At 54.8% G+C, this 57,671-nt stretch carries 51 protein-coding genes, 1 tRNA gene and 3 pseudogenes (1 of these 55 running past the window's edge); 42 read left to right on the forward strand and 13 right to left on the reverse strand.

The genetic code is table 11. The features are described 5' to 3' along the window. Positions 1 to 532 precede the first annotated feature (532 nt). Both EDC14_RS18235 and EDC14_RS18240 read right to left on the reverse strand, forming a co-directional pair. Positions 533 to 829, reverse strand: a complete 297-nt coding sequence (locus EDC14_RS18235; protein WP_341540173.1) for a HepT-like ribonuclease domain-containing protein — start codon at positions 827 to 829, stop codon at positions 533 to 535. A gap of 26 nt (positions 830 to 855) precedes the next feature. Beyond that, entirely contained in the window at positions 856 to 1,146 is a 291-nt protein-coding gene (locus EDC14_RS18240) for a nucleotidyltransferase family protein (protein ID WP_243663009.1), read from the reverse strand. A gap of 304 nt (positions 1,147 to 1,450) precedes the next feature. Here EDC14_RS18240 and EDC14_RS27830 point away from each other — a divergent pair, with 304 nt between their 5' ends. From EDC14_RS27830 to EDC14_RS18250, 3 genes are read left to right on the forward strand one after another with little or no spacing between them, the layout of a single operon-like run. Then, on the forward strand, positions 1,451 to 1,876 hold the full coding sequence (locus EDC14_RS27830) for an RNA polymerase sigma factor (RefSeq protein ID WP_424337421.1): 426 nt from the start codon (positions 1,451 to 1,453) through the stop codon (positions 1,874 to 1,876). Then, entirely contained in the window at positions 1,825 to 2,124 is a 300-nt protein-coding gene (locus EDC14_RS27385; protein ID WP_243663010.1) for an RNA polymerase sigma factor, read from the forward strand. The genes EDC14_RS27830 and EDC14_RS27385 overlap by 52 nt, the downstream gene beginning before the upstream one ends. Positions 2,125 to 2,147: 23 nt before the next feature. Then, on the forward strand, positions 2,148 to 3,032 hold the full coding sequence (locus EDC14_RS18250) for a hypothetical protein (protein ID WP_132015753.1): 885 nt from the start codon (positions 2,148 to 2,150) through the stop codon (positions 3,030 to 3,032). 486 nt (positions 3,033 to 3,518) lie between these two features. On the opposite strand, the gene EDC14_RS18255 is transcribed toward EDC14_RS18250, so the two are convergent. Continuing rightward, complete coding sequence (locus EDC14_RS18255; protein WP_243663011.1) at positions 3,519 to 4,085, reverse strand: CatB-related O-acetyltransferase; 567 nt, start codon at positions 4,083 to 4,085, stop codon at positions 3,519 to 3,521. On the opposite strand from EDC14_RS18255, the gene EDC14_RS18260 reads away from it, so the two are divergent. From EDC14_RS18260 to EDC14_RS18315, 12 genes and pseudogenes are all read left to right on the forward strand, one after another. Continuing rightward, positions 3,990 to 4,478, forward strand: coding sequence for a flavodoxin family protein (locus tag EDC14_RS18260; protein WP_243663012.1), 489 nt, complete (start codon positions 3,990 to 3,992; stop codon positions 4,476 to 4,478). The genes EDC14_RS18255 and EDC14_RS18260 overlap by 96 nt on opposite strands. A 316-nt stretch (positions 4,479 to 4,794) precedes the next feature. Next, positions 4,795 to 5,457, forward strand: coding sequence for a sugar O-acetyltransferase (locus EDC14_RS18265; RefSeq protein ID WP_132015755.1), 663 nt, complete (start codon positions 4,795 to 4,797; stop codon positions 5,455 to 5,457). Positions 5,458 to 5,496: 39 nt separating this feature from the next. After that, positions 5,497 to 6,042, forward strand: a complete 546-nt coding sequence (locus tag EDC14_RS18270; RefSeq protein ID WP_132015756.1) for a GNAT family N-acetyltransferase — start codon at positions 5,497 to 5,499, stop codon at positions 6,040 to 6,042. A gap of 609 nt (positions 6,043 to 6,651) precedes the next feature. Next, positions 6,652 to 6,831, forward strand: a pseudogene (locus EDC14_RS18275) (DUF255 domain-containing protein); the annotation flags it as partial. A gap of 427 nt (positions 6,832 to 7,258) precedes the next feature. After that, positions 7,259 to 7,963, forward strand: a complete 705-nt coding sequence (locus EDC14_RS18280) for a lysophospholipid acyltransferase family protein (protein ID WP_243663013.1) — start codon at positions 7,259 to 7,261, stop codon at positions 7,961 to 7,963. Positions 7,964 to 8,088: 125 nt separating this feature from the next. After that, positions 8,089 to 8,256: pseudogene (locus tag EDC14_RS18285) on the forward strand (DUF255 domain-containing protein); the annotation flags it as partial. A gap of 197 nt (positions 8,257 to 8,453) precedes the next feature. Continuing rightward, positions 8,454 to 8,843 (forward strand): hypothetical protein, encoded by a 390-nt coding sequence (locus tag EDC14_RS18290; RefSeq protein WP_243663014.1) that lies wholly within the window; start codon positions 8,454 to 8,456, stop codon positions 8,841 to 8,843. Next, on the forward strand, positions 8,818 to 9,018 hold the full coding sequence (locus tag EDC14_RS18295; protein ID WP_243663015.1) for a DUF255 domain-containing protein: 201 nt from the start codon (positions 8,818 to 8,820) through the stop codon (positions 9,016 to 9,018). Before EDC14_RS18290 ends, EDC14_RS18295 begins: the two co-directional genes overlap by 26 nt. A 137-nt stretch (positions 9,019 to 9,155) precedes the next feature. Then, positions 9,156 to 11,222 (forward strand): thioredoxin domain-containing protein, encoded by a 2,067-nt coding sequence (locus tag EDC14_RS18300; protein WP_132015759.1) that lies wholly within the window; start codon positions 9,156 to 9,158, stop codon positions 11,220 to 11,222. A gap of 101 nt (positions 11,223 to 11,323) precedes the next feature. Further along, positions 11,324 to 11,776: a MarR family winged helix-turn-helix transcriptional regulator gene (locus EDC14_RS18305; RefSeq protein ID WP_132015760.1), complete on the forward strand. Its 453-nt coding sequence runs from the start codon at positions 11,324 to 11,326 to the stop codon at positions 11,774 to 11,776. A 30-nt stretch (positions 11,777 to 11,806) separates the two neighbouring features. Then, positions 11,807 to 13,217, forward strand: a pseudogene (locus EDC14_RS18310) (MATE family efflux transporter). Between the two features lie 5 nt (positions 13,218 to 13,222). Beyond that, positions 13,223 to 14,434 carry a peptidase U32 family protein gene (locus EDC14_RS18315; RefSeq protein ID WP_132015761.1) on the forward strand — a complete coding sequence of 404 codons (1,212 nt, stop codon included), beginning with the start codon at positions 13,223 to 13,225 and terminating at the stop codon, positions 14,432 to 14,434. Here the strand turns inward: EDC14_RS18315 and EDC14_RS18320 are convergent. Continuing rightward, on the reverse strand, positions 14,429 to 15,973 hold the full coding sequence (locus EDC14_RS18320; RefSeq protein WP_132015762.1) for a helix-turn-helix domain-containing protein: 1,545 nt from the start codon (positions 15,971 to 15,973) through the stop codon (positions 14,429 to 14,431). The two genes, EDC14_RS18315 and EDC14_RS18320, sit on opposite strands and share 6 nt — an antisense overlap. 3 nt (positions 15,974 to 15,976) lie before the next feature. After that, positions 15,977 to 17,797, reverse strand: coding sequence for a cache domain-containing sensor histidine kinase (locus EDC14_RS18325; protein ID WP_132015763.1), 1,821 nt, complete (start codon positions 17,795 to 17,797; stop codon positions 15,977 to 15,979). 329 nt (positions 17,798 to 18,126) lie between these two features. On the opposite strand from EDC14_RS18325, the gene EDC14_RS18330 reads away from it, so the two are divergent. The 8 genes from EDC14_RS18330 (at position 18,127) to EDC14_RS18360 (ending at position 26,624) form a co-directional block, all read left to right on the forward strand. Continuing rightward, the gene (locus EDC14_RS18330) at positions 18,127 to 19,035 is read left to right on the forward strand and encodes a carbohydrate ABC transporter permease (protein WP_132015764.1); all 909 of its coding nucleotides are present in this window, start codon (positions 18,127 to 18,129) and stop codon (positions 19,033 to 19,035) included. A gap of 18 nt (positions 19,036 to 19,053) precedes the next feature. Then, positions 19,054 to 19,890, forward strand: a complete 837-nt coding sequence (locus tag EDC14_RS18335; RefSeq protein WP_132015765.1) for a carbohydrate ABC transporter permease — start codon at positions 19,054 to 19,056, stop codon at positions 19,888 to 19,890. A gap of 191 nt (positions 19,891 to 20,081) precedes the next feature. After that, positions 20,082 to 21,401: an ABC transporter substrate-binding protein gene (locus tag EDC14_RS18340; RefSeq protein WP_132015766.1), complete on the forward strand. Its 1,320-nt coding sequence runs from the start codon at positions 20,082 to 20,084 to the stop codon at positions 21,399 to 21,401. Positions 21,402 to 21,592: 191 nt separating this feature from the next. Continuing rightward, the gene (locus EDC14_RS18345; RefSeq protein ID WP_165908121.1) at positions 21,593 to 23,704 is read left to right on the forward strand and encodes a beta-galactosidase; all 2,112 of its coding nucleotides are present in this window, start codon (positions 21,593 to 21,595) and stop codon (positions 23,702 to 23,704) included. A 3-nt stretch (positions 23,705 to 23,707) separates the two neighbouring features. Next, the gene (locus EDC14_RS18350; protein ID WP_132015768.1) at positions 23,708 to 24,820 is read left to right on the forward strand and encodes a class I mannose-6-phosphate isomerase; all 1,113 of its coding nucleotides are present in this window, start codon (positions 23,708 to 23,710) and stop codon (positions 24,818 to 24,820) included. Positions 24,821 to 25,288: 468 nt separating this feature from the next. Next, entirely contained in the window at positions 25,289 to 25,465 is a 177-nt protein-coding gene (locus EDC14_RS26865) for a hypothetical protein (RefSeq protein ID WP_165908122.1), read from the forward strand. A gap of 43 nt (positions 25,466 to 25,508) precedes the next feature. Next, on the forward strand, positions 25,509 to 26,063 hold the full coding sequence (locus EDC14_RS18355) for a hypothetical protein (RefSeq protein ID WP_132015769.1): 555 nt from the start codon (positions 25,509 to 25,511) through the stop codon (positions 26,061 to 26,063). Positions 26,064 to 26,090: 27 nt separating this feature from the next. After that, positions 26,091 to 26,624 carry a flavodoxin domain-containing protein gene (locus EDC14_RS18360; RefSeq protein WP_132015770.1) on the forward strand — a complete coding sequence of 178 codons (534 nt, stop codon included), beginning with the start codon at positions 26,091 to 26,093 and terminating at the stop codon, positions 26,622 to 26,624. A gap of 209 nt (positions 26,625 to 26,833) precedes the next feature. On the opposite strand, the gene EDC14_RS18365 is transcribed toward EDC14_RS18360, so the two are convergent. Beyond that, the gene (locus EDC14_RS18365; RefSeq protein ID WP_132015771.1) at positions 26,834 to 27,442 is read right to left on the reverse strand and encodes a DUF6338 family protein; all 609 of its coding nucleotides are present in this window, start codon (positions 27,440 to 27,442) and stop codon (positions 26,834 to 26,836) included. Next, on the reverse strand, positions 27,439 to 27,666 hold the full coding sequence (locus tag EDC14_RS18370; RefSeq protein WP_132015772.1) for a hypothetical protein: 228 nt from the start codon (positions 27,664 to 27,666) through the stop codon (positions 27,439 to 27,441). Before EDC14_RS18370 ends, EDC14_RS18365 begins: the two co-directional genes overlap by 4 nt. Positions 27,667 to 27,940: 274 nt before the next feature. Between EDC14_RS18370 and EDC14_RS18375 the strand changes: the two genes are divergently transcribed. The 3 genes from EDC14_RS18375 to EDC14_RS18385 all read left to right on the forward strand — a co-directional run bounded on the left by EDC14_RS18375 (position 27,941) and on the right by EDC14_RS18385 (position 31,132). Beyond that, entirely contained in the window at positions 27,941 to 28,195 is a 255-nt protein-coding gene (locus tag EDC14_RS18375; protein WP_132015773.1) for an NAD(P)H-dependent oxidoreductase subunit E, read from the forward strand. Then, positions 28,192 to 29,694, forward strand: coding sequence for a 4Fe-4S dicluster domain-containing protein (locus tag EDC14_RS18380; protein WP_132015774.1), 1,503 nt, complete (start codon positions 28,192 to 28,194; stop codon positions 29,692 to 29,694). The genes EDC14_RS18375 and EDC14_RS18380 overlap by 4 nt, the downstream gene beginning before the upstream one ends. Before the next feature lie 541 nt (positions 29,695 to 30,235). Then, positions 30,236 to 31,132: a PHP domain-containing protein gene (locus EDC14_RS18385; RefSeq protein WP_132015775.1), complete on the forward strand. Its 897-nt coding sequence runs from the start codon at positions 30,236 to 30,238 to the stop codon at positions 31,130 to 31,132. 27 nt (positions 31,133 to 31,159) lie between these two features. Here the strand turns inward: EDC14_RS18385 and EDC14_RS18390 are convergent, their stop codons facing one another. Further along, entirely contained in the window at positions 31,160 to 32,512 is a 1,353-nt protein-coding gene (locus EDC14_RS18390) for an aminotransferase-like domain-containing protein (protein ID WP_243663016.1), read from the reverse strand. 165 nt (positions 32,513 to 32,677) lie between these two features. Between EDC14_RS18390 and EDC14_RS18395 the strand changes: the two genes are divergently transcribed. Then, positions 32,678 to 33,862 carry an MFS transporter gene (locus tag EDC14_RS18395; protein WP_132015776.1) on the forward strand — a complete coding sequence of 395 codons (1,185 nt, stop codon included), beginning with the start codon at positions 32,678 to 32,680 and terminating at the stop codon, positions 33,860 to 33,862. Between the two features lie 90 nt (positions 33,863 to 33,952). Here EDC14_RS18395 and EDC14_RS18400 read toward each other — a convergent pair whose 3' ends face one another. Continuing rightward, positions 33,953 to 35,350: an MATE family efflux transporter gene (locus EDC14_RS18400; protein WP_132015777.1), complete on the reverse strand. Its 1,398-nt coding sequence runs from the start codon at positions 35,348 to 35,350 to the stop codon at positions 33,953 to 33,955. Positions 35,351 to 35,628: 278 nt separating this feature from the next. Between EDC14_RS18400 and EDC14_RS18405 the strand changes: the two genes are divergently transcribed. The 9 genes from EDC14_RS18405 to EDC14_RS18445 all read left to right on the forward strand — a co-directional run bounded on the left by EDC14_RS18405 (position 35,629) and on the right by EDC14_RS18445 (position 46,720). Then, positions 35,629 to 36,888: an Nramp family divalent metal transporter gene (locus EDC14_RS18405; RefSeq protein ID WP_132015778.1), complete on the forward strand. Its 1,260-nt coding sequence runs from the start codon at positions 35,629 to 35,631 to the stop codon at positions 36,886 to 36,888. Between the two features lie 205 nt (positions 36,889 to 37,093). Continuing rightward, entirely contained in the window at positions 37,094 to 37,711 is a 618-nt protein-coding gene (locus EDC14_RS18410; RefSeq protein WP_132015779.1) for a TetR/AcrR family transcriptional regulator, read from the forward strand. Between the two features lie 86 nt (positions 37,712 to 37,797). Then, a complete protein-coding gene (locus EDC14_RS18415; protein WP_132015780.1) occupies positions 37,798 to 38,769 on the forward strand; it encodes an HlyD family secretion protein in 972 nt (323 codons plus the stop codon). Beyond that, entirely contained in the window at positions 38,766 to 39,656 is an 891-nt protein-coding gene (locus EDC14_RS18420) for an ABC transporter ATP-binding protein (protein WP_132015781.1), read from the forward strand. The genes EDC14_RS18415 and EDC14_RS18420 overlap by 4 nt, the downstream gene beginning before the upstream one ends. Positions 39,657 to 39,809: 153 nt before the next feature. After that, a complete protein-coding gene (locus tag EDC14_RS18425; RefSeq protein WP_132015782.1) occupies positions 39,810 to 40,715 on the forward strand; it encodes an ABC transporter ATP-binding protein in 906 nt (301 codons plus the stop codon). Then, the gene (locus EDC14_RS18430) at positions 40,712 to 41,836 is read left to right on the forward strand and encodes an ABC transporter permease (protein ID WP_132015783.1); all 1,125 of its coding nucleotides are present in this window, start codon (positions 40,712 to 40,714) and stop codon (positions 41,834 to 41,836) included. The genes EDC14_RS18425 and EDC14_RS18430 overlap by 4 nt, the downstream gene beginning before the upstream one ends. A gap of 195 nt (positions 41,837 to 42,031) precedes the next feature. Continuing rightward, positions 42,032 to 43,504, forward strand: coding sequence for a sensor histidine kinase (locus EDC14_RS18435; protein WP_132015784.1), 1,473 nt, complete (start codon positions 42,032 to 42,034; stop codon positions 43,502 to 43,504). A gap of 65 nt (positions 43,505 to 43,569) precedes the next feature. Continuing rightward, positions 43,570 to 44,256 carry a response regulator transcription factor gene (locus EDC14_RS18440; protein ID WP_132015785.1) on the forward strand — a complete coding sequence of 229 codons (687 nt, stop codon included), beginning with the start codon at positions 43,570 to 43,572 and terminating at the stop codon, positions 44,254 to 44,256. Positions 44,257 to 44,635: 379 nt separating this feature from the next. After that, the gene (locus EDC14_RS18445) at positions 44,636 to 46,720 is read left to right on the forward strand and encodes an aspartyl protease family protein (RefSeq protein WP_165908123.1); all 2,085 of its coding nucleotides are present in this window, start codon (positions 44,636 to 44,638) and stop codon (positions 46,718 to 46,720) included. Between the two features lie 90 nt (positions 46,721 to 46,810). Here EDC14_RS18445 and EDC14_RS18450 read toward each other — a convergent pair whose 3' ends face one another. Beyond that, entirely contained in the window at positions 46,811 to 47,140 is a 330-nt protein-coding gene (locus EDC14_RS18450) for a hypothetical protein (protein ID WP_132015787.1), read from the reverse strand. A 123-nt stretch (positions 47,141 to 47,263) separates the two neighbouring features. Between EDC14_RS18450 and EDC14_RS18455 the strand changes: the two genes are divergently transcribed. Further along, positions 47,264 to 47,596 carry a DnaJ family domain-containing protein gene (locus EDC14_RS18455; RefSeq protein ID WP_132015788.1) on the forward strand — a complete coding sequence of 111 codons (333 nt, stop codon included), beginning with the start codon at positions 47,264 to 47,266 and terminating at the stop codon, positions 47,594 to 47,596. Between the two features lie 59 nt (positions 47,597 to 47,655). Here the strand turns inward: EDC14_RS18455 and EDC14_RS18460 are convergent, their stop codons facing one another. Further along, positions 47,656 to 48,846, reverse strand: a complete 1,191-nt coding sequence (locus tag EDC14_RS18460) for a pyridoxal phosphate-dependent aminotransferase (protein ID WP_132015789.1) — start codon at positions 48,844 to 48,846, stop codon at positions 47,656 to 47,658. A 534-nt stretch (positions 48,847 to 49,380) separates the two neighbouring features. Between EDC14_RS18460 and EDC14_RS18465 the strand changes: the two genes are divergently transcribed. Continuing rightward, positions 49,381 to 49,467, forward strand: a tRNA-Leu gene (locus EDC14_RS18465). Positions 49,468 to 50,425: 958 nt separating this feature from the next. On the opposite strand, the gene EDC14_RS18470 is transcribed toward EDC14_RS18465, so the two are convergent. Further along, positions 50,426 to 51,238: an acetoacetate decarboxylase family protein gene (locus EDC14_RS18470; protein ID WP_132015790.1), complete on the reverse strand. Its 813-nt coding sequence runs from the start codon at positions 51,236 to 51,238 to the stop codon at positions 50,426 to 50,428. A 279-nt stretch (positions 51,239 to 51,517) separates the two neighbouring features. Beyond that, positions 51,518 to 52,819, reverse strand: coding sequence for an amidohydrolase (locus EDC14_RS18475; RefSeq protein WP_132015791.1), 1,302 nt, complete (start codon positions 52,817 to 52,819; stop codon positions 51,518 to 51,520). A gap of 196 nt (positions 52,820 to 53,015) precedes the next feature. Between EDC14_RS18475 and EDC14_RS18480 the strand changes: the two genes are divergently transcribed. The 4 genes from EDC14_RS18480 to EDC14_RS18495 all read left to right on the forward strand — a co-directional run. Next, positions 53,016 to 54,746, forward strand: coding sequence for an adenine deaminase (locus EDC14_RS18480; RefSeq protein WP_132015792.1), 1,731 nt, complete (start codon positions 53,016 to 53,018; stop codon positions 54,744 to 54,746). Between the two features lie 171 nt (positions 54,747 to 54,917). After that, on the forward strand, positions 54,918 to 55,766 hold the full coding sequence (locus EDC14_RS18485; protein WP_132015793.1) for an ABC transporter permease: 849 nt from the start codon (positions 54,918 to 54,920) through the stop codon (positions 55,764 to 55,766). After that, complete coding sequence (locus tag EDC14_RS18490) at positions 55,759 to 56,553, forward strand: ABC transporter permease (protein WP_165908124.1); 795 nt, start codon at positions 55,759 to 55,761, stop codon at positions 56,551 to 56,553. Before EDC14_RS18485 ends, EDC14_RS18490 begins: the two co-directional genes overlap by 8 nt. A 193-nt stretch (positions 56,554 to 56,746) precedes the next feature. Beyond that, positions 56,747 to 57,671 carry the 5' portion of an ABC transporter ATP-binding protein gene (locus EDC14_RS18495; protein ID WP_132015795.1) on the forward strand. 155 nt of this gene lie beyond the right edge of the window, so the window shows 925 of its 1,080 coding nt (coding positions 1–925); the start codon lies at positions 56,747 to 56,749; its stop codon lies off the right edge, out of view.

Consider the following 57,671-nt stretch of genomic DNA (forward strand, 5'->3'; position numbering starts at 1 on the left):
TATTCAGGCTCCCGGATGCAAGGTTTTTGTTCTTTTATCGCTGTTTTCCTTGGATCTATTATACCACAAATAGCTCTTAAACTTAGTATTATCAAGGCTTTTTTCTCTGTTCAGCGAACCCTACTTATCCGGCGGAAGAAACCTATCAGCGCGCGGATTATGAAAAGCTTTTATTAACTTACTCCGATCACCGTTTGCTTGAGGAACCAAGACGCTCCGAACTCTTGAATTGCATTGGCGATCTAATCGATCGCCGCTTCGGGGGAAAAGTACGCAAGCAATACCTGCATGAACTGGTTTTAGCACGGAAAAATTGACGGCCAAAAACAAGGATGGATGAACCGGCAACGCCATTCGCCGTAAAAGTTTTTTCTTTTGGGCATACTTTAAAAATAAGCAAAAAGTAAAATGCCCGAAACCCAAACTGCCAACCGCCTTATTCACGGAAGTTCCCCATACCTTCGCGGGCACGCCCATAACCCCGTCGACTGGTACCTTGGTGGATATGTTTGTAATTGATAAAAAGCTTTCTTTACCGAATAATCTCTTGCAATTTCTTTTTCAAAATGGGGAGTTCGTTTTCAACAACATTCCAAACAATTTCTAGATCGATAGCGAAGTAATCATGAACTAAAATATGGCGCATACCCATTATCTTTGCCCATGGTATTTCGGGGTACTGGTCGCGGTATTCAGAAGAAAGCTTGAAAGCCGCCTCGCCAAAAATCTGTAAATTATGAACAACATAAGTCTGGATAAGTTCGTCACCGGCAAAGGCGTGGCGACCTCTAGCGGCATATTTCTCAATTCGCTTGATCGCTTCGAGCATATCGAGTATTCGCTCCCCGGGTTTTCTCACAGATTGATCACCTCATTTAATACTTGCTCCCGAATCCGTTCTTTAAGTCCGTTCTCGGTTACAATATCAACGGAGCATCCTAGCAGATCCTCTAGCTCGATTAGTAAACCGCCTAAATCTAAAAGACTACGGCCCGGCTCTAGTTCAACGAGAAAGTCGATATCGCTTTTTTCATCGTCGTCGCCACGTGCCACCGAACCGAAGATACGAATATTAAATGCGCCATAACGAGCTGCGGTAGCCAGTATACTTTGTTTTTTACTATTGAGCAATTCTTTGCGTTTCAAGGGCATCCCACGCTTTGTTCCACCTTTTTACAGATAATTTCATGATCATTATACCCCAAGATTCTAGGTTTGAACAGTAAAGTCCGAACAGGAGAAAGAGGCGTTATTCCCCAAAGTTAAAGTCGCGCCAAATCTCCTGTTTTGGGCATGCTTTAACTTAGTAAAAAAAGCACATCCAAAAAGGATGATCTATCAAATGCCTGAAACTCAAACTACCAACCGCTTTATTCACGAACTGTCATTGGTGTTACGATTGCTAAAGTCAAACTTATCATTATATCGGAATGAACCTTTTTAAATAATGATGTCTCTTATAGAGCGAAGGGTGCACCCAAAGGAGGCGATCATTTCCTTGGAGCGAATAGACTTGATCAAACGTTGTCAAACCGGGGATAAGTATGCTTTTGAAGAACTGTATCATTTATCTTGTCATCAAGCTATTAAAACAGCCTATCTTATCTCAGGGCAGCGAGGCATGGCGGAGGATATTGTCCAGGAAGCTTTTATTCGATGTTACAAAGAAATCAGGCAGTTAAAAGAGCCAGATGCATTTAATTCCTGGTTTTACAAGATCTTAATCCGCTGCGGTTGGCGATTGCTCGCTAAAAACAAGGCTCTATCATTAGTTTTTCAACAGACGATTCAGTCATCGACAAGAATTTTTGTCTGGATGACATGGTGGAAACCCAGGAAGTCCGCGACCGGGTCCAAAAGGCGATGGGAAAACTAACATTACCACTGCGCACCGTCGTTATCTTATATTATTACAATAACATGACGATTCCGGAAATTGCGATGGTTTTGGGCTGCGTACAGGGGACCGTCAAGTCACGGTTGCATAATGCCCGAAAATTAATTGAGAAGGAATTAAAGCCTTATATTGACGATGAAAAGCAGAAATGCACTGTCAAATCAACTAATACCCCTGCTCCTATCAAAGTAGAAGAACTGCATAATGATGCAGGATTTTTCGGTTAAAAAATTTAAGGAGTTGATGGTCAATGGCTAAAATCAATCAACTGGAATATCAAATCCAATCCGCTTTACAGCAAAAGGCGGAAACAATTCAAGTGCCGCAAGATTTGTTTGCCAGGATTCATAAGGAGTTGCCAATTGGCCCCACCATATGTAGACAAAGCAAGTTGGGCCTAATTTGTTGGCGAGTAGCCATAATCGCTATAAGTGTTATTGTTATTACTGGAATGATATTGGTCCCGTTTTCACGGGAAGCAATGGTCATGGCGGCACAAGTGGTTGATTCCATCAAAACCATCTTTATTGTGGAAAAAAAGGATGGGCATTATCGTACAGTAATTAAGCCGGTAGGGGAATTTAAGCTTTCCCAAGGGGTATGTAAGAAGCTATCCGGGGTGGACGATTTCAGTCTCGGGCAAAAAGTTGGTTTTAAAGTAGTTTTTCCAGATACTTTAGCCGGTTACCGGTTGGAATTTAAAGCAATCGGCGCAAAGTTGGATCGGAAATTGGATGTGGATACCTTTAGCCAATTGGGCGATCGAATTCAAAAAGCATTGGATGACGACCAGGCGTTAAAGTCATTAAAGGTTTATGACGCCCATCGTTATGCCGGCGCTTGTTACCGAAAGGATAATACGATTATTGGAATGTATGTTATGGATCGGGCTTATCATATAACCCATAACGTTATAAAAAAAGTAACTTTTCAGAATTGCGGGGGATTTTGGCTGGAGCATCCTCGAAATCAATATTTTAAAGACAAAAATACCGAAGTAAAAAACTTGCAAGTTAGGCATAGCTTGTTTTGGGTGAAAAACGGTCATGGATTCTATCTCCGATCCGAGGGGGAGACCGATCTTACTTATCAAGAAGCGATACGGATAGCTGATCTTTTTTCAAAGGCGTATTAAAAGCCATGTGATAAAGTCCTTGGAAAGCGTGAAATGGTTTAAAAAAATTTTTAAACGACTTTATCACTTGCTTCTCTGAGCTTTTGTGAACGCCCCGACCTTCGGACGGAGTTTATCACAACGCTTTTAAAGACATAGATTTAGAGCATAACCATCCCTGATTAGAAGACTAAGGGATGGTTATGCTCTAAATACAAAACCATGCCAGGAACTCAATATACCAACCGATTAATTCATGAATCCTCCCCTTATCTTCGCGGGCATGCCATACCTCGCCGATTGGTACCCCTGGGGCGAGGAAGCCTTTCAAAAAGCTAACGACGTAGATAACCGATCCCGCTTTCCTGCGGCTACTCCGTCTGTCACTGGTGCCACCTTGCTAAAGATACCGTTTTGTAAAAGACGAAACACTTGGTAATGATTTCAAAAAAGCATACCGCTGTCGCTGACGGATGCCCTGAACCAATTATGAAACGATGTTTGAATTCAAACCAGTTCTTTCAGCCTTTGCAAATCCATCTTCCTAATGACTGATAAATTGGTTTTGAGCTTTTGAATATCCCAATCCCACCATTTTATCTTTCGTAACATTTGAATCGTCGGATCATCGAACCGGTATTTAATGATGCGCGCCGGGACGCCGCCCACTATACCGTATGGCGGAACATCTTTGGTGACGACCGCCCGGGTACCGACGATTGCTCCATCGCCGATATGGACTCCCGGCATGATAACGGCTTCATAGCCAATCCAGACATCATTTCCGATCACGATGTCGCCTTTATTGTCCCAGGCTTCAGTGGGTTTTAACGTTTGATCCCATTCCTCAAAGAAGATGGGGAATGGATAAGTCGAGCAGGAATGAAGGGTATGATTGGCGCTATTCAAAATAAATTTGGCCCCGCAAGCAATCGAACAAAACTTACCAATGATCAGTTTATCCTTATTAATCGGATAATGGTACAGGACATTCTTCTTCTCAAACGCCGTAGGATCTTCAAAGTCGTTATAGAAAGTAAAGTCCCCCACAATAATATTGGGGTTTTGGACCACATTTTTAAGATAACAAGTATTTTTGTCATTCCGCCGCGGGTAAATTTGTCCGGGATGGGGTTTACCATGATGGAAAAAGCAGATGCAATCGTTTTTATAACGCCGCTTTATTGGTTTACCTTTCCCGCTCAGCTGAAGGCGGCCATCGATAAAATGTATTCGTTTATTATCAGAGGAAAGGAACTCAACATCAACGAGAGCATGCTTTTGGTTTGTGGAGAAGCGGATGATGAGTCAGCGTTTGACGGTATTATAAGCACATATCAAATGATGGCCTACTATCAAAAATGGACAGATCGAGGTCATCTGATCGTTCCAGGGGTGCGGAATAAAGGAGATGTATTGACTACTAAATACCTTGCTCTTGCGGAAGAAATGGGCCGGAATATCTAGCGACTAAAGAGAGCTTGCCGAGTGACTGAGAGCTTGCTGAGCGACTGAGAGAGCTTGCCGAGTGACTGAGAGAGCTTGCTGAGCGACTGAGAGAGCTTGCTGAGCGACTGAGAGAGCTTGCTGAGCGACTGAGAGAGCTTGCTGAGCGACTGAGAGAGCTTGCTGAGCGACTGAGCGAGCTTGCTGAGTGACTGAGAGAGCTTGCTGAGCGACTGAGAGAGCTTGCTGAGCGACTGAGCGAGCTTGCTGAGCGGTTAATAACTGGGTATCCCCGAATTATATTCCTGAGGCGTCAAATTAAAAAGGTGGGTTCAACATGAATCAGAAAGATCGAATGTTGGCTGGCTTGCCATATAAAGCTTGGTTGGATGGATTGCCGGAAGAGCGAATGGAGAACAAGAAGAAGCTCCGTAAGTATAATCAATGTCAACCGGACGAAAGAGCAACAATCGATGAATTAATAAGAGACATTCTTGGTAAGGCAGGGGTAGGTGTACATATTGAGGCCCCCTTTTATTGTGATTATGGAAAAAATATTGAAGTCGGAGATTATTTCTTTGCGAATTACAACTGTACAATTTTAGATGTCGGAAAAGTAATTATCGGTGATAATGTGCAATTCGCCCCAAATGTTTCGCTGTATACAGCGGGGCATCCTCTACATCCCGATTCCCGAAATTCCGGGTATGAATATGGCATGAGTATAACCATTGGAAATAATGTTTGGCTTGGCGGCAATGTGGTTGTAAATCCCGGAGTTCATATTGGCGATAATGTTGTTATCGGCTCGGGAAGTATCGTAACCAGGGATATTCCCGACAATGTGATAGCGGCGGGAAACCCGTGCAAGGTTATTCGTAAAATAACAGAAGAAGACCGTAAGTATTATTATAAAAAATATGACGCTGATCTAGTGAAAAACGACCCAGAGACTCATATCGAAAGGAGTGAGCGCCATGATCGCGCTATATGCGCATGACGGGGAGACGGTGGGATCCTTCTTTTGGAATGGCTTTGATTGCGGTGCGTTGATGCGATTCGGGCTGTGGTGCCGATCGGCTGCGCTGAATTTCCAGATTACACTTTTGAGGAACTTTCAATTGCAGAGATTGCGCAGATTGTTCCGTTAAAAAGCCTGCTTATTGAGCATTTACAAAGCGCTCCGTTGTTTGTCCCGTTTTTCGCTGGCCGGGATATTACTTATGTCAAGGAAGAAAACGAGCGGCGAAAATCGAGGTATTTTGTTGCCAGGGATAATGGGAAAACCATTGCATTTATTGAGATTACGGCTTCGGGTGAAAACTTTGTGGGCGACGCCCCGGAAATGACCAATATTTGCGGCGCTTATATGCTGCCGGAATATCGGGGCAGCGGTGTTTATACGAAATTACTCGCGGTGTTACTAGAAAAGATTCGGTCGGAAGGTTATACCCTTTGCGGGGTGGATTTTGAAAGCTTCAATCCGACGGCAAGGAGCTTTTGGTTGAAACATTTTACGGCTTATACTTATAGTATGACGCGGCGGATTGATGAACGGATTTACCGGGCGAATGAATCCGAATAGTTTATTTGGCGAGTAATATGATTTAAGGGCTGGGAGAAGGGAGTCGGACTGAGGCATTGACTAACTTTCCCGGCTTTTTTTACTTATAGCAGGTTCAACTATGGTGCTAGATGCCACTCATTATACGGATCCTAATCCTTTTCTAAAGTCCGCTTCTTCCAGTTTTTATTGGGCGCGACTCGAGCGAAACGGCGACAACGCGGTCGATAGCGCCGATGTCTGCTATGACAGTGACGGGGATGGCATTTTAGACGGAACATCCCGGGCACGAATCGTTAACGCCGATTCCATCGATTCGGCCCACCGGCAAGCGTATCCGATCAAAGTAGTAGATTCGGATGATGTAATGGTGTGTCTGCCGAAGCTCCTCCGTACTCGTGAAGAAGCGGGCGGCTCCGTCCCACGAAGAGAAACGAAAAGCGAGGTCCCGTGAGTCGTCAGAATCTTTTCAATTTTGGATTCTGGGATAAAATCCTTGTTTCTCCCGGAGCCGGGAGAAAGCAAAAATGGGGGAACGGACCCTGCAAACTCTGCAGACAAAAAAAATCCGCCCATTTTGGGCATACTTTAACTCAAATCAATAGTAACCCAAAAAGGATGATCTATAAAATGCCCAAAGCCCAAACCACCAGCCGTCTAATCCACGAAACTTCACCTTACCTCCTGTCACACGCCCATAACCTCGTCGACTGGTACCCCTGGGGAGAAGAAGCCTTTCAGAAAGCCAAGGAAGAAGATAAACCTATCTTACTTTCCTGCGGATATAGCGCTTGCCATTGGTGGCATGTTTAAATGATAAGCTTGTTAACACTATCATATAACATAATTTATTACCAGCGGAAGGTAAAAGATGATTAACGTCGAAGTTTATTGTAATACATTGGAAATTAATAAGGGCTAAAGCGATTCGTTAAAAAATACTGGCATGTTTTGATTAAAGTAGCGATGAATAAATGGCGCTCATAAAACTACCATTAAAGATTATTTTAATTACTACCATCTTTTCAGGAAGAGGTAGATTCGCAATACCATTTTTGGATGAAGCCTCCACTTTGTGTAAATACATTTCATTTGTGAAAGTCACCTTCGCGGCAAGATAATTCATTATATACAATACAAGTTCTTTTTAGATGCTATATTAACTAGCCATTGCGAACTTAATAGAAAAGTTAGAGTAAAATCGCAAAGCTATAAATTTAGTTTATACGAGGTATTAATGAGAACTATACGTGTGCTGGCACCAATTATAAACATATTTCCAGAAAGTATTATTCGATATATTGGCAGTAAAGCATCTGAATTTCTTCTTAATAAATATGCAACGTTAGAGGTAACGGGAAATGAATTCCTGTCTGAGCGGATAGGCAAGCCAACAATATTTATTGCAAATCATTTAAGTAATATGGATGGCCTTGTTCTCAATAAGGTACTTAAGAAAAATAATGTCACCTTCATGGCAGGCATAAAACTGAACGCAAATCCCCTTACATCAATATTTCTGAAAACAGTTAAGCACATTCCCATAAGCCCAAATTCAGCTGATAGAAATGCAATCCAAAAGGCTCTAGCCGTATTGAGTACGGGAAAGTCAATTTTAATATTCCCTGAGGGGACTCGAAGCAGATCCGGTTCCATGGTAAAGGGTAAAAAGGGGTTTCTACTATTAGCAAAACTCTCTAAGGCTGATATTGTTCCAATAGCACTTGAGGGAACAGAGCTTTTGTTGCCGGTCAACCAGAATGACATGGGTAAGGAAACTCCCCAGCATGCAACAGTGAGAGTAAATATAGGGAAGCCTTTTCAGCTAGAGGAAAAAAGTCACAACTGTGATAATTGGGATGAAGAATGTGTATATACCGCAATGATAAAAATTGCACAAATGCTAAAATCCGAATATCAGGGTGTATATAAAATAGACTAACTAAATGGAGACGAGGTAATCGATATTAGGACATGTGTCTCCAATACCATCCCCGGCAAAAATCCCTCCATTTTGGGCATACTTTAACGCAAATCAATAGTAACCCAAAAAGGATGATCTATAAAATGCCCGAAGCCCAATACACCAACCGCCTGATCCACGAAACCTCCCCTTATCTCCTCCAGCACGCCCACAACCCGGTCGATTGGTACCCCTGGGGCGACGAAGCCTTTGCTAAAGCCAAAGCCGAAGATAAACCCATCCTGCTTTCCTGCGGCTATTCCGCCTGCCATTGATGGCACGTCGGCTAAAGACACCATTTCAATAATAAGGAATTTGGATATTTGATTTTTGGAGGAGTGGGGTCAAATCATTTTTTAATAGTTTTAGGCATCAAAGGTAAAAATAAATAAAAATGTTCCGAAAGGTAACCTCCGTGAAATATGATAAGTCGCTACATGCTATTTTGTTATCGTTGGTTGGTTGGCCTATGGGTGAGACCTACACACGGATAATGAAACACTTCGGTTTGACAACCTTGTCGGGTCTTGAAGCGCTCAGCTTGATGTGGGTCAAAGAACCAAGTTGGTTATTGGGAATTTTGGCGGCTCTCGGGTTTACGGCATGGTTGGGTTTGATGATCTACCACGGCACAAAAATTCTGGGAATTGATCAGTTACCAATCAAAGCCATGCTCATCACCATGACCGGGGAATCTTTGGTTTTTAGTGTTTTTGGAATTCTTGGCAAGAACGAACAATTGATTCAAAATGTCAGCGGTAACTTCGTCCACGCTTCTGGTGCGGCATTTGGCGGATTGGTGGCGGGTTTTTTGATAAAAAAGTATCTTTTTAGTGAAGTTCCTGCGAAGGAGAAATAATCTAAGCTCCTCCAACACGCCCACAACCTCGTCGACTGAGACCCCTGGGGGCGATGAAGCGTTTCAGAAAGCTATCGAAGAAGACAAGCCAATCCTGCTCTCATGCGGCTATTCAGCCTGTCACTGGTGCCCGCCCTCATTCTATCTTTCTCCCCCAGGGAGAAACGAACAGTGAATTTTTGTGAGTCATAACAATCTTTTTTTGGGCTTTGACCCCCTGTAAGAAGCAATCACTACTTTGTAAAATCCCGTTCGTTTTGGGCATACTTTAACGGTAAGCGAAAAAGTAAGCCCAAAAAGGATGATAGATACATGCCCGAACCCCAACCCACCAACCGCTTGATCCACGAAACCTCCCCTTATCTCCTCCAGCACGCCCACAACCCGGTCGATTGGTACCCCTGGGGCGACGAAGCCTTCCAAAAAGCTAAACAAGAAGATAAACCCATCCTGCTTTCCTGCGGCTATTCCGCTTGCCACTGGTGCCACGTCATGGAGCACGAGTCTTTCGAGGATCCGGACATTGCCGCATTAATGAACCAATATTTCGTCAATATCAAGGTTGACCGCGAGGAGCGGCCGGATATCGACCAGCTGTACCAGGATGCGGTCCATACCATGGGGGTGCAAGGCGGCTGGCCGCTGACGGTCTTTCTCGATCATGAGTTGCGGCCGTTTTATGGCGGGACCTATTTTCCGCCGCACGCCAGCTATGGCCGGCCCGGTTTCCCAGAAGTCTTGGAGGCGCTCCATGAGCGCTGGATCAACCAGCGGGACAAGATTCACGCGGCCAGCGCGGAATTGGCCGATTTCATGACGCAAGCGGCGGAGGCGGGGCCGGAAACGGCTGAACTCCCCGGCCCGGAATTTGCCGAGGAGGCGGTGCGCCGGCTCAGCCAGTACTTCGATGCCAGGAACGGAGGGTTCGACGGGGCGCCGAAGTTCCCCAATCCCAGTCTGCTGCAGCTCTTTTTGAAGGTTTCCGTCGCCCGGAAACCGGCGCGCCAGCCGGAACACTTCCTGTTCACGCTGGAAAAGATGGCCCGGGGCGGGATTTACGATCAGCTCGGCGGCGGGTTTCACCGCTACGCCACGGACAGCCGGTGGCTCGTTCCCCATTTCGAAAAGATGCTGTATGACAATGCCCAGTTGCTCTCCAGCTATGCGGCAGGTTATCAATTGAACGGTTCGGCCGAGTTCCGGCAGGTGATCCGCGAGACCGCCGCCTATGTCCGGCGCAAGATGACCGCCCCCGAAGGCGGCTTTTACGCCACCCAGGACGCGGATAGTGAAGGGGAGGAAGGCCGCTATTATCTCTGGACTCCCCGGGAGATTCGGGCGGCTTTGGAACCGGACGCGGCGCAACTGGTTATCGATTATTACCGGGTCAGTGAGGCGGGCAACTTTGAAGGCCGGTATATCCTGAACCGCTTAAACCCGCCCTTGGCAGCATTGTCCGATCATCCCGACGGGGAGCTTCAGGAACGTTTGGCTGCGGCGCGCGCCAAACTGTTGGCGGTCCGCGAGCAACGGATCAAACCGTTCCGCGATGAAAAGATCATTACCAGCTGGAATGGGCTGATGATCGGCGGTTTGGCCCAGGCCTATCAGGTGCTGGGAGACGCGGCCGATTATGAGACGGCGCGGCGGGCGGCGAATTTCCTGCTGGACCGCATGAAGCTCAATGACGGGGGCCTGGCGCGGATCTATAAGGATGGCGCGGCGCGAATCGCCGGTTTCTTGGATGATTATTCGTTCCTGGCGCAAGGATTGCTCCAGTTGTACGAGTGCGATTTTGACCCGCGCTGGCTCCGGGCGGGACTGGAGTTGACCGAGACGGCCAGCGGCAGGTTCGGGGATGGGAGCGGCCGGTATTATCTGACGGCCGCTGCGGGCCAATTATTGAAGCGGCCGGTCTCCGGGAGCGATCAGGCGATACCGAGCGGAGTCGCGGTTCAGGCCGAGAACCTGTTGAAGTTGGCCGCCTATATCGGGAACGAACCATACCGGGAGGAGGCCGCCCGGATCTTGGGGGCCTACGGTCCGGCCATGACCGACAACCCCTGGGGATATGCCGGATTGATCGGAGCCTTGGATGCCTGGCACCGCAATTATCAGACCTTCACCTTTGTGACGGATCAGGCCGGCGTGCCCGATCTCTTGCGCCGGCTGCAAGGAGAATATCTTCCCTACCGGGTGCTGTTGCTGTGCCAAGCCGGAACGGATCTGGCCCATCACCCGGCCGCGCCGTTACTCGCCGGACACCGGCCGCTGGAGGGAAAACCGACCTGCTATGCCTGCATGGAGCGGAGTTGCCATCCGCCGGTAACCGGCTGGGAAGAGCTGCGGGCCTTGCTGAACCCAGAAGCGCCGCAGTGAGTTTTTACCGGATATTAAGTATAGAGGCATTGACAGAGCGAGAAGAGTTAGTTAGAATTCTGATAGTACGAATTCTAACTATTTTTTTAGGGGTTTTGAGTTTGAAACCGACCGAAACCAAAATGGCTGAGATGAACCGGCTGTTCCGGGAGTTTATCGCGCTGTACCATCAGAAATTGGGCATCTGTTTGCAGGCGGATGACCAACAGGAACCCCGATGCAACAAGAACCAAAAGCGGGCGCTTTTCATACTTCATGAGAAGGGAAGAGTCACCCCCAGCGAGCTCGGGAGAGCGCTGGATCTCCAAAAGGCCACCCTCACCAGCCTGGTGGATTCATTGGCTGCTCATAACCTGGTCCGCCGCGAACCGGATCCCGCGGATCGCCGGAAAACCTGGCTCGAACTGACGGAAGCGGGGAGCGAATACGTTCGAATGAAGAAAGCGGCTTACGACCGTTATTTCGCCGGCCGTTTCGCGGCGGTTTCCGAGGCCGAGATCGAGGAATCCCTCCTCAGCCTCAAAAGATTAGTGGACATCATGGGTAAGCTATAACGGGTAAATTCGGATCAAAGGAGTTCATTCATGGATCGCTCGCAACAACTAGGGAAAGACAGGATTGGCAGTTTATTGATGCGGTTTTCGATACCGGCCATTGTGGGAATGGTCGTTAACGCTCTGTACAATGTGGTAGATCGGATCTTCGTGGGGCAGGGAGTCGGAAGCTTAGGGATCGCCGGGGTGACCATCGGGTTTCCGATGATGATCGTCCAGATGGCGTTCGGAATGTTGATCGGTATCGGCGCGACTTCCTTGATCTCCATCCGGTTGGGAGAAAAGAAAAAGGAAGACGCCGAGCTGATCATGGGAAACGCTGTGACGCTCCTGGTCGTCATCGCGATTCTCCTAACCGCTTTGGGATTGATCTGGCTGGTCCCTCTCTTAAAGCTCTTCGGCGCCAGCCACCAGGTGCTACCGTACGCCAAAGATTACATGAGCATCATTTTTTACGGTTCCGTCTTTCAGGGAATCGGTTTCGGCATGAATAATTTCATCCGGGCGGAAGGGAATCCCAGGATCGCCATGGCAACGATGGTCATCGGCGCTGTGCTCAATACGATTTTGGATCCGCTTTTCATTTTCAGCTTCGGTTGGGGGATCAAAGGAGCGGCGTTGGCCACGGTGTTGTCGCAGATTGTCGCCGCCATTTGGGTTCTCGCTTATTTCCTGGGGAAGAACAGCCTCTTAAAGATCAAGCTGCCCAATCTGCGGTTGCGCTGGGATATCGTCCTGGGCATTGCGGCAATCGGCTCCGCGCCGTTTCTGATGCAGCTGGCTGCCGGTTTTATTGAACAATAGCCTGATCCAGTATGGGGGAGATGTCGCCATCTCCGCGATTGGGGTGGTGAACAGCATCGCCATGTTAATCCTGATGCCGATCTTCGGAATCAACCAAGGTGTCCAGCCGATCATCGGGTACAATTATGGCGCCAAACAATACGACCGGGTGAAAAAAACCTTGAAGCTGGGGATCATCGCGGCGACGCTGGTCACGGTCGCGGGGTTCTGTCTGGTGGAGATCTTCCCGAAACAATTGGTCAGCCTGTTCAACGCAACCGACCGGGAGTTGATCCGGATGGGAGCCCAGGCGCTACGGACTTTCCTCTGTATGCTGCCGATCATCGGCTTTCAGATTGTGGGCGCCAATTATTTTCAAGCCATTGGCAAACCGCTTCAGGCGATGCTGTTGAGCCTGTCGCGGCAAGTGTTGGTCCTCATTCCGGCGCTGATCATTCTGCCCCGCTTTTTCGGGTTGAAGGGCGTCTTTTACGCTGGTCCCACGGCGGACCTGATCTCTTCCGTGGTGACCGGATTGGTACTCTTTTATGAGCTGCGGCACTTGGACCGGAAACACATTCAAACGAGCCAGGCCAATGCCGAGACGGCCGAAGCTCTGGCTCCGCTGGAAATCCTGATGGATGGCGAGAAGCCGTGAGAGCCATGGAACTATTGATCCCTGCCGGCAATCTGGAGAAGTTGCGCACCGCGCTTTTTTACGGCGCGGATGCGGTCTATGTCGGAGTGGCGGGTCTGAGCCTGCGGGCCGAATCCGCCGAAATGAGCCTGGATGAGCTGGCCACCGGGATCGGGGAGGCCCACCGCGGTGGGGTCAAAGTCTATGCGGCGCTCAATACGTTCGCGCGCGACAGCGATCTTCCCTCCGTCAAGGAGACCGTCGGGGCCTTGGCCGATCAGGGGGCGGACGCGGTGATCCTGAGCGATCCTGGTGTCTTGGCCCTGGTACGGCGGAATGCCCCCCATCTACCGGTGCATCTAAGCACTCAGGCCAATACCACCAACAGCGCGGCGGTCCGGTTCTGGCTCGAACAAGGGGTCCGCCGGATGGTGCTGGCCCGGGAATTGAATCTGGCGGAGATTGGCGCGATCCGGCGCGAGGTTCCCGAGGCGGAACTGGAGATCTTTGCCCATGGCGCGATGTGCATGGCCTATTCGGGGCGGTGTTTCCTGTCGGCCTTCCGCAACCGGCGCAGCGCAAACCGAGGCGATTGCACCCAGCCCTGCCGTTGGGAGTACCGGATGGTGGAAGCGACCCGACCTGGCGACCCGTTCCGGGTCGAGGAGGATGCGCGCTATAGTTATCTGTTAAGTTCCAAGGACCTGTGCATGATCGAATATCTGCCGGAGATCGCCGCCGCCGGTGTGGTCAGTCTGAAAGTCGAAGGCCGGATGAAGTCGCCCTACTACGTGGCGGCGGTGACCCGGGCCTACCGCTGGGCCCTCGACGCTTTCCGGAACGATCCGGCTCACTACTGCTGCCCACCGGAATTCCTGGCGGAACTCGCGAAAATATCCAACCGCGGCTACACCACGGGATTTTATTTCGCCACAGAGCGGATTACCGAAGTCAATCCGGACGAGAAATACCGTCAGACCCATGACCTGGTGGGAACGGTCCTGGAATACGATCGCCCGCAGCGCCGGGCGCTGGTGGGAGTCAGAAACCGGCTGAGCGCCGGGGATGAAGTGGACCTGTTGCTGCCCGATGCCACCATCGGTTTAGATACGGAAACGTTCACCGATGAACATGGTTTGCCGTTGCGGGAGGCGCATAACGGCTACCGGGTGTATTTTCCATTGCCGGAGGAGGTTCCCGCCGGAGCGGTGTTGCGGCGGAAACTCCCGATGTCATAGCGATTGATTGCGCACTTTTCCCGGGGTCTTCCCGGTGATTTTTTTATAGACCCGGTAAAAATAACTGGGATTTTCGATGCCCACGGTCTTGGCGATCTCGTCGATGGATGACTCCGAATTCGCGAGCAGGACCGATGCCCGCTCCATGCGGCGCTGAATCAAATAATCCGAGAAACTGACGCCCATCTCCGTTTTGAAAAGCCGGCTGAAATAGCTGCTATTCATATTCACGTACTTCGCCATCCGCTCGCAACGGATATTCTCGCCCAAATGGCCGTCGATATAATCGATGACCCGCTGAATCTCTTTCCGCCGCGAACCGCCGCGGGATTCCTCCAGCCGCTCCAGAAAGAACCGGATAACTTCGGACAAGACCGCCCGGTACCGGCCCAATGTGTCTCCGGCCAGATGAAAGCCTTCAAATGTGATGCTGTGGCGGCCGGCCGCCGCCTCCATGTCAACCAGCATCCGGCGGAATAACGATTTTACAATGGCCGGGGGATACTTGGCGTCTTCCAGGGAGCGGAGCGATTGCTCCATCCATTCCCTAAGTCTGGAAGCGGGTCCGGTCTCCAGGATCTCCTTCAGCGCCGCCTGGTAGCGCTGGTACAAATCATGAGGATCGACATTCGAGAAAGTTTGGGCCTGGCAGACCAGGGCGCCCGGCTCCGAATAAAAATAACTTTCGCGGAGGGCGCAGGCCTCGTCCACCGCCTGGCGCAGTCCGGCAAGCGCGGGGCAAGCCGAACTGAAGGTTACGGATACGGAGACATGCGATGCTTCCAGCACCTGTTGCTGGAGCAGCTTTGCGAAATCCAGATCGTTTTGGCTGCGCGCTCCGGGAGCGGGGGATGTCCAGGATAGGATCATCCAGGAATTTTCGGCGTACCGGAAGAAATTCCGCTCCGGTTGCTCCTGGAGGAGTGTCGCGATGCAGTTGGTAATATGGACCTCCGTTCCCGGAGGAAGGGTCTCGAGGTTATCGGCGAATACTCCGATGATCTGAAAGGAACCGGGCGGCAAAGCGATATTCAAAACCCGGACCGCGTCCGCCATCTGCTCCGGATCAGCCGGCGTTTGATGGACCAGACTCATAAAGAAGTTATCACGGGCCAATAGCTTATTCAGGCTCAGACTGCGTTCGGCCTTTTGGCTCTGCTCCGCCTGGTATTTGGCACTCACCTTTCGGAGCGTCCGGAGCAGTTCCTCGTCGGTCAGGGTATACTTGACCAGATAATCCTCGCTCTCCAGCTCCAGCGCGGTCTTGGCGAAGTGGAAGTCTTCATGGCAGGTCAGGAGGACCGACTTGAGCCCGGGGTTGATCATTTTGGCCCTGCGGATCAGCTCCAAACCATTCAGTCCCGGCATGGTGATATCGGTGATCAGCAGATCCGGAAGGCTCTGCTCCACCAGGATCAGGGCCTCCGAACCATTGTCGGCCTTGCCCACGATCGTGAAACCATGCTCTTCCCAGGGGATGATATGCTCCAGCCCCTGCAACATTTCAATATCGTCATCCGCAATGAGCGTTTTGATCATGACCTACTCTGCCTCCTCCGCGGGAACGGGGAGCGTAACCTCGATCGTTGTTCCCCGGCCCGGTTCACTGCTGAGCTTCAATCCGTATTCTTCGCCGTAGTAAAGCTTGATCCGCTCGGCCACGTTTTGGATGCCCATCCCCGAAAACTTGAGGTCCTTCTTCCCTTCCTGAGGGAGAGGATGATCGGCGATGCCCTTGCCGTTGTCCCGAATGGTAATGACGATCTGGCATTCACTCTTGCGGGCGTTGATTCGGATGACGCCCCCGGATTTCAAATTCTCAAAACCATGGATGATCGCATTCTCGACCAAGGGTTGCAAAAGCAGTCGGGGGATCCGGTACTGCAGAATCTCCTCATCAAGCTCGCAGAGCAATTCAAATTGGGTCCCATGCCGCAGCCGGAAGATTTCCGCGTAACTCTGCAGGTTCTCGATCTCCAGCGCCAGCGGGATGAATTCTTCGCCCTTGACCAGCGTCATCTTCAACAGTTTGGTCAGGAGCAGCACCATGGTGGCGGCTTTTTGCGGATTGTTATTCAGGGCGGCCCAGCGGACCGCGTTCAGGGTATTGAATAAAAAATGGGGTCGAATCTGCGCCTGTAGCGCCTTTAGCTCCGCGTCCTTCTTCTTGCGTTCTTTGGCCTGATTCTCTTGGACCAAAGCGTGGATATTCTCTTTCATCACCAAAAAACTGCGCTCCAGGATTCCGACTTCATCCTTACGCTCCGGCAGGGGCCCGGCGGGGGCCTCATCCAGATCAAAATGCAGCATCCGTTGGGTCAGCTTCTTCAGCGGCGCGGAGATACTCCGCGCGATGAAACTGGAGATCCCAAAGAATATCGCTAAACAAAGCAGATTGACCAGCAACAGGCGGTCGGTGGTTTTATTCAGCTGCGCGGTCAATGAGGCATAGGAGCGGATATTCACAACCCGCCAATTCATGTTGGCGATCGTGGCGTACGTGATGATGGACTTGGCGCCGCGCCGGTCTTTAAAGATGAAATACCCCTTGCGGTTATCGGGAAACTCGGCCTGGTGGATACTGGAAAAAGTCCGGTTCAGCCAGCGCGGATTGGAGGATGAAATAACCAGGCCCTTTTCATCCAACATGACCCGCTGCTGCTGGGGATCGAGCGGCGAAATGATCTTATTGAACTCGTTTCCGGGGACACTGATCACAAATATACCATACTCTTTTCGCCACCAGCTGTCGGTAATCACCGTCGCCAGCGTCAGCACATACGGTTCAAACTGGGCGTTGCTCCGGACATAGTTGGGTTCGAGGCTTCTCCAAAGCAGCCGGTTGTCTTTTTCATGGAAGGCTTCAAACGTGTAATCCTTAAAATAATCGTCCTCGCTTACCGCGTCCAATGGCCAGTTGGTAATCTTGGCTCCGTCCTGGGTGATAACAGTCATATAGCACCGGGTTCCCATGGTGGTAAAAGCGATATTCTCCAGGATGCCGCTTACCTTGTTGATCCGTTCCAGTTGGTAGAGGTTGCGGGTTTTGGCATTGGCCCAACTGGCGGGCTGTTGATTGATAATCTCCTTGATGTTCTGGTCGTGATTGACATATAAGGCCACGGAGATCATTTTTTTCAACTCGTAATTGACGCTGTTGGCAACCAGCTCGATAGAGTTCAAGGTATCGCCGCAAACCTGCTTGATGATGATCTCCCGAGTGGTCGCGAGCGAAAAATAATACAGGATGGCCGTAGGCAAGGCGATCACAAACATGAACGCGATGATCAGCTTATGGAAGATGTTCAAATTACTGAATCGGCGCTGGATTGTCCGGTAAAATTGTTTCAGTGCGACGGGCAATGTTCATCCTACTTTCTCGGGAGCCCTTAGAATTGTAATTCTATTGTAACAGCATCTTTGCCTTTCGGCAGCCTATGAAAAATTGGTCGGGCCTGTCAATCGAACCAGAACTGTACCCCATTCAATGCGGAGGGCGAGCGGAAGCCCGATATTCCTTACGGGATGGGCGATCTTTGAACCTAATTGTATTGTACCTCGCCGGTTACGGATAAGTAAATTTTCTGAGACAAAGAAGTAATGAAAGGTAACAAAGAAGTCATCGCGAGAGATTGGAACCGCTCAAAGAGGATGCTATGATGTCATCATCGGACAGAGGGGGAATTTTAGAGATGAGGAATCGGAGTAAAAAAGCCACCTTGGATAGGGATGAGAACCTTTGGGGATGGTTTTTTCTCCTGCCAAGCGTGGCCGGATTTTTGATTTTTTATGTATTTCCATTGCTTTTTTCGCTGTTTTTGAGTTTTTGCCAATGGGATTTCGCCTCGGGCTTCAGTACGATCAAACTAGTCGGGGCAGAAAATTATAAAAATTTACTGAGTGACGTCTGGTTTACCGATTCATTCAAGAACAGCGTTATTTTTACGTTTGTGGCGGTGATCGTCGGGACCGCCTTGGCGCTGATTCTGGCCGAGATCATCAACAAGCAGGTTTATTTCAAAAATGCCTTTAAAACCGTGATGTTTTTGCCCTACATCTCCAGCGCGGTGGCGGTGGCCATCGTCTGGATGGTCATGCTTCAGCCCAGCTTCGGCCCTGTGAACGGTTTTCTGCAAAGCATCGGCATCCAAAATCCCCCCAAGTGGCTGGGGGACCTGAAATGGGCCTTGCCGACGGTCACGATGATCTACATCTGGCAACAGCTGGGATATAAAATCATCGTTTTCGCGGCGGGACTCAGCGGCATCCCCAAGGACCTGTATGAAGCGGCGGAGATTGACGGGGCCAATGTCGTCCAAAAATTTTTCAATGTGACAGTGCCGATGATCTCTCCGACCACCTTCTTTTTGGTCACCATGGGAATCATCAGTTCGTTCAAGGTCTTTGACCAGATCAACGTCATGACCCAGGGCGGACCGGGAACGGCTACGACCGTACTGGCGTACTACATCTACCGCGCCGCCTTCCAATTCTATCAGATGGGCGCCGCTTGTTCCTCGGCCTGGGTGATGTTTATTCTGATCTTCGTGGTCACGATCGTTCAATGGCACGGGCAGAAAAAATGGGTGAGTTACGAATAAATTGAGGTGGCAAGAAAGATGATCAAGCAAAAATTATCCCTTCCCAAATTGGTGACAACCGTCCTGCTGGCGATTTTGGCTTTTACCATGATTTTACCCTTTCTATGGATGATTTCGACCTCATTCAAGCTGGAAAGCGATGTCTTCAAGTTCCCGGTCGAATGGATACCGTCGCGCTGGCATGCGATGGAAAACTACCGGGAAGTTTGGGGCAGTCAGTATAACTTTGGCCTGTATTATTGGAATACGGTTAAAGTCACTATCGTGACTACCATCGTGCAGGTGCTGATCTCGGCGATGGCCGCTTACGCCTTCTCCAAGATCAATTTCAAATACCGCAACCTGGTCTTCCTCGGTTACCTGGCCACGGCGATGATTCCCGATCAAGTGACCATCGTTCCCAAGTTCATGTTGTTCCGCTGGTTTCAGCTCTTTGACACCCACGGGGGCCTGATCATTCTGAACGCCTTCAGCGTGTACGGCGTGTTTTTGCTCCGGCAGCACATGGTCACCGTGCCCGGCGTCCTGTCGGAATCGGCCAAGATTGACGGCGCCAATCATATTACGATCTTTTCCCGGATTATTTTGCCGATCGTCAAGCCTTCCATCGTGACCCTGGCCATCCTGAAGTTCGTCTGGACCTGGAACGACTATCAAAACCCGCTGATCTTTTTGAAAAGCCGCGACCTGTTCACGATTCAGCTGGCCATGCAACAGTTTATGACCGATTACGCGTCCTACTTCTCACTGATTATGACCGCGGCCGTTTCGGCGATCGTACCATTGATTATCGTGTTTCTCATCGGCCAGCGGTTCGTGGTGGAAGGAATCACGGTGGGAGCGGTAAAAGGATAGTTTATTCTCATATCTTGAGCAGCCGTGTGATAAAGTCTCTTTCCAATCCATTCGACTCGCCAAAGGATTTGAAGGTGACTTTATCGCTTGCTTCAAGCAATCGCTGTGACTCTTCCGGCTTTTTAGCCGGGTTGATCACGGCTTTTTGAGAGTAATTATCATATAACAAATCCAATCAGGGAGGTAAAAAGATGAGCAAACGTTTGACAAGGATTTTGCTGTTGGTGGTCATGGCCGGACTCTTGTTGACCACGGCCATGGTGAACGCGAAGACCATCGAACCGGTCACCCTCAAATTCTATTCCTGGGAGACGCCGTTCAAGACGCAGGATCAAGCCGTCATCAAAGCGTTCGAGGCCAAGAATCCCCGGATCAAGGTGGACTTGGAATACCTGGGGGACAACGTCTTCGATGATTATCAGAAAAAGCTGGATCTGCTGATCCTATCCGGTGAAAAAGTGGACGTGGTCGGACTCTCCAATTCCCGGCGTTACACCAACTATGTCATGCGCGGCATGCTGATGCCGATGGACAGCCTTTTAAAATCCGATCATACCAATTTCAACAAAGTTTGGAGCTTTAATACCAAAGTCGATGGCGTGGTTTACGGACTCCCCGGCGAACTGCAAGTTTATTTTGTGATGCTCAATAAAAACCATTTGGACGAAGCCAAACTGCCGATTCCGCCGCTCAACTGGACCTGGGCCGATTACCGGGAGTATGCCAAGAAATTGACCAAAGGCCAGGGCAGCACCAAACGGTACGGTTCCTACTTCCATTCCTGGATGGAATATTGCACGATGGGCCTGTTCTCAACCAAACTGGGCTACCCTTACTACAAAAGCGACGGTTCCTTCAATTTCGACGATCCCATGTTCAAGCAATTCCTGAAGTTCCGTTACGATATGGAGAATTCCGATAAGTCGCAGCTGCCGTTGATCGACATCAAGACCTTGAAAGTGACCTACCGCGACCAGTATTTTAATGAGAAAGCAAGCATGATCGCCACCGGCACCTGGATGCTTTCGGAGATCAAGGACCAGAGCAAGTTTCCGCATAACTTTGTAACGACCTTTGCGCCGTTGCCGCGCTGGGACAAGAATACCCCGGAAGGCCGCACCTCGGCGGATGCCAAGATGTGGTGCATTCCCAAGACTGCCAAACATCCGAAAGAAGCCTATAAATTCATCAAGTTCCTCACCACCGACGGCATGAAGATCCGGAATGTGGTTTTAGCCAGTGTCAATAAACCCGGGTTCAACAACTCGATCATTAAGGGCATCGTCAGCGACGGCGCCAAGTATTATGATGTGAAAGCGCTGAACCGCGTGTTTAGCAACAAGAAACTGTTCCTGAACTCCCCCACGGTGATGCCGGAATACACCGACCAGGTCAACACCATGTTCCTGGAAGAGACCGACAAATACCTGATTGGCGGCCAACCGCTCGACCAGACGATGGAGAATATCAAACGGCGGGCGCAGGAGATTGCCAACAGAGCCAAAAAGTAACACCCCCGGTTTCCCAAGAATAAGTAAGGCTCCGGCCTTACTTATTCTTTCTAATGCAAGATCCTCGTGCCATCCCGGTTCCCGGCCGGAGGATGCAACACTTTACAATCCACAATTCAACTATTGCACAGTCGCAGGGGCGACTCGAAACGGTTGCAACCACAATCGAGCAATCACACTGGAGGAGCAAGATGAAAACGTTCCCTTATGGCGCAGTCTTAAAAGTACAGCGCGAATATTCCTGGGCAGATATCGCGGAGCGGCTGGACAGGATCAAGCAACTCGGCCTGAATACCGTGGTCATTTGGCCGGCAGTCTATTGGTGGGAGGACCGGAGCCTGCCGAACTACCCGTACAACACCGGACACCGGATTTTGGAATACGCCGCGGCCATCGGTTTGAACATCGTGATGGAACTGGCCGGGCAGATTACCACCTTGGAGTATCTGCCGGATTTTGTGATGAAGGATGAATATTTCGCTGTCAATTTCGACGGCAGTTTATATAAGGATAAATTGAGCTACGGCTATGTCAATTACTTTCATCCCGAAGTCCGGCAACTGATCGCCAAGCAGTTCGGCGAGATCGCCGCCAACTACCGGGGATATTCGTCGCTGTACGGCTATGACATCTGGAATGAGACCATGTTTTCCTCCTATGACCAATACACGCTGGGCCGGTTCCGGCTTTGGCTGCAACAGAAGTATCAAACCATCGAGCGTTTGAATGCGTCCTGGGAGCGGGTTTATCACGACTGGTCGCAGATTCAGTACACCCGTTGGCTGTGGGCCAGCGTCATGCCGAAAGTCGATTTTCACCAGTTCCATAAAGAGACGGTGGGCATGATTCTGAAAGAATGGTCCGACGTGGTCAAGGCGGCCGATCCCGTCCATCCGGTGCTGGCCGATAATGTGCACTCCATGATCACTCAGGACGGCAGTTACGAACGACCGCAGGACGAATGGAACGTGGCCGCCAATGTCGACGTGATGGGCATGTCGTTTTATCCCAAAAATACTCCCAAAGTCATGTCCGACGTGCAACGCTGGGAGACCCTGACCGGCTTTCACTCGGCCGCGACCAACGGCGAATTTTGGGTCGCTGAGCTGCAGACCCACCTGCAGACGCTCTTCAACCCGCAAAGCGTGGTCCATCCCTACGAGCTGAAGTGGTGGAACTGGGAAGCCGTCTCTCACGGCGCCAAGGGGCTCATGTACTGGATGTGGGAGCCGTTCATCAAGGGCGTGCAGACCATGGGCCGCGGCCTGGTCGACACCAGAGGCCGCTATACGCCGCGGGCCGAGACGGCGGCGGAGATGGCCCGGATCATCCGGGAGAACCAGGCCGAGTTCACGACCTACCAGCCGGAGCAGCCACGCGCGGCGATCCTGTATGACAAGACCAGCCACGATTTTAGCAAAGCCTATACCGAATATTACAAGCCCTTCATTCCGGGCAGCATCTATCTGGATTCCATCGCCGGCCTGTATCAGGCGCTGTGGGAACAGAACATCGCCGCCAAATTCATCACCCCCGAGGCAGTTCTGGACGGTTCGGCCGGACAGTATCCGGTGCTGTTTATCAGCAACCAGATCAACCTGGACGACGAGCTGGCCGGGGGAATCGCCGACTATGTCAGCCGGGGCGGCGTGGTCATCGCCGACGGCAAGCTCGGCGAGGTTAGCGATCTCGGCATCCTCCACAGGGATCTGCCGGGTGGCAAGCTCAATGAGGTCCTGGGTTATCAGCATGCCGACTTCAGCCCCGACGACCTGGATATCGAGCTGGTTTGGAACGGGGAACCGGCCCTGATCGTCCCCGGCTATTACGACCGCCGGATGCTGGAGCTGTCCGGGACCAAGCCCGTCGAGGTGCTGGGCAGGTTCGGCGACGGCGCGCCGGCGGTGCTGCGGAGCCGGCACGGCGCGGGACAGATCATTTACTTGGCGACTTCTTTGTGGTATGGTTATTTCCGTGAGTATCATCCCAGCGTCGCCCGGTTGATGTCCTTATTGGCCCGTGAATTCCAGCTGCCGCTGCACACGATCACCAATAATGAATTGAAGATCTGCACGCTCGGCGGAGCGGACGGCTTGCTGTTGTTCGTATTCAACTATGGCCAGGCGGAGATCGGGGCCGAGGTCGAACTGAACCTCCCCGGCGCTGGCGCGAACCCCATTCAGATCGCCGGACTGTACTCGGGGACCAAGCAGAGCGGCGTCGCCGTTCAAGGCGTCTTGAAGCTGCCGGTAACCGTCCAGGGCCGCGCTGTGGAAATCTTCAAAATCACGGTGGTGTCGTAAAAAGTGACTGAAAAAACGCTCAAACTGAGCGAGCAACCGCTAAAGCTAGAGAGCACCCGAGTCTGGCGCACCTACTCCGGGGGCAAAGTATTGGAAGAATGGCAGGGCCGGCCCGATCCCCAGGACGGGGATCGCCCCGAGGAATGGATCGCCTCGGTGACCCGGGCCCGCAACAACCGGAGCGAGGCTTCCCCGGACGAGGGCTTGAGTGAAGTCAGCCTCGCCGGGGACGCGACCGTCCTGTTGAAAGCGTTGATCGACGCCGACCCCGAGGCTTTCCTGGGCGCGGAGCATGTGCGAAGATACGGCGCCAATACGGCGGTATTGGTCAAGGCGCTGGACTCCCGGAGCCGCCTGGCGATCCAGGTTCATCCGGACCGCGATTTTGCCAGGGATGTTTTTCATTCGGCCTTTGGCAAGACCGAGGCCTGGTATGCGTTGGGCGGGCGGGAGATCGGCGGCGAGCCGCCCTATCTGCTGTTTGGCTTCAAACCCGGCGTGACCCGGGAGAAGTGGCGGGAACTCTTCGAGAAGCAGGACATTCCGGGGATGGTCGACTGCCTGCACCGCATCCAGCTGGTGCCCGGCGAGACCCTGCTGATCGAAGGCGGGGTCCCCCACGCCATCGGGTCCGGCTGTTTCCTGCTGGAGATCCAGGAGCCGACCGACTACACCATCCGGGTGGAACGGACCACGCCGGAAGGCAACCCCATCCCCGACGAGCTCTGCCACCAGGGCATCGGTTTCGAGAAGATCTTCGATTGTTTTCATTATGAGGCACTGACGCTGGAAGAGACCCTGGCCCGCTACAGGATTCCCCCGGTCGTGCTGGACGAGGGAGACGGCTTCCGGGTGATCGAATTGATCGGGGCCGGCCATACCGATAAGTTCCGGCTGCAGCGGCTGGAAGTCGGTAAAGCGCTGGACTGCCGCAATGACGGCCAGTTTTCGATCCTGGCGGTCCTCGCCGGGTCCGGCCGGATCCGTTACAGCGATCGCGTCATGGCGCTGCGGCAGTCGCAGACCGTCTTTTTGCCGGCCGGGCTCACGGTGTTCCGCATCGAAGGGGATCCCGGCCATCCGCTGGAACTGGTGCGCTGCTTCCCGCCGCGCTAACCGAGGAAGAATGCGGAACAATCACGTAAGCAGCGACCGTTTTTTCATCGAAAATATGCAATCAACCATGTTACCGTTGCGAACCGGGCCCCAAAGGGTCCCGGTTCTTTGTCTGTTCATGCAAGACCATTCAGTGCCAGCGAATATCGTTTACGGCAATCATGAAACACTTTAACGCCTCCCCGCTAATCAAAAGGATTTGAAGAATATCATTGCCTACCTGAAGACGCAATCACTTTTACAAAAACAGTTTACGAAGTCGCCGAAAATGAATTGGCGGTGACTGCCATCGTAAATTTGGTTACTGAATGCGAAGCGGCAGTCACTGCCGTAAGGTATTTCGTTACTGAAAATGAAGCGGCGCTTACTGCCGGAGTGTATTTTGTTACTGAATGAACTCCGGCAACGACTGCCGTTTGATTTTTTATTATCGAAGCAAGTCCGGCGGTCGTTGCCGGAGTTCCCGCAGTGATTGCCGCAACTGCGGCGCTGACCGCCGGGGATCATCTGGTTGATCCGGGAATGATTTGCCTTGGATTACCATTGGCGGAAATGGCGCTCGGTCGTTATAAGATAAAAATCAAACATATCCGAAAAGTAATTGGCAATTTGTCGCGTTTCATGTATAATATAAATGGAAAATAGAGGAAATTTACGATTGAACGGGTGGGAATGAAGGAGAGCGGCAATGAACGAGGATCACGAAAAGATCGTCATGGCGAAGCTGGTTTTGGAAAAGATCGCCGGAGGCGTCAATCCGTTGACCCATGAAGCCATTCCGCAGGACAGTTTCCTGAATGAGCCCAAGATCATCCGTTGCTTTTATTTTGTGGCGGAAATATTGGATCAAGTCGCGCGTGGCGCCTATCGTTCGGGCGGCGGCAAACCGGCCGCGGCCTTCGTGATTACCCCGGAACAAAAACAGCGGTTACAGTTCACCCCGGGCAAGATCGGTGTCAACGAGTTTGCCAAATGCGTCAATCTGAGCCTCGACCTGAATCAAAGCAAGAAACTGACCGGGGTCGAGCTGAATAAAAGGCTGAAAAAACTGGGCGTCTTAAGCGAAGAGAGCGGCCCGGACGGCAAAACGCGCACGATCACCAATCAGAAATCGCTCGATTATGGGTTTGAAAGCGAGAAGCGCTCCTATAACGGCGCGGAGTATACCATGGTGGTCCTGAACGAAAAGGGCAAACGCTATCTGCTGGACAACCTCGAATCGATTATGGCCATGGAAGTTTAATCACGGCAATTGGGGGAGGATTTGCGGATGAAAACGTTGGTGATCTACCGGTCGAAAAGCGGTTTCGCGCGGCAATATGCGGAATGGATCGCTGCGGATTTACAAGCCGATCTCTACGAGGCGGCCCAGGTGACTCCGGCGCTGTGGGAGAGCTATGACACCGTGATTTACGGTGCCGGCCTGTATGCGGTGGGCATCAACGGGATCAAGCTGATCAAGGAGAACCTCGACAAACTGCGCGGCAAGAAGGTCATCGTCTTCGCCACCGGCGCCTCGCCCGCCCGCGACGCGGTAAGCGACGAAGTCCGAGCCAAGAACTTCACCCCCGAGCAACAGCAACGGATCCGCTTCTTTTATTTGCGGGGCGGCTTTAACTACCATAAACTGCAACCATGCGACAAAGTTGTAATGAGCTTGATGAAATGGAGTCTGAAAAGAAAAAAACAATTGACTCTGGATGACCAGGGGCTGCTGGCCGCCTATGACCAGCCGGTGGACTTCACGGACCGGCGGAACATCGCGGATCTGGTGGCTTACGCCAAGGCCGCGCAGCCGCTTTGAAAGCGCTGGCTTATCGGTCAAAATAAAAGATGATCCGACGATCATCTTATGGGGACGGACTTTATTTTCGGTCGCTGGGCCGGGGACTAACCGGTTTGGGGAGTTTTTGAACGCTCCCGTTATAGAGCGGCTTTTTGCCGCTGGCCGTTTCGGAACTCATGCCAGATCACCTCGATGGATAGAATCTCCATCGCAGTGGGGTTTATGCGCTAAATTAAGGTAATGCTGTCCACTTTGGTCAGATCGATGATGATGCCGGTGCCTTCGGCGGGTTCGTTCAGGAACTCGCCGTCCTCGGTAAACTCGCGGATCCCTTTGATCAGGATCAAACGCTCGTCCTCGGCCACATCGGCCAGCTCGACATAGCCTTCCAGCAACCGCTGCCCCAGCTTGACGGTCACCCAGCGTCCCGCGCTCGCTTCCGGAGAATAGTTGGGGTCAAAAACCGCCGCGTAAAGGTTGGGCGGGGTTATTTTCCCCATCAGCCCGAGCCGGCGCAACACCCGGTACAAAAGGTCATGGATGCGGATGAGAAAGACGGCGATGCCCCAGAGGAAACTGAGGACGATCATAACGGCGGCGCTCCAGAGCGGATAACGGGGGATCAGAGTAAGCAGCGATTTTCCCAGGATTGCATATAGCACGGCATACATGCCGCAACTATAAAAGATACTGGAGTAGGTGATCTCGATCTCTTTGAAGTCTCGTTTCGGTTGCGGTTTGCGATATAAGGAATTGCTGACCGAATAGGCCACGAAGCCCGGCAGAATGAAGGCGATTACCAAGAAAAGCTTGGTCGCGGAGTCGAGCTCGCTCATGGAACCTTAAGCGGCCGCAAGCTTTTCCCGACAACATAGCTTTCGTTGTCTTCGGCGAGGCAAACCGTTCTTTCATTCAACCCGGCGGTCGGAGCGGCCTCTTGGACCGCGACGGCGTGAGCCGGATCCTTTGCGCAGCGGGCGTTGGTATTTTCGCTGGGCCGTCCGCTGGCGGGCTTGGTCAGCTTGGCGACTCTGCCAATATATAATACTTCGCGATTCATCGGGGCCTCCGCAGACGTTGAGTTTTCGTGAAAAAGTAACATTATGTAATACTATTATAATATATTCCCAAATCGCATTCAAGTTTATTGTAAAAGCGGGAACCGGGAAGTCAAAAATCTTTTATCGATCAGAGAATTGTATTATTCCCTTTCACCACCGGACCGACAAAATGGCTTCCTACAGAAGGACGTATTTTATATCGTTCTTCGACACTATGTGATATAATTAACAAAGTAAATTTGACTCGGCTTATACAACCTGAGGGGGTTTATCATGAAAACCATTCCGGTACAGATCTGTTTCGGCACCCATTGCACGATGATGGGGGCGATGGATATTTTGGAAGCTGTCACCGAGCTCAAAGAGCGGATGACGGACTGCCTGATCGAGATCGAGATCGTGAAATGTTTCGGCGATTGCAATTTGGACCGGTTCGCTCCGGTCGTGGTGGTCAGCGGCGAGCGGTTCAACTCGGCCACCACCGAACAGGTGATGGCCAGGATCATGAGCGAGGCGATCCGGGCATGAGGGGCGTTTACACTTCGATCACCAAGATCCGGCGGCAGGTCTTCGCGGAGATCGCCCGAATGGCCTACGAGGGGAACCTCCAGGAGCAACTGGAGGAAGCGCCGTACAAGATCCTCCCCGGCGAGGTGGCCCAGTACCGCGAGAGCATCTTCAAAGAGCGGGCCATCGTCGGCGAACGGCTCCGGCTGGCCCTGGGGCTGCCCATCCGCAAGGTCGACAAGCATTCCCGGCTCTCGCAAGGCATCGAGGCGGCGGATGTGGCGGAGCGCATTCTCCAGCCGCCGCTGGTGAATGTGATTCCTTTCGCCTGCGAGGCCTGCCCGACTGATGCGTTCTATGTCACCGACAACTGCCGCAAGTGCCTGGCGCACCCCTGCACCTTCGTCTGCCCGGTGAAAGCGGTCGGCCTGGGGAAGGACCGCGCCCATATCGATCAGGAGAAGTGCATCAAATGCGGCAAATGCAAGGAAGCCTGCCCCTACAACGCCATCGTCCGTTATGACCGGCCTTGCGCCGCCGCCTGCGGCGTCAACGCCATCGAAAGCGATTATCTGGGCCGGGCGCAGATCAACGCCGAGAAGTGCGTCTCCTGCGGCTTATGCATCGTGAATTGCCCGTTCGGGGCCATCGCCGACAAGTCGGAGCTGTTTCAGGTGATCAATGCGCTCAACCGCGGCGACCGGGTGGTGGTGGAGCTGGCGCCGTCGTTCGTGGGGCAGTTCGGCCCGCTGGCCACGCCGGCCAAGATCGTCCAGGGACTGAAGCTGCTGGGCTTCAGCGACGTGGTGGAGGTCAGCCTGGGCGCGGACATCGCCTCGATTCACGAGGCCCATGTCTTCCTGGACAATGTGCCGCAGCACCAGCCTTATCTGGGCACTTCCTGCTGCCCGTCCTGGGCGCTGATGGCCGAGAAGTTCTTCCCGGACCAGTTCGCCAATATCTCCTCGTCGCACACGCCGATGGTGGCGGCGGCCAAGGCCATCAAGGAGCGCGATCCCGAGGCCCGGGTGGTCTTCACCGGCCCCTGTGTCGCCAAGAAGAATGAGGCCCTGGACGACGAGGTTAAACCGTATATCGATTTCGTGCTCACCTTCGAAGAGCTGATCGCCATGTGGGTGGCGCGAGAGATTGATTTGACCGCGCTGGAGGAAGGGGCCGACGGCGCCGAATTGACCGACAGCTCCAGCTACGGCCGGAACTACGCCAACTGTGGCGGCGTGGCCGCGGCGATCACCCGGAATATTCAAGAGCTGGAACCCGGCCGCGAGGTCCCCGTCGACCGGGCCGATAACCTGAGCGACTGCCGCAAGATGCTGACCCTCGCCAAAGCGGGCAAACGCGACGGCTATCTGCTGGAAGGGATGGCCTGCCCCGGCGGCTGTGTCGGCGGCCCGGGCACCCTGCTCGCCACGCGCCAGGGCTCGGTGAAGGTCCAGGAGTTCGCCAAGCATTCGCCCTATCCGACCGCGTTTGACAATCCCAAGGCCAAGGAGGACTGAAGTCCGGCCCTCCCCGGTGATTTTCAGCTAAATAAATTGAATTCAATTAGAAGCGTTGTGATAAACCCTGCCCGAAGGTCAGGGTGAACACAAAAGCTCAGAAAAGCAAGTGATAAAGTCGTTTTAAATCTTTTTGCAAGCTGACTTCCGTTTCAAAAGACTTTATCACATGGCTTTTAGATCACCGCCCAGCATCAAGAGGCGGTGATTTTTTGTGGCTTTGAGGTGGCCCGGGTCCAGCCCGGAAATATAAGCGGCTGCCGTTTTATCGGGATCAGAGTTGTTATTTTTTGCATGCCAGGCCGGCCGTTTCGCATTTGGACCCTCCGTGAGTTGGAGAAATACCAGCTGCGGTTGCCCACTGTAGCGCTACAGTTCCGCTGCAAGCCGCTTGCCAGTCCGCCGCAACATGCTATTATGATAGGTGGGAGCGAAACCGGCTGTGCGGGCCGGTTTCGCTCCCGCCCATACCCTAAAAACCCAGAAAGGGCCGGTGCCATTCGGGTCCGGAACCGGGCGGCCCGGCGAAAGGAGCCAGAGGATGATACCCATCGATCTGCATATCCACTCCTGGCACAGTTCCGACGGCGAGCTGTCCATCGGGGAGATTCTTAAGGAGAGCCGGCGGCTGGGGATGAAGACCATCGCCATCACCGACCACAACCGGGTCGGAGGCGTGGCCGAAGCGCTGCGCCATGGCGAACAGCTGGGAATCGAGGTGATTCCGGGCATTGAGATTGACTGTAGTTTCCAGGGGATCGATCTCCATCTGCTCGGCTATTATGTGGATGAGCGCCAGCCGGAGCTGCAGCGCCTAGGAGAGGAGATGGAGGCCCGGGAGTTGCAGGCTTTCCCGCGGGTTCTGGCCGAGCTGCGCAAGCTGGGGCTGGTGGTCGACCCCGCGGCGCTGCTGCAAAAGGCCGCCGGCAATGTTCCCAGCCCGGAGCTGATCGCCGAGGTGCTGCTGGCCGACCCGGCCAGCGCCGGCCATCCGTTGCTCGAGCCCTACCGGCCGGGCGGCAGCCGGAGCGACATGCCCTATCTCAACTTTTACCGGGATTTCATGGCCCAAGGCAAAGCCGCCCATGTCCCCCTGGAGTTGCTGCGGCTTGAGGACGCCGTGGAGCTGGTCCGCCAGTGCCGGGGCATCCCGGTCATCGCCCACCCTGGCGACAATCTGCGGGAGCAGCCGGAACTCATCGACGCCGTCATCGGCCAGGGAGTACTGGGAATCGAGGCTTTCAGCAATTACCACAGCGCCGCCCAGACGGAATATTTCTGCCGGAAAGCCCGGGCCCACCGGGTCCTGGTCACTGGGGGCAGCGACTTTCACGGCAAGAATAAGCCGACCATCGGCATCGGCGGTTACGACTGTCCGGCCGACCCCCTGGAATGGCTCGGGGAGCTGCGGCGGGCCCGCGCCGGACTTTTGCCCTGAGCGGTCGCAGTCCCGTCGCCGGTATGCTCAGGGGGCGAGCTGCCGGCGGAGCTCGGCCGCGATGGCGGCGACGCCCCGCTCGATGGCCGGGCCATCGGTCCGGGCGATGCTGAGCCGGATCCCTTTCTCGTAGAAGGAGCGATCCAGGTAGTAGGAGTCGCCGGGGGCGACCAGGACCCGCCGGGCCCGGAGCGCGGCGATCAGCCCGCCCTCGGAGGCGGCCGGCGGCAGCTTCAGATAGGAGTAGGGCCCGGACCCGCCTCCGGTCCACTGGGCGCCCAGCCCGGTCAGGAGCGGGATTTGCCGCTCCAAACAGCGGAGTCTTTCGCTCAGCTCCTTGCCAAAGGCGGCGGCGTGTTTCTTCAGCAGGTTGCTACGGATATAGATCTCCAACGTCGCCTGGGAAATCAGCGACGGGGTGAAGTAGGAGTAGTAGTAGGACAGCTCGATATACTTCTCGAAGGTCGGCAGCAGGCCGGCGGGGAGCACCACCAGGCCGATCCGCAGCCAGGGCAGGATCTTGGTGAAAGTCTTCAAATAAATATGGTGGCGGTGGTCGCCCTCGGCGAAGACCGGGTCATAGCCGCGTTCGCTCATCACGTCCCCAAAATAGTCGTCCTCCACGATATACACGTCGTAACGGGCCGCCAGTTCGGCCAGGCGCTTCCGCTCGGCGCGGCGGTAGGCGGTTCCCAGCGGGTTGTGGTTGTGGGGCACGGTATAAAAAAACTTGATGGTCCCGGAGCGAAAGAGGCTTTCCAGCCGCTCCAGATCGATCCCCTGCCGGTCCCTGGCAACGCCCTGGACCCTGGAACCGGAGAATTTGAGGAAATCCAGGTAATAGCCATAGGTCGGCTGTTCGACCAGCACGGTCTCCCGGCCGTTGGGGAAGGGCATCTGGGTCAGAATGCTCAGCACCGGTTGCGCCCCCAGGGAGACCAGAATATGCTCGGTCTCGGCGAAAACTTGAAAATCCGCCAGATAGGACGCAAGTAAAGCGCGGAGCGAGGCCACGCCCTTGATGTCGTGATCGATGGCTTGACCCCGGTAAAGGTCGACCGCTCGGTCCAGGCAGTGCTTGAGATCGGGGGTATGAACCGCGCCGCTCATCGGGTTGCCGGTCGAGAAATCGATGGCGGACCCGTCCCGCTCGGGCTGGTGCAGCAGGTTTTCGACCACGTAGTACCCGCTCTGCGGCACCGAATAGACCAGGTGCTTGCTTTTTAGCGTTTCATAGACTTTCACGGCAGTGCTCTGGCTGCAGCGATAGGTGCGGCATAAATCCCGCACCGAAGGCAGCTGCCTGCCGGGCTGATATTTCTTCCGCATGATCGCCTGTTCCAACTCGGAGACGATCCGCTGATAGATCGGTTTTGCCACGCCGTTTCCACTCCTTTGTACCGCTACAGTTCCATTGTAACATGCTTGAGCCCTGGTGAACAGGGCGCTATAATGAATAGCGGAGTCCGAAACAGTTTGCCAATTCTGTCATTGTTTGAAAGATAGGCTGAATCCATTGATCCATCATGAAAGGAGTTCCTGGCGATGAGACACGATCTGAAAAAAACCTTGGTCACGGCCGGCGCTTTCTTTATCTTCTTTTGGTTCGGATTTCTGGACAACCTGAAAGGGCCGACCATCCCCTTTATTCTGAAAGACCTGGGAATCGGCTACTCGCTGATGGGCAACGTGCTGGGACTGCAGTACGGCGGCTTTTTTCTGGCGACGTTGGCGGCCGGAGTCCTGATCTTCCGTTTTGGCCTCAAAAAAGTCTTCCTGGGCCTGAGCATGCTGCTGTTGGCCGGGATCGGCTGCGCGGCGGCCGCCCCGGGCTATGCTCCGCTGGTCCTGGGCTTTTTCTTGACCGGATTGGGGCTGGGCGCGGTGGAAGTGGCCGGCAACAGCACCATCGTCCTGCTGCATCCGGAGCGAAAAGGAAAACTCTTGAACTTGCTGGGTTTCTTCCACGGCGTGGGTTCCATGATCGTGCCCATCTATGCGGGCGCGCTGCTCTCGGCCCATTATTCCTGGCGGTTCACCTTCGCGCTGTCCCTGGCGCCGCTGACGCTCTTCCTCATTTACCTGCTGGCGGTCAAGTTCCCGGAATACCGGCGCGAAGCGGCGGAAAACATCTTCGCCCTTTTGAAGTCGGCCTTTACTGCGGAGATGATCTGGCATTACCTGGCGATCTGTTTTTATGTGGCGGCGGAAATCGGGCTCGCCGCCTGGATCATCGAGTACAACTATAAGATCAAGGGACAGCCGCTCTTTTACAGTTCGCTCTCGCTCACCCTGTACTTCGGGCTGATTACCGGGGGGCGGTTGCTCGGCAGCTTCGTCGTCGATCGCCTGGGGCATCTGCGGGTATTGCTGGCGGCCGCCCTCGGCGCGGTCGTCTGCCTGACGCTGGGGCTCTACGGCCCGGCCGCCGTGGCATTTTTCCTGCCGGCCACCGGCTTTTGCTTCTCGATCATCTTTCCGACCCTGACGACTTCGTTTTCGAATATCTGTCAAGCCGGTATCGAAAAGTATCTGGGCTTCTTATTCACCTTCGCCGGAATCGGGGGGATGATCGGGCCGTGGCTGATCGGGCTCTGCGGCGGTTGGCTGCAGCTGGGGACCAGCATGTCGCTGCTGATTCTCTACGCCTTGATCATGCTTGGCTCCATCGCGGTCCTATTGGGAAAGGCCGGAAACGATCTGCGGGTCAGCCGTCGGAGCGGCGCCTAACTGTCCGAAGGGGGCCATCGGTTGCAAAACAAGGGGATAGCCTGAGCCAGGCCATCCCCTTGCCGGTATGGTGCGTTGCTCGCTAATCCATCATTCTTCGGAAAATTGCAGTTCCCCCGCAGCCTGTCGCATCCGGTGGGTCAGGTTGTTGATCCACTTGCCCGAGCGTAGCCGCCAGACGCCGACGCTCAATTTGAAAAATTCGTCCAGCGTGGCCAGGAGATAGACGAAATAGGGCGGGAAATGCCAGACCAGGCCGCCGATGAACGAGAGCGGCACGGCGATCAGCCAAAGGCCGGCGGTATCCAGGAAGAGACTGAACTTGGTATCCCCGCCGCTGCGCAGGATGCCCACGATATTGATGAGGTTGAAGATCCGGAAAGGGATCGAGCAGGCGAAGATGGTGCTCACCATCCGCGCAATATGGGTCACCTGATCGGCCACATGATACAGCGTGAGAAAGGGCCCCATCCCCAGCAGAATCAAGCCCCCGATGAGCAACCCCGATACCGGCCCGAGGATCGCGAACCGTTTGGCGTAATCCAAGGCCAAGTCCTCCCGGCCGGCGCCGATCCGGTTGCCGACCATCACCGCGCAGGCATTGGCCATGCCGATGAAGAGCACCATCGCCACCCGTTCCACGGTTGAAGAGATGTTGACGGCCGCCACCACGTCGGTGCCCATATGCCCGTAGACCACGGTTAACATCACCATTCCCAGGGACCAGAGGGACTCGTTACCGATCACCGGCAGGGTGGTCTGGAAGAAGCGCTTGACAAACTCCCGGGAGAGGTCGAACATCTCCTGGAATCGGGCCGCGGGCACCATCCGGTTCCGGTAAACCACCGAAAGCGTGATGAATAGTTCCACGGCCCGGGCGATCAAGGTCGCCAGGGCGGAACCGGCCACTTCCAAACGGGGGAAGCCCCAAAGCCCGTAAATCAAAACATAATTCAGGATCGAATTCAACCCGAAAGCGATCAAGCTGACTTTCACCGGCAGCTTCACCTCGCCGGTGCTGCGCAAAATAAAGGCGTAGCAGAAGCTGACGGCATTGAATAGGTAACTGAATGAAATGATCCTCAGATAGCGGCTCCCCTGGGCGATGACCGCCGGGTCATTCGTGAAACAGCGCAGAACCGGCCCGGGGATGAAGAAGGCCAGCCCGAAAAAGAGCAGCGCGATGGCCATTCCGGTGGCCAAGGCCACCCCCAGCACCCGCCGGATATTCTTCAGATCGCGCTGCCCCCAGAATTGGGCGGTGAAAATGGCGGCGCCGCTGTTGACCCCGAACAGAAGCAGGTTGAACAGGAAAAAGACCTGATTGGCCAGGCCGACCGCAGCGATGGCGGTGGCGCCCAATTGGCCAATGATGATCGTATCGACCATGTTCAACGAGGAGGTGATCAGGTTTTGCATGGCGATGGGCAGCGCCAGCGCCAACAAGGGCTTGATAAATTCGGGGTCCTTCAAAAGTTTGTGCCACATGACAACCGTTCCTTATGAAAGAATCATTTTACCATTTTACTATAAGAAAGCCGTTTTCCGCAAATAAAATTCCATGAAAGGGTGTTCGGAACGCACCGGAATTCCGCCGTGGCATCAAGCGCGATGCGGGAGCGGAGTGTCCTGAATGGATAAAGCGCTGCAGCGTCACATAAAAATAGAAAACATAAAAATCTTGTAACGCGGGGGCCGGCCATTGCCACCCGGGATGGCCGATCCTATAATAGAGTTGACAGCATATCACAAAGGAGTGTGGCCCCATGGGTTTCAGGGAGAGATTGTTCGGTGAGAATCACCGGCCGCGCTTTACCGGCCTGGAGATCTTGCAATACATCGGACCGGGTCTGTTGGTAACGGTCGGTTTCATTGACCCCGGCAACTGGGCCTCCAATGTGGCGGCCGGTTCCGATTACGGCTACCGTTTGCTCTGGATGGTCACGCTGTCCACCCTGATGCTGATCATGCTGCAACATAATGCCGCTCATCTGGGGATCGCCACCGGATATTGCCTTTCGGAAGCGGCGGCGCTCTATACTCCGCCCTGGGTGGCCCGGCTGGTCCTGGGATCGGCAGTTCTGGCCAGCGTCTTCACGGCCCTGGCGGAGATCCTGGGCGCAGCCATCGCGCTGCGGATGTTATTCGGCTTGCCGCTGAAGGCCGGGGCGGTCCTGGTGACTTTGGTTGTCACGTGGCTGCTCTATGCCAATTCCTATCAGAAGCTGGAGCGTTGGATCATTGGTTTCGTTTCGTTGATTGGGCTGTCTTTCATCTTCGAGCTGACGCTGGTCCGGATCGATTGGGCACAGGCGGCCGTGGGCTGGGTGACGCCCCGCTTTCCCCAAGGGTCGCTGCCGGTGATCATGAGCGTACTGGGCGCGGTGGTGATGCCCCACAATCTCTTCCTCCATTCGGAGATTATCCAGAGCCGGCAGTGGAATCTCCAGGACGACAAGGTCATCCGGCACCAGTTGAAGTACGAATTTTACGATACTTTGTTCTCGATGATCGTCGGCTGGGGGATCAACAGCGCGATGATTCTGCTGGCGGCCACCACTTTTTTCAGCCGGGGCTTCAACGTGACCGAATTGGAGCAGGCTCAGAACATTCTCCGCCCAATGCTGGGAAACGGCGCGGCCGTCGTTTTTGCGCTGGCGCTGTTGATGGCCGGCCTTTCCTCCAGCGTCACCGCTGGAATGGCGGGCGGCAGCATCTTCGCCGGACTGTACCGGGAGCCTTACGACATTCACGACAATCATAGCCGTTGGGGAGTGGGGATCACCTTATTTCTGGCCCTGGCGATCATTTTCTTCGTCAAGGACGCCTTTCAGGGCTTGGTCGTCTCGCAGATGCTGCTCAGCGTACAGCTGCCGATCACCGTCTTTTTGCAGATCTATCTGACCTCCTCCAAACGGGTGATGGGCCGCTATGCCAATCCGCCGCTGGACCGCCTGCTGCTTTGGCTGATCGCCGCGGTGGTCAGCGGGCTCAACATCATGTTGCTTCTCAGTTATTGGCGGTAATGCCGTTTTAAAATTGATTTTATGGATTTCAAGGCGCTCTGTCTCCGGAACAGGGCGCCTTGACCGTTGCCGCAAAGGAACCCTGTTTCCGCATGTGTGACGGTTTGGTTAAATTCGCCAGAAACGGCAAAGCGCTATAGACAAAACGCCCGACCTGGGTCTATAATTTAATTAATCAATTAATTAAAAAGTTGAGGGAAGATGCTTGGAAAAAGAGAAAGACGCGCGCACGAAATTGATTGAAGCGGCGGTCCGATTATTCGCCCAGAAAGGCTACGCCGCGGTGACTTTCAAGGACTTGGCCGAAGCCTCCGGGGTCAACAGCGCCCTGATCAATTACCACTTCGGAGGCAAAGAGGGACTTTATGCCGCGATGGTGGAGTCGCAATTCTCCAAATTTGCCGAGAGCATTGTCAACCCGCAATTAGCCGCCCTGGAACCGGCCCAGCGGATCCGGCAGATCATCCGGAACCTTTCTCGTCTGCATCAGAGTAATCCTTATATCCGCCGGTTGCTCGGCAGTGAACTGGTGAATCCGACGCCCTGTTTTGAGACGCTCATTAAAGAGCGGGCGGTCAAGTTCAGCCGGCAAGTGGTGGCCACGATCCAGGAAGGAATCGACAAGGGACAGTTCCGCAAGGATCTGAATCCGGCGATTACGGCAGCCACCATGCTCGGGTCGGTCCACTTTTATTTCGTCGGCAAGCCCATTATCCAAAATTTGCTGCCGCTCACTGACGCGATGGATCAAGAGTTCGAGCGCCATGTGGTCGAGATTTTTTTCCAAGGAATTCTGGATCCGGATTACCGGGAGGGACAGTAAATCCGGACTATGCCCTGAGCCGGATGGCTTCCCTGCCTTTAAACATTCCACGATGAGCTTCAATGAGGGATTGAGGAGGAAATGTCATGAATAAGCGTTTTTTGGCGGTGATTGGCATCTTTGTCATTTTAGCCGGCTTGACGATCTATAAGTTATGGGACAAAAAGGCGGAAGGGATCACCGCCACCGGCACGATCGAGATCACCAAGACGGATATTACGCCGAAAGTCGGCGGCTACCTGGCGGAGCTTGCGGTCGATTCCGGAACCGAGGTGCAGGCCGGCCAGACCGTCGCCCGGATCGACCGGCCCGATCTGGAGGCCCAGTTATTGCGGGACGAGGCGGCGCTGGACAAAGCCGAGCTTCAATTGGAGGACCTGGAAAAAGGCGCCCGGGCTCAGGAACGGAAAGCGGCGTCGGCCAACGTGGCGTCGGCCCGCTCGGTCTACCAGAAAGCCAAGGCCGATTTTGTCCGGTATCATGCGCTGTATCAACAGGGAGCGATCTCCCAACGGGACCTGGATGTAGCGCGTTCGGCGATGGAGGTCGCCGAGAGCTCGCTGCAATCGGCGGAGATGCAACTGAGTCTGGCCGCCGAGGGGAACCGGCCCGATACCATCGCCGCTCAGCGTAAAGAGGTCCTGCGGAACCAGGCGATCGTCGCAGCCAGCCAAGTGGCGCTCAAGGACGCCATTGTCACCGTGCCCTTGAGCGGGGTGGTCCTCTCCAAAAACTACGAACAGGGCGAATTCGTGAATGCCGGAAGCGCCATCGCCACGGTTGGCGATTTGAAAGATTGCTGGGTCCGGATCTATGTGGCTTCGACCCAGCTCGGACTGATTAAGATCGGCCAGACTTGCGACGTAACGATCGATTCGTTTCCGGGCCGCGTCTTTCGAGGGGTGATTCGAGAGATTAACCAGTCGGCCGAGTATACTCCCAGACAGAGCATTACCGAACGGGAGCGGGCCAACCTGGTCTTCGGGGTCAAGGTGAAGCTCGACAATTCCGAAGGCATTCTGAAGCCGGGCATGCCTGCCGACGTGGTGCTAAAATGATCGAGCTGACGGAGGTCACCAAAAGCTTCGGGGCGACGATGGCGGTGGCTGAGTTGACGCTAACCGTCGAACGGGGCGAGATCTTCGGCCTGGTCGGCCCGGACGGCGCCGGGAAGACCACGGCCATCCGTATGATGACCGGGGTGATCGACCCCGATTCCGGAACCGTCCGGGTCCTGGGGGAGCGCAACATCGAAACGATCAAGCCGCGCCTCGGCTACGTGCCGCAACGGTTCAGCCTCTATGGCGACCTGACGGTGATGGAGAATATCCGCTTCATTGGTTCGCTGTATGGGGCCGAGCGCCGCAAGATCGAATCCAAGGCCGAGGCGATCCTGCGCTTCACCAAATTATGGGAGTTCCGGACGCGCTTGGCCGACAATCTCTCCGGAGGCATGAAGCAAAAGCTGGCGCTGGCGGCCGGACTGATGCACCAACCGGAGCTTTTCTTCCTCGACGAACCGACCACCGGGGTGGACCCGGTATCGCGGCGCGAGTTTTGGCAGATGCTCTACAGCCTGAACAAGGAAGGAATGACCGTCTTCGTCTCCACGCCCTATATGGACGAAGCCGAACTCTGCACTAAGGTCGCTTTCATGCACAACGGCAGGATCGTGTCGCTGGGGTCCCCGGAACAGTTGCGCCGGGAGTACCCCTACCGCCTGCTCGAATTGCAGGTGCGCCATAAGAATATCAAGCCGTTGCTGGCCGGTTGCCCGATCCGGGAGATCAATTCGTTCGGGGAAAAGTATCACCTGGTGGTGGACGATCCGGAGACCGCCATGGCCGCGGTCCGGCAGGCCTTGACCGCCGCCGGACTGGAAGTGGTCTCGCTGGCGGAAACGCCCCCCACGATCGAGGATGTTTTTGTGGCTTTAGCTATATAAGTTGAAATAATTTTGAGTAAGCTTTTCCAGTCGTGAAGCATGGCTGGAAAAAGACCAATCACGGTATTTATTTCAACTTATGAATCAAGGAAATAGTTGCAATGTTTTGAAGGTACCAGAACTGATTGCAACATATATAGTGGGGTGAGTTAGATGTACGCTGTGGAGATCGAAAATCTGACCCGGAAGTTCGGCGATTTTACCGCCGTCAACCGGATCAGCCTCCGGATCGAGCAGGGCAGTATCTATGGTTTTTTGGGCCCCAACGGCTCCGGGAAATCGACGACCATCCGAATGCTTTGCGGGATATTGGAACCGACTGAGGGGACTGGGACGATCCTGGGGTTGGATCTCAAACGCGACTGTGAGGCGCTCAAGTCGAAGATCGGCTATATGTCGCAAAAGTTCAGTTTGTATAATGATCTGACGGTCATCGAAAACCTGCGTTTTTACGCCGGAATGTACAGCCTGACTGAACCCGAGAAATCGGCGCGGATCGCCGCAATGATCGAGATGGCGGGAATCCGGGGCCGCGAACGGGAACTGGCCGGGAATCTCTCCGGTGGTTGGAAGCAGCGGTTGGCGCTGGGCTGCTCCATCCTGCACCGTCCCGCGCTGCTCTTCCTGGATGAGCCGACCGGCGGGGTCGATCCCAAATCGCGCCGGATGTTTTGGGACATCATTTACCAGCTGGCTGCGGAAGGAACCACGGTCATGGTGACCACGCACTTCATGGATGAAGCCGAGCACTGCGACCAGATCGGTTTCATCTTCGAGGGGAACCTGATCGTCTCGGATACGCCGGACAATATCAAAAAAGTGATTCCCGGCGAGCTGCTGGAGATCGCGAGCTCGGAGCCGATGGAGCTGCTGAAACAGTTCGAACAGCACCGGGAGCATCTCCTGGATGCCTATATGTACGGGACGACCCTGCATCTGTTGGTACAGCCCGGTATGGCCGAGCTCTTCTCCGCCTACCGGCCGCGGCGGATCGCTCCCGCGCTGGAGGATGTCTTTATTTACTTTGTCAAATCGAAACGCGGGGAGATGAGCGCATGAACCGGTTACGGGCCTTACTGGTCAAGGAATTCATCCAAATGAGCCGGGACCGTTTGACTTTCGCCATGATGGTGGCGTTGCCCATTGTCCAGTTGTTATTATTCGGCTTTGCCATCAATACCGACGTCAAACACCTGACGACAGTGGTTTTCGATCAATCGCTGCAGCAAGAAAGCAGGGACCTTTTGAACTCCTTCACGGCCAGCGGTTATTTTGACATTCGGTACGTCGCCGGCAATTTTGACGAAGTCAACCGGCGGATTGAGCGAGGGGACGCCAAGGTGGGAATCATCATCCCGCCCGATTTCACTCCCGACTTGAAACATGGCCGGAGCGCGGCGGTCCAAGTGATCGTGGACGCCACCGATACGATGGCTTCTTCGTCGGCGATCAGCGCCGCTCAGGTCATCGGACAGCTGAAATCCCAGGAGATCCTGGTCAAGCGGATCCAGAGCCTGGTCGGCCGGGGGGTCAGCCAGGCGTACGACATCCGGATTCGCCCCTGGTACAATCCCGACTTCATCTCGGCTTTTTACATGGTCCCCGGCATCTGCGGCATCATCCTGACCATGACCATGGTGATGATCACTGCGATGGCCATCGTCCGCGAGCGGGAACGGGGCACGCTGGAACAGCTGATTGTCACGCCGTTGAAATCCTTCGAGCTGATGCTGGGCAAGATCATTCCTTACGTCTTGGTGGGCTACGTCCAGATCACCCTGGCGCTGATGGTGGGGATTCTCGTTTTTGACCTGCCGATTCGCGGCAGCGTGGGACTGCTGTATCTCTTAACGTCATTTTTCATTGTGGCCTCGTTGGCCCTGGGCATCCTGATCTCCAATTTCGCCGAAACCCAGATGCAGGCGATGCAGATGTCCTTCTTCCTGCTGATGCCCAGCATCCTGCTATCGGGTTTCATGTTTCCCCGGGAGGCCATGCCGCAGCTGATCCAGTGGATCGGCAACGTGATCCCGCTCACCTTTTACCTGCAGATCTTACGGGGGATCATCCTCAAAGGAATCGGATTGAATTTTCTCTGGACCCAGGTTATCGCCTTGTTCGGTTTCATCGTGGCGATCCTGGCCATCAGCGTCTTGAAATTCCGCAAGAAGATCGCCTGATCGGGTCAATCCGGAATATTCAAAGCTGCAACAACAGCCGCATCCGTGGAGATGCGGCTGTTTTATCAGGACCGAAGGCCTTTCGCTGGCTTAAGAAAAATTTAAGAATTGGATCAGTAACTTTTTTGATAGAATTTAGCCACTGATTCAGGAAAAAGGTTACAATGATTGTAAACATTGCAAAGGGAACGTCCGATGAAGCTTAAAAACCGGCTTACCCTATCGTATCTGGCGATGCTGGCCGTTCCGGTTCTCCTGGCTTTCTTCATCGTGCCCGGCATCTGTCATTTGTTTTTAAAAGCGATTCCCGAGGAGGTCCGGCCCGGTGGCACGGTAAGTTTCGGGGTGAAGTTAAGCGGAAACCATGATTCGTATGAGCGGTTCATCGCGAAACAAGCGGCCGCCGATCCCGACCGCCTGGCGGATCCGGTCGTGCTGCGGCGTCTGGAACGGGAACTCGGCGGAACCGCCCAGTTTGGCCTGGCGGTATCCCGCGGCGGCAAATATATTTACCGGTCCGGCGTCCTTTCCCGCGAACCCTCGATCTTGAGGACGTTGTCCGGCTTCAAAAATCGCCGCGACGCTCAGATCTCATGGCGGGGCGGGCAGTGGCTGGTCCAACAGACGGATTTTTATTTCCGGGACGGCGCGCCGGGCAGCATTTACCTGATCGAGAATGCCCGAATGCTCAAAACCGTCGCTTTCAATTTGGTCACGGTGACGATTGTGGTAACCCTGGCGATCGTGGTGCTCATCAACTTCCTGCTGACTTACTCGGTCCATCGCAGCATCATGAGGCCGTTGCAGGAGCTGCGCCGGGCGGCGGAGCAGATCAGCGAGGGCAATCTGCGGTTTACGGTCAAACCGCGGGCGCGGGATGAGATCGGGGAAGTGGCGGCGGCTTTTGAAACCATGCGCCTGAAATTGGAAGAGTCGATCGGCCGGCAACTGCATGCCGAGAATAACCGGAAGGAACTGTTATCGGGGATCTCCCACGATCTGAAGACGCCGATCGCCGCGATCAAAGGCTACGTCGAGGGACTCATCGACGGCGTGGCCGATACCCCGGAGAAACAATCCCGCTACATCCGGACCATTCACCTGAAGATCACCGCCCTGGACCGGCTGCTCGATCAATTCTTTCTCTTTTCAAAGCTGGACTTGAAGAAGCTGCCGTATCAGTTCGAAGTTATGGATCTCCGGGCGTATCTTGAGGACTATCTCGGCGAACTCCGTTTTGAACTGGAGCCGCAGGCGGTCCGGTTTCACTTCGAGGCCGATGCCCAAAATGAATTCCAGGTCCTGGCCGACCGGGAGCATTTGCAGCGGGTGCTGGATAACATCATCGGCAATTCGCTCAAATACCGGGACCGCAATAAGGAGTTTCTGGAGCTGCGGCTGGAATTGCGGGACGGAGGGAACGAGGTCGGCGTCGGCATCGCCGATAACGGCCCGGGGATCGACCCGGCGGAATTGCCGTTCATCTTTGAACGCTTTTACCGCGCCGGCTCCGGCAATCCCCGGAGCGGCGGGAGCGGTCTGGGCCTGGCCATCGCCAAATTGATCGTGGAAGATCACGGTGGAACCATCACCGCGGAGAGCGGCTTGGGCCGGGGGACGACGATCCGCTTCTCGCTGCGGAAAGCGGCCGGCGTGCGTTCGGCTTGAGCGAAACGATAGAAGTTGAATTAAATTCCGCTTTGATTTCATGATATAGATAAGTTGGTGAAGGAATGAAACGGGTTCTCATCATCGAGGATGAATTGAGCATTGCCGAATTGGAGCGGGATTATTTCGAAATCAACGGCTTGGCCGTCGATATTGAGGAGCGGGGCGACCGCGGCAGCGAACGGGCCCGTTCCGGCGGGTACGACCTGATTGTGGTGGATCTGATGCTGCCGGGGGCCGATGGTTTTGAGGTCTGCCGCCAGATCCGGGCGGAGCTGGATATCCCGATCCTCATGGTCTCCGCAAAAAAAGAAGACATCGACAAGATCCGCGCCTTGGGACTGGGCGCCGATGATTATATCACCAAGCCGTTCAGCCCGGGCGAACTGGTGGCCCGGGTCAAGGCCCATCTCGATCGCTACCAGCGTTTGACCGGAGCCCGGGAGCGCCGCCCGGAATTGCGGATCCGGGGCCTTTTGGTCGAACCGCTGTCGCACCGGGTCTACATCAACGGCCGCGAAGTCAGCCTGACGGTAAAGGAATACGAACTCCTCTCGCTGCTGGCCTCCAATCCCGACCGGCTCTTTCCCAAGGAAGAACTCTTCGAGCGGGTCTGGGGCCTGGACAGCTTGGGGGATCTGGCCACGTTGACGGTGCATATCCGCAAGATCCGCGAGAAGATCGAGGCTGATCCTTCCAACCCCCAGTATATCGAGACGGTCTGGGGCGTGGGCTACCGGTTCCGGGCGTAAGAGGCGCCGCATCGGGCTGCAATTTGGAAACGGGGGCGAAACCGTTGTAAAAGAAGTTTTTATGGCCCGGCATGCGATGTGTTCTTTTCGGCTGGATCTCTTCAAGCACTATCCACCGTGCCTATTCGGTGACCTTGGGACCGACCTTTTCCGAACACCACGTATCACCCAGCAGCCTTCCGGAACGGGAGGCGTTTCTTTTTAGGCAAAGTATCGCGAACCCGGAGTTTGGAAATGGTTTCCTTTTAGTTTAGGAATCCTTAAGAATTACTTTCGCGGGACGTAAGAAACGCAATTTATAATGAGATCGCCTGGCAATAAATATATTGCGACGGGCTTTGTCAGGCTATGAATACGGAAACTTGGGAGGATGAACACGGTGGCCAGAAAATTACGGTTGGGCATTATTTTGGCGCTGTTCTTCGTGGGGCTCGGCGCGGGTGCGGTTTTCGCCGCCGATGGGCCGCTATTCCGGATCGAAAATGAGAAGGCGACTCCGATCAAGGTGCCGCTATTATGGGATGAAAAAATCGCCATTCCCCTGGTCGAGGTGAAGATCGGCGCTCAAACGCTGCGCCTGGCGCTGGATACCGGGGCCGACCGGGTGACGCTGGCGCTGAATCCCGCGGCGCTCAAACGGCTGGACGTCGAATTCCTCGACGACCGGAGCCGTTCCCTGGATGTCGGGGGCCAAAAGTACGTGGCCCGCAATTTCATCATCCCATCCGTCAAAATCGGCGCTCTGGAATTCACGCAGATGAAGGCCAGCGAGGAATTGCGCCAGACCGGACATTCCGACGACGGCATCATCGGCAATCAACTTTTGCAGGAGTTTCAGGTTTATCTCGATTATCAAGCCTCGGTCATGGTACTGTATCCGAAAACCTCCGACCCGGAGTGCCTGCATTCCGAGGGCTGGATCAGGATGCCGTTTGACCATAGCAACCTGGGAATCATTGTCCCGGCCAAGTTCCCCTGGAGCGACCGGCCGCTCCGCTTCTGCCTCGATACCGGGGCGGTCGGTAACGTTCAGGGACGCAGCATGGGGCTGATCCGGCCGGAGGCGGTCCCCCAGGAGCAGCGGCGGAATTCCGGAGCAGGCGATTATCTTGAGACCAGCCATTTTTACCTCGGCGAATCCGGCGCGGACTTGGGTGCGATGGCATTTTATCTTTACGATTTCAAACAGCCGTCGGTGGACGGCTTCCTCGGCCATAATCTATTGAAAGATCACCAGCTATTGATCGACTTCACCTATAATCTGCTGTACTTGAAACGGTCCGGCGATCCGGGGGAAGTGCAGCCGGACATCAGGACGATTCTGAGCGGCGGCCGGGTCGGCGGAGGCGGGGACGCCGGCACCCCGGTCGTAGTGCCCTTCGAATACCGCAAGCAAACCGTCCTGCTGCAGGCGCGCATCAACGACAGCCCGCAACCGTACTTATTCTTGCTGGATACCGGAGCGGGGGCCACCATCGTCAGCCAAGCGGTGGCCGACGCGCTCCATTTGGAGAAACGAGCCGAGATCAAGGCCGCCGATGGCACCGGAGCCTCCCAAAACGTCGCCCTGGTGACCTTGGAATCCTTGAGGATCGGGGCGGCGGAGGTGGAAAACTGCGGCGCGCTGGTCGTGGATCTGGGCCGGGTCCAAACCGACATCACCCGGGTCGACGGCATCATTGGCGGCAATTTCCTACAACTTTTCACCATCGGGATCGATTACGAACAGCAGCGGCTCACCCTGGCCCGGTCCGGTCCGGTTCCGGAGGCGGCGGGCTATCAACGGGTCGAGCTGCGCAAAGAACCGCTGGGATTGATTTTTGCCCGGCTGAAAATGGCGGGGGTGGCGGATCCGGTTGAGGTGGAGATCGATAGCGGCATGGACGGCGACAGCTATTTCATTTTTGGCTCCGAGATGCTCGAAAAACTGCGGCCGGCCTTAGGCTGCCCGCCGGTGCGGTCCAAGGGGACTACCCGCGGCGGAGCCTTCGGCGCTGCGGGCGGAACGCTGTCCCGGCTGGCAACGGCGGAACTCGGCGGGCTCCGTTTGCAATCCGTTCCGGTGGAATTCTCCGGAACGCAATCCCTGGTGGGGAATGAGTTTTTATCGCATTTCTCGGTGATCATCGACTATGCGGGATCCGCTATGTATCTGCGGCCGAATGAACGGCGCCAAATGGCCGGCAATATATATTCTTACGGCTTCGCCGTGAATCAAGGGACCGATGGAACATTACGAATCATCGGCTTATGGGAGGGTTCGCCGGCGGAGCGCGCCGGTCTGAAGCTGGGTGATGAGATCGTCGGGTTCAGCGACGGCGCCAGGGAGCTTTCTTTGGCCGAATACCGCTCCCGTTTTCAAGTCGCGGCGACGACAGCGGGTCCGTTGTGGGTCCGGATCCGGAATGAGAGCGGGGAGCGAATGGTGGAGCTGAAGAAAGCGCCGTTGTTGCCGGAGGGCTGAACAGGCGTTTCCAAAACGGCTGTGTTAACGTGAACCAAGATGACCAGGCTGGAGTTCCCGCCATTCGCTTACCCCTGCCGCGTTTCGGAATCACTGGCCCGGGGCCGGGACAGGAGATCCGGCGTTGGGGATCCGATCGCCCGCGCCGGGGATAAACTCTTCCCAGCCGAGGGCGAAGTCATCCTTCACGCGGGCGGACTGATCCGGCGCGCGGGAGAACTTTTCCTGTGCTCGGGAAGACTCTTCCGCCACCCGGGTCAGTTCAGCCGGGTCGTGGCCCAGATGGTCCGGGACTCCGCCATGTTTGCCCGGCCGGGGGCAGAACTTTTCCGGCGCTTGGGACAGCTTCAACGCCTTTCGGGAAGGTTCGCCCATCGTTCCGGCGAATAGTGATTCAGGGGAAGAAACGGGAAATTTCATGAATCCATGCGATGACATTGCCTGAATCGCATGATTTCTGAAACAACCGCTGAAACGTTCGTTATTTTCGGAAGTCATGGACCCGATGGCTTGATGCCTCGGATACAATACAGGGGAGTTACGATGAGCGATTTTTTTGAGATCCTGGCCGAGACCCGGATCCGCGAGGCTATCGAGCGGGGGGAATTCGATAACCTGCCCGGCAAGGGCCAGCCGCTGCAACTGGAGGACCTCTCTCATGTCCCGCCGGAACTCAGAGCTGCCTATTCCCTGCTGAAGAGCAGCGGCTTCCTGCCGGAAGAGATGGAGCTGCAAAAGGAGCTCCTGACGCTGGACGATCTGATCGCCAAAAGCGTCGCTCCGGAAGACAAGTCCGCCCTGGCGAAACAGCGTCTGGAGCTAGATTTGCGCTACCGGATCCTGATGGAGCGGCGGGCGCGCGGATCCAAACGCTAGGGAACAATCAAAGACCCGTGGCGGAGTCGGCCACGGGTCTTTTCCTCGGTCAGCGGCGGTTAACCTTTTAAGCCGAATTCCTCCGCCAGCTTGGTGAAGTAGGGCAGCGAGCCCACGATGGTCTCCCGGGAGACGCAATAGGCGATCCGGAAATAACCGGGACAGCCGAAGCCGGTGCCCGGGACCAGCAGGATATTGTATTTCACGGCGGCCTGGATGAAGGCGACGTCGTCGGGGATGGGGCTCTTGGGGAAGAGATAGAAGGCGCCCTGCGGTTTGACCACATCAAAACCGATGCCGGTCAAATGATTGTAGAGCAGGTCGCGGCGTTCCTGATAGACTTCGACTCCAACCACCTCGCCCTGGAGTTCGGCGACGATCCGCTGCATCAGAGCGGGGGCGTTGACGTAGCCGAGCACCCGGTTGGCAAAGACCAGGCCGTCGAAGAGCAGGCCCGGTTCGGGATTGGCCGGACTCAAGGCCACATAGCCGATGCGCTCGCCGGGCAGGGCCAGATCCTTACTATGCGAGGTCACCAGCAGGCTATGCTCAAAGATTTTTAAAATGGACGGAACGGTGACGCCGTCGTAAACCAGACCGGAGTACGGCTCGTCGGAGACCAGATAGATGGTGATTCCCAGTTCGGCTTCTTTCTTTTTGATCACTTCGGCCAGCTTGCGCAGGGTCGCTTCGGTATAAACCACGCCGGTGGGGTTGTTCGGCGAATTGATCAGGATGATCTTGGTCCGGTCGGTGATGGCCGCAGCCACGGCGTCCGTGTCGATCTGAAAGTCGGGACGGGACGGGACCACGGTCAGCTTCGCCTGGTGATTCTGGGCGTAAAATCCGTATTCCACGAAGTAAGGCGCGTTGACGATCACTTCATCGCCCGGATTCAACAAGGTCTTGAAGGCCACGTTCAACCCGCCGCCGGCGCCCACGGTCATGACCACATGGTTGGCGGTCAAATCCAGGCCGGTCTTCCGGCCCAGATAAGCAGCCACCGCCGCCCGGCTTTCGGGGTATCCGGCGTTGCTCATGTATTTGTGCATGCCGGGAACGGGATGATTCGCCAATTCCCGCAGTCGCTCCTTGAAGGATGCGGGCGGCTCGAGGTCGGGGTTGCCGAGCGTGAAGTCGTAGACGTTTTCGGCGCCGTGGATCCGCCGGAGTTGGTCGCCTTCCTCGAACATCTTGCGGATCCAGGAAGAACGGGTCAGCGATTCGCGGACCGTATTGGAGATGGACATGTCATTTCCTCCTTATCAATGAATGGATCGTATTTAAAGCGTTGTGATGTGAACACAAAAGCTCAGAAAAGCAAGTGATAAAGTCGTTTTTTAATCCATTGAAAGGATGATTTCCGAATTTGAGGACTTTATCACATGGCTTTTTAAACTGTAAGCGTCAGTCAATGGCGGACGGAACCGTTGCTATATATGTCGCACTAAATATTCTGAACAAAAAAACTTGGCGACATATTTTCCTTGCTGGATAAGATGAAATAAATTCCACTCTTTACCCTTTTCCAGCCATGCTTTAAGGCTGGAAAAGCTGGTTCGATTATTTAATTCATCTTATCTATCGTTGCCGATCGCTTCGGAGAATGGCGCATTTGCCGTTCGTCCCGCCCAAACGGGACGGGGCATTTTTTATGTATATTTCCATAAAACCGCCGGTTATCCTTCCGGCGGTCCCCAAGTTCCGGATCGTTTTCCGGAATTTTCGGGTGGAAAACCCCTTTACAGGACAGTTAAAATACGCTATAATAAGTCTCACGACGTGCCGAAGTGGTGGAACTGGCAGACGCGCTGTGTTCAGGGCGCAGTGTCCGTAAGGGCGTGCGGGTTCAAATCCCGCCTTCGGCACCATTCATTTTAGTAGATTAACCTCCGTGATTTCACGGGGGTTTTTGTTTTTTTTACGATAGCCAGTGTCGGTTCCAGTGTGTTTTCGCCTGAAGGCGGGCAGGAAGTGAGTCGGCCACTCCCTGCACCCGGCCGCCAAGGGGACGATGCTTCCCCTTGGGTATCCCCGCAATGTCATCAAGCGATGATTCCATATCTTGGAATTCTAGTTTCAACGGTGCCTACATTGTAGACGATATGCGGGCCAACCGGGACATGAATGCCCCGGCTACAAGATGTAAGCCTTCCGTGCTAATTTTCAGCAGAATATTTCATCCCATTTTTTAGGGCCTTTCAAGGTCCTTTCACCTTGTAGCCGGGTGATTTATCGCCCGGTCGGCGTTCAATTTCGTCAGCTAAATTTTTCCACGATCGCTTGATGACATTGCCCTGGCGCCGAGGGCTCGAATGCCCTTGGTAGCCTAGTTCACGAAAAACGAAGATCCGCAGAATGACGATTCGTTTCTCCCTGGGCTCCTTGGCACAGGATGAAGCTTTCTTGGAAAAGTACTTTTCCCGGACGCTGCTGAGAAAATGGAAATCTTTTTTTCGTGGTCCATTGCTGTCGGCTCCGGTGTGTTTCCGCCTGAAGGCGGGCAGGGAGTGAATCGGCCACTCTCTGCACCCGGCCGCCCAAGGGGACGATGCTTCCCCTTGGGTATCCCCTCCAATTGCCGGTCCGTCCCTGGACCGGTTAGGTAAATGGACATTGATGGTTTGCCGCCGGCCTCCATTACCGGCGGCTTCCGGGCCGTTCCACGCTGTCGACGGCGGTGATTTCATCCGCCATCAACGCCGCGTCGCCGCCCTCCCTGGCGGCGGGTACGCAATGCAGCATTCGACCTTTGAAGGAATTGAATTGATCCTGTTTTTACCCTAGCGGTCAGCGCGAGGCTGACTGGCGCGGCACCGGGTGGATGAGTCAATCGGAAGCCGTTTCCGTGTCGCGCAGATCTTTGAGCTGCGTCAGATCATCGACGGTGAGGGCGAAGGAAAAACGGTATCCGGCGCTGACGGCGGTGGGCCGCAGGTCCGGCAGTTCGATATAGGGATGATCCAGGATCTCCAGGGCGGCTTCTCCCTTCCAGATGGGGGAGACCATGACGTCGCGCGATTTGAGCTGGACCAATTCATGGACTGCCGGTTTTTGATGCTTGCCGGCGGTGAGCTCCGGGAAGTACCGCACGTTGACGGCCTTGGCGAAATTGGGGGTCGGCAGCGCATCGGTTAATTCCCTGAGCGTTACCCGGGCCTCGATCAGGCGGCGGTCCTTGACGGACAGGGTGGCGCCGAACTTGCCGCCGGGACCGATCGCGGGATTGGCTTTGGACGGCAGGCCGTAGGCCCGGGTGATCCAAGTGGCCCCGAATTGTTTGGGCCAGCCTTGAATCAGCCCCCGCATCAGCGAAACGTCCTGGTCGACCCAGATGAAGGGGCAGTAAGCCACCGGGGAGCCCTCAAATTCGGCGGACAGCAAGATAATGGTCTCGCGGTATTGGCTGCGGACCGGGTCCAGAAACTCCTCTTCCGTTTCGCTGGAGTATTGCCACTCGATAAAATAGGCGGCGCAGCGGTTCGAGGCCAGACTCAGCCCGGCCGGCAGAAAAGCCGCCGCGGCCTTTGGATCCGCCGCATACTCGACGGCCAGCGCATTCCCCACGTAATGCCACGGCGGCGTTGGCGCCAGGCTCGATGTGCCGCGCGGCGTCCGGGGCAGGGTATATCCTTTCAGCATGATATTTTCCTCCTTTGATTCAGCTTCATCATTTAACATGGCGACTCGCGCCGGACTCCGCCGGGGGTAGTCCGGCACCTTCCGTAGCTAATGGTAGCAAATCCGCCGGAGGTTGGATTGTAAAAAATTGCCGAATGGTTTGGCGGAGAGGGTTGACCGCCCGGTGTGGAAATTATTACTTTTATGAAGAGGGAAGATTGAAATAAGAAAACCGGCTCCCCAATGAAAAGGTGAGCCGGTTGAAGCTGCGATGTTCTACGGGCATCGTCGCTTGTGGCATTACGATTGAAAGTTTCTCAGGAATTCCAGGTACGATCCCTTATTCAATTTGGGCGGATAATTTTGCTTGATCGCGATGGCTTGCGCGGCGCCGTCCCATAGGAGGTCGATGGCGGTCATGGCCATGGCCTTGGCGGGCATGACGTAGGCCATTTCCGCGTCGCAAATTGTGAAGTTGCGGCTGTGGGCGGTGCCGGAATAACCGCCGGTGGAGATGTGCATAAAGGGCATGATCGAGCTGATGTCGCCGGCGTCGGTCGCGCCCATCAGTTCGTAGCCGGTGAGGGTGGCCTCCGGCCCCAACAGGCCGTTGACATTCTCGCCGAACAGCCCGTTCAGTTTTTCGTTCTGAATTAACGGCAGATAACCGGGGATTTCGTCGATCTCCACCTGCGCGCCCACGGCCATGGCGCTGCCGCGGATCGCCCGGTTCACTTTCGCGGCGGCGGAGACCACCGCGTCGATGTTGCGGCCCCGCACATAGGTCTCCATGCGGACATCGGCGGGAACGATGTTCACCAGATCGCCGCCCTTGGTGATGATGGGATGGACCCGGATCCGGTCCCCGTCCTTAAAGGTCTCCCGCTGGGCGTGGATCGCCATCAGGGACAGCGCGGCCGCATTCAGCGCATTGACGCCCTCGAACGGCTCGGCCCCGGCATGGGCTTCCTTGCCGGTGAAGCGGATGACCTTGCCGACAAAACCCGAGCTTTCGCAGGAAAGCAGGAATTTCCGGTCTGCCACCCCGGCGTGGGAGTGGATCATCATTCCCATGTCCACATCGTCGAGCACGCCTAGGCGGATAAACTCCTGTTTTCCGCCGAAGAATTCGATTTTGCCCTCTTCTTTCAACCGCTCGCGGAATTCCAGCTCCACATATTCTTCGGCGGGAACGGCGGCGAACACCACATCGCCGTCCAGGTGTTCCATCAGCGGAGTCAGACCCATCGCCGCGCCCAGCATGGCGGCGATCTGGGAATTGTGGCCGCAGGAATGGGCGGCTCCGGTGCGGGGATCGGCGCAGGGATGCAAGGGGCAGACCACGGCGTCCAGTTCGCCCATGATCATGACCCGCGTCCGGCTCTGTTTCCCTTTGGCGCAGGCCTTGACGCCGGTGATCGCCAGCCCTTCCTCGCAGGGGAGCCCCAGCGCCTTCAGTTGGCCGGCGGCCAGCTTGGAGGTGTCCCACTCTTTAAAGCCGAGTTCGGGGTGGTTGAATATGGCATTGCCGATGGCGATAATTTCGGCTTTTTTCAAATCGATCCGTTCGCATACTTGCTGTTTCAATTCTTCTTTGGTCATTGCAAATGTTCCTCCGGAAACGTTATTGTAAATAATTATAACATAAGAAATCAATTACAAATGGAAGAAATAAAAAAAGTTAAATTATCGAGAAATAATTGACAATTACTTGACACATGGTAATTTTGTCGATAAAATAATTAAAAATTAATCGCTATTTTAACAATATGTGAATTTTTTAAATCAGGTGAACTAATTGAGTCTTGGCGCGATTCGGGCCTGCATGGGGGAGATCCCTTTTGATCTGGCCATCTGCGACGTGCGGCTGATCAACGTCTTTACCGATGAGATTTACCATGCGGATATCGGGATTGCCGGCGATCAGTTCGCGTATATCGGGAAATTCCAGCGAGAGCATCAAGCCATCCAAACCATCGAGGGCTGGGGCCGTTTTGCGGCCCCGGGCCTGATCGACAGCCATATGCATCTGGAAAGCAGTATGATGACTCCGGCCGCGTTTGCCGCGGCGGTGCTGCCGCTGGGGACGACCTCGGTCGCGGCGGACCCCCACGAAATCGCCAATGTGCTCGGCGTGGACGGGGTAAAGATGCTGTGCGACCAGGTGAAAGACCTGCCGCTCCATGTCTACGTGATGGCCCCGTCCACCATTCCCTCGGCCCCGGGTTTCGAGAACTCGGGCGCGACGATCACCGGAACCGAAATCAGCGAGATGCTCGGCTACCCGGGGGTGCACGGCCTCGGTGAAGTGATGGACTTTTTCGGGGTGATCGGGGGCGACCCCAAAATCAGCGGCGTGATCGAGGCGGCCCACAGACGGGGCGTGCTTTTGGACGGCCATACCCCCTTGCTGAAGGGGAAGGAGCTGGAGGCGTTCGTGGCCTCCGGCATCGACTGCGACCACACCTACATGGATGCGGAAATTGTCGGGGAGAAGCTCAGGAACGGCATGTGCGTCCAAATCCAGGAGCGTTTCTTCACCCGGGAACTGATGGCCTATTTAAACAGCTGCCCGGTGCAGAACCGGATCATGCTGGTCACCGACGATGTGCCCATCAGCCGGCTGGCCGCCCACGGCCATCTGAATGCGCTGGTGAAAAAGGCCATCGCCCTGGGGCTGGAGCCCAAGAAAGCCTACCGCTATGTGACCATCAATGCCGCCGACCGGCTGCGCCTTTACCGGCAGGGAGCGGTCGCTCCGGGGCGCAGGGCGGATCTGATTCTGCTGGATTCGCTGGAAGAAGCCCTGCCCTCGCTGGTCGTGAGCGACGGCAAGGTCGTGGCCGAGGCGGGGCGGCTGACGGTCCCGCTCAAACCCGCGCCATTCCCGCCCCGGGCTTATCAGACCATGCACATCGCACCGGTCCGGGAAGAAGATTTCGTCATCCCCTGCCAGGGGAGCGGCGCCCTGGTTCATGTCATCGTCCAGGACGGCAAGACCTCCCGGACCCGGCTGGAACAACAGAGCTGTCCGGCCCGCGACGGGGCGCTCGATCCGGGCGAGTTGGTCAAAATGGCGGTGTTCAACCGCTATCCGGATAATGACAACCGGGCCGTCGCCCTCCTGGGGAACCTGCCCGATTTCGGGGGCGCCATCGCCACGACCTACGCCCATGACTGCCACAACCTGACGGTATACGGGAGGGACGACCGCGACTTGTGCCTGGCGGCGAATACCGTCATCGCGAGTGGCGGCGGGATCGCGGCGGTGCGGGACGGCGCGGTGCTGTGCGCGATTCCGCTGCCGATAGCCGGGCTGATGTGCGAGGACGATCTGCCGGCGCTGGCGGGAAAGTTCCGTGAGTTCGACCAAATCGCCAAGGCGATGGGGTTGAACCATGAGGAGCCGCTGACCTTCCTGACCCTGATGGCCCTGGCGGTGTCCCCCAATGTGAAACTGACGGACCTGGGAATTATCGATGTCACGACCAAGACCTTCCTGCCCCTGGTGGTCCAATATCGCCCTTGAAATCGGATTCAGACCTTTGAGAGAATTGCATAATTCATAAAATAATCTTTAGTCCACAATATATTGATAGATATATCCGGGCTTTGCACTATATATTGTGGCCACAGGGTTCGTTAAGGGAATTATGCAATTCTCTGATTTAAACAAACTTTTCACGACGGGATCGAAGCAATGATGACCTTAACCAAACAGAACAAACAGCTTTTGCTGTTGGCGCTGCCGACGGTGCTGGCCCTGACGGCGTTTTTCGTGGTTCCCATGGCCTACATCCTGGTGGACACCTTGAAAGCCGACGGAACGAAGTATTTTCAAAAGTTCTTTACCGACGCCATGTATCGCGGCATTTTAAAAACGACCGTTCTGGTCTCGCTGCAGGTGACCGCCATCTCGCTGCTTTTGGGATATCCGACGGCGTATTTTATGGCGCGCACCCGGTCCAGGATGAAAAACATCCTGTTGATCGTGATTATCTTCCCGTTTCTGGTCAGCGCGGTGGTCCGCTCCTACGGCTGGATGGTCATCCTGGGCGGGAGAGGGCTGCTCAACCAGTTGCTGATGGCGACCGGCCTGATCCAACAGCCGCTGACGATCCTGAATACCTCCACCGCGGTGATTATCGGACTGGTGCACTTGCTGATCCCCTACATGATCCTCTCGATTACCGGGGTCATCCAAAATATCGACCCCAATGTGGAGCGCGCCGCCTACAGCCTGAACGCCAATCCGCTGCAGACCTTTTTCCGGGTAACCCTGCCCTTGAGCGCGCCGGGCATCATTTCCGGGTGCATCCTGGTATTCACCATGAGCATGACTTCCTACGTCACCCCCAAATTATTGGGCGGGTCCAAGTTCCGGATGATGAGCACGATGGTCTTCCAGGAAGTCAATATCAATTTCAACTGGGGGTTCGCCTCCGCCATCAGCTATATCTTACTCTTTACCATATTGATCATTCTGTTATTCGCCACCTATGCGACAGCCGGGGCGAATCAGCGAGTGGGAGGCGGCAAGCGTGTCTGACAAACGGGTGGGGTGGTTTTCGACGACCATCGCGACTTTGGTCTTTATTTTCCTGCTGGCGCCGTTGGCGGTGATCGTCTTGGCTTCCTTTAGTCCGACGCCGCTGGTGGTTTTCCCGCCCAGGGGGTTTTCCCTGCAATGGTATATGAATATCTTTAGTTCTTCGACCAATTTCTTGAGCGGCTTCGGCAACAGCGTCGAGGTGGCGGTGATCGCCACCGCCATCGATGTGATTCTGGGCGTGACGGCGGCCCTGAGTGTCAGCCGGCATCCGTTCAAAGGCAAGGAACTGCTGGTTTCCTTTTTCACTTCGCCGATGTATGTGCCCTCCATCGCCTTTGCCTTCGTTTTGCTGCAGATCTTCAGCCAGATCGGCTCGGTTCCGGGGTTGGTGAAGATTCTGCTGGGGCACCTCGTCATCATCATGCCGTACATTGTCCGCAACACCCTGTCGGTGTTGTCCGGTTTCAACTGGACGCTGGAAAACGCCGCGGCCAGCCTCGGCGCCAGCCCTTTGGAGACTTTCGCCAAAGTGACGCTGCCCCTGATCAAACCGGGCGTGATCGCCGGCGCCATGCTCGCCTTCCTGTACTCTTTCGACGAGGCGGTGCTGAGCAGCTTGTTATCTTCGCCGACCTTTGTGACGTTGCCGATCCGGATTATGAATTACATGGAGTTTTCCTTCGACCCCACCTTGGCGGCGATTTCCACCGTTTTGATCCTGATGTCGCTGCTATTGATGATTTTGTTGGAAAAGCTGACGGGGCTGGATATGTTTTTGAAGTAATGGAAGCGACTTCGTAACTGAGATCGTGTGGACTGGAATTGGAACTCACCCTCGCCCTCTCTTTTTTGGAAAGAGAGGGTAACCTTGACCTCCGTTGCCAACTCAGTCACTGCTTGATCCCGTACTTAGACAACCACTGTGGATTCCCGGAGGATGAGCCGGGTTTATCACAGCTCTTTTTGAGGTGAACCCTATGGCATCTTTGGAATTGCAAGGCCTTACCAAGAAATACGGCGATTTTACGGCGGTGGATCATATCGATCTGGCGGTGCGGGACGGGGAGATGGTCGCCCTGCTGGGCGGCAGCGGCTGCGGCAAAACCACCATCTTGAACATGATTGCCGGATTCATCGACCAGTACGAAGGCTCCGTCCTGGTGGACGGCAAGGATATGAAGCATATCCCCGCCTATAAGCGGAAGATGGGGGTGTTCTTTCAGAACTACGCGCTGTTTCCCCATATGAACACCTTCGATAACGTCGCCTTCGGCTTGAAAATGCAGAAGCTCGCCAAAAGCCTGATCCAGGAGAAGGTGCGGCGGATCTTGCAACTGGTGAAGCTGACCGGAATGGAAAAACGGTTCCCGCGGGAGCTTTCCGGCGGGCAGCAGCAGCGGGTGGCCCTGGCGCGGGCCCTGGTCACCGAGCCGGCGCTGCTGTTGCTGGACGAGCCGCTCTCGAACCTCGACGCCAAGCTCCGGGTGGAGATGCAGATCGAGATCAAACGCATTCACCGGGAGCTGGGACTGACCACGATCATTGTCACCCACGATCAGGAGGAAGCGGTTTCGCTGGCCGACCGGGTGATTGTGATGAACGCCGGCCGGATCATGCAGGCCGGCAAGCCCAAGGAGGTCTTCGACCGCCCCGCCAATCTGTTTGTCGGCGATTTCATGGGCTTCTCCAACTTCATCGCCGGGCAGGTGCGGCGGGTCGCCGGGGCCAGGGTGAGCGTGGCCTGTTCGGACCGGGAGTTGGTTCTGGACGAGGCGGACGGGACCGGTTTGGCCGCCGGCGACAGCGTCACCCTGGCGATCCGGCCGGAGAACATTCTCCCGGCGGAAAAGGGAGCGGAAAACGCGTTGACCGGAACGGTCAGGAATGTCACCTACAAGGGAA

The sequence above is a fragment of the Hydrogenispora ethanolica genome, from assembly GCF_004340685.1.
GTDB classification, from domain to species: domain Bacteria; phylum Bacillota; class UBA4882; order UBA8346; family UBA8346; genus Hydrogenispora; species Hydrogenispora ethanolica.

What these genes read in the sequence shown, in the direction of transcription:
- EDC14_RS18345 (WP_165908121.1), top strand. Translation starts at nt 21,593, where the DNA reads ATGAAAACGTTCCCTTATGGCGCAGTCTTAAAAGTACAGCGCGAATAT.
- EDC14_RS18380 (WP_132015774.1), top strand. Translation starts at nt 28,192, where the DNA reads ATGAGGGGCGTTTACACTTCGATCACCAAGATCCGGCGGCAGGTCTTC.
- EDC14_RS18250 (WP_132015753.1), top strand. Translation starts at nt 2,148, where the DNA reads ATGGCTAAAATCAATCAACTGGAATATCAAATCCAATCCGCTTTACAG.
- EDC14_RS18300 (WP_132015759.1), top strand. Translation starts at nt 9,156, where the DNA reads ATGCCCGAACCCCAACCCACCAACCGCTTGATCCACGAAACCTCCCCT.
- EDC14_RS18235 (WP_341540173.1), bottom strand. Translation starts at nt 829, where the DNA reads ATGCTCGAAGCGATCAAGCGAATTGAGAAATATGCCGCTAGAGGTCGC.
- EDC14_RS18475 (WP_132015791.1), bottom strand. Translation starts at nt 52,819, where the DNA reads ATGACCAAAGAAGAATTGAAACAGCAAGTATGCGAACGGATCGATTTG.
- EDC14_RS18400 (WP_132015777.1), bottom strand. Translation starts at nt 35,350, where the DNA reads ATGTGGCACAAACTTTTGAAGGACCCCGAATTTATCAAGCCCTTGTTG.
- EDC14_RS18370 (WP_132015772.1), bottom strand. Translation starts at nt 27,666, where the DNA reads ATGAATCGCGAAGTATTATATATTGGCAGAGTCGCCAAGCTGACCAAG.
- EDC14_RS18470 (WP_132015790.1), bottom strand. Translation starts at nt 51,238, where the DNA reads ATGCTGAAAGGATATACCCTGCCCCGGACGCCGCGCGGCACATCGAGC.
- EDC14_RS18335 (WP_132015765.1), top strand. Translation starts at nt 19,054, where the DNA reads ATGATCAAGCAAAAATTATCCCTTCCCAAATTGGTGACAACCGTCCTG.
- EDC14_RS18365 (WP_132015771.1), bottom strand. Translation starts at nt 27,442, where the DNA reads ATGAGCGAGCTCGACTCCGCGACCAAGCTTTTCTTGGTAATCGCCTTC.
- EDC14_RS18425 (WP_132015782.1), top strand. Translation starts at nt 39,810, where the DNA reads ATGTACGCTGTGGAGATCGAAAATCTGACCCGGAAGTTCGGCGATTTT.
- EDC14_RS18320 (WP_132015762.1), bottom strand. Translation starts at nt 15,973, where the DNA reads ATGATCAAAACGCTCATTGCGGATGACGATATTGAAATGTTGCAGGGG.
- EDC14_RS18290 (WP_243663014.1), top strand. Translation starts at nt 8,454, where the DNA reads ATGGGTGAGACCTACACACGGATAATGAAACACTTCGGTTTGACAACC.
- EDC14_RS18435 (WP_132015784.1), top strand. Translation starts at nt 42,032, where the DNA reads ATGAAGCTTAAAAACCGGCTTACCCTATCGTATCTGGCGATGCTGGCC.
- EDC14_RS18330 (WP_132015764.1), top strand. Translation starts at nt 18,127, where the DNA reads ATGAGGAATCGGAGTAAAAAAGCCACCTTGGATAGGGATGAGAACCTT.
- EDC14_RS18395 (WP_132015776.1), top strand. Translation starts at nt 32,678, where the DNA reads ATGAGACACGATCTGAAAAAAACCTTGGTCACGGCCGGCGCTTTCTTT.
- EDC14_RS18340 (WP_132015766.1), top strand. Translation starts at nt 20,082, where the DNA reads ATGAGCAAACGTTTGACAAGGATTTTGCTGTTGGTGGTCATGGCCGGA.
- EDC14_RS18360 (WP_132015770.1), top strand. Translation starts at nt 26,091, where the DNA reads ATGAAAACGTTGGTGATCTACCGGTCGAAAAGCGGTTTCGCGCGGCAA.
- EDC14_RS18375 (WP_132015773.1), top strand. Translation starts at nt 27,941, where the DNA reads ATGAAAACCATTCCGGTACAGATCTGTTTCGGCACCCATTGCACGATG.
- EDC14_RS18420 (WP_132015781.1), top strand. Translation starts at nt 38,766, where the DNA reads ATGATCGAGCTGACGGAGGTCACCAAAAGCTTCGGGGCGACGATGGCG.
- EDC14_RS18450 (WP_132015787.1), bottom strand. Translation starts at nt 47,140, where the DNA reads ATGAAATTTCCCGTTTCTTCCCCTGAATCACTATTCGCCGGAACGATG.
- EDC14_RS18355 (WP_132015769.1), top strand. Translation starts at nt 25,509, where the DNA reads ATGAACGAGGATCACGAAAAGATCGTCATGGCGAAGCTGGTTTTGGAA.
- EDC14_RS18415 (WP_132015780.1), top strand. Translation starts at nt 37,798, where the DNA reads ATGAATAAGCGTTTTTTGGCGGTGATTGGCATCTTTGTCATTTTAGCC.
- EDC14_RS18455 (WP_132015788.1), top strand. Translation starts at nt 47,264, where the DNA reads ATGAGCGATTTTTTTGAGATCCTGGCCGAGACCCGGATCCGCGAGGCT.
- EDC14_RS18485 (WP_132015793.1), top strand. Translation starts at nt 54,918, where the DNA reads ATGATGACCTTAACCAAACAGAACAAACAGCTTTTGCTGTTGGCGCTG.
- EDC14_RS18385 (WP_132015775.1), top strand. Translation starts at nt 30,236, where the DNA reads ATGATACCCATCGATCTGCATATCCACTCCTGGCACAGTTCCGACGGC.
- EDC14_RS18460 (WP_132015789.1), bottom strand. Translation starts at nt 48,846, where the DNA reads ATGTCCATCTCCAATACGGTCCGCGAATCGCTGACCCGTTCTTCCTGG.
- EDC14_RS18315 (WP_132015761.1), top strand. Translation starts at nt 13,223, where the DNA reads ATGGAACTATTGATCCCTGCCGGCAATCTGGAGAAGTTGCGCACCGCG.
- EDC14_RS18265 (WP_132015755.1), top strand. Translation starts at nt 4,795, where the DNA reads ATGAATCAGAAAGATCGAATGTTGGCTGGCTTGCCATATAAAGCTTGG.
- EDC14_RS18440 (WP_132015785.1), top strand. Translation starts at nt 43,570, where the DNA reads ATGAAACGGGTTCTCATCATCGAGGATGAATTGAGCATTGCCGAATTG.
- EDC14_RS27830 (WP_424337421.1), top strand. Translation starts at nt 1,451, where the DNA reads ATGTCTCTTATAGAGCGAAGGGTGCACCCAAAGGAGGCGATCATTTCC.
- EDC14_RS18280 (WP_243663013.1), top strand. Translation starts at nt 7,259, where the DNA reads ATGAGAACTATACGTGTGCTGGCACCAATTATAAACATATTTCCAGAA.
- EDC14_RS18260 (WP_243663012.1), top strand. Translation starts at nt 3,990, where the DNA reads ATGGTACAGGACATTCTTCTTCTCAAACGCCGTAGGATCTTCAAAGTC.
- EDC14_RS18430 (WP_132015783.1), top strand. Translation starts at nt 40,712, where the DNA reads ATGAACCGGTTACGGGCCTTACTGGTCAAGGAATTCATCCAAATGAGC.
- EDC14_RS18405 (WP_132015778.1), top strand. Translation starts at nt 35,629, where the DNA reads ATGGGTTTCAGGGAGAGATTGTTCGGTGAGAATCACCGGCCGCGCTTT.